General features: G+C 73.8%; 46 protein-coding genes, 5 pseudogenes and 1 riboswitch (2 of these 52 running past the window's edge). Of the genes and pseudogenes, 25 read left to right on the forward strand and 26 right to left on the reverse strand.

The features are described from left to right. On the forward strand, window positions 1-1,998 hold the 3' portion of the coding sequence (gene glgB, locus ABZS80_RS16560) for a 1,4-alpha-glucan branching protein GlgB (RefSeq protein ID WP_355056603.1). 105 nt of this gene lie to the left of the window's left edge; the window shows 1,998 of its 2,103 coding nt (coding positions 106-2,103); its start codon lies beyond the left edge, outside the window; the stop codon is at window positions 1,996-1,998. A gap of 299 nt (window positions 1,999-2,297) precedes the next feature. Continuing rightward, window positions 2,298-3,866, forward strand: a complete 1,569-nt coding sequence (locus ABZS80_RS16565) for a hypothetical protein (protein WP_355056605.1) — start codon at window positions 2,298-2,300, stop codon at window positions 3,864-3,866. 164 nt (window positions 3,867-4,030) lie between these two features. Here ABZS80_RS16565 and ABZS80_RS16570 read toward each other — a convergent pair whose 3' ends face one another. Next, window positions 4,031-5,071, reverse strand: coding sequence for a phosphatase domain-containing protein (locus tag ABZS80_RS16570; protein ID WP_355056607.1), 1,041 nt, complete (start codon window positions 5,069-5,071; stop codon window positions 4,031-4,033). Between the two features lie 118 nt (window positions 5,072-5,189). Between ABZS80_RS16570 and ABZS80_RS16575 the strand changes: the two genes are divergently transcribed. The 4 genes from ABZS80_RS16575 to ABZS80_RS16590 all read left to right on the forward strand — a co-directional run bounded on the left by ABZS80_RS16575 (window position 5,190) and on the right by ABZS80_RS16590 (window position 9,474). Next, window positions 5,190-6,800 carry a hypothetical protein gene (locus ABZS80_RS16575; protein WP_355056609.1) on the forward strand — a complete coding sequence of 537 codons (1,611 nt, stop codon included), beginning with the start codon at window positions 5,190-5,192 and terminating at the stop codon, window positions 6,798-6,800. A 22-nt stretch (window positions 6,801-6,822) separates the two neighbouring features. Beyond that, on the forward strand, window positions 6,823-7,620 hold the full coding sequence (gene yaaA / locus ABZS80_RS16580) for a peroxide stress protein YaaA (RefSeq protein WP_355056610.1): 798 nt from the start codon (window positions 6,823-6,825) through the stop codon (window positions 7,618-7,620). 108 nt (window positions 7,621-7,728) lie between these two features. Continuing rightward, the gene (locus tag ABZS80_RS16585; protein ID WP_355056612.1) at window positions 7,729-8,397 is read left to right on the forward strand and encodes a hypothetical protein; all 669 of its coding nucleotides are present in this window, start codon (window positions 7,729-7,731) and stop codon (window positions 8,395-8,397) included. A 123-nt stretch (window positions 8,398-8,520) separates the two neighbouring features. After that, window positions 8,521-9,474, forward strand: coding sequence for a TAXI family TRAP transporter solute-binding subunit (locus tag ABZS80_RS16590; protein WP_355056614.1), 954 nt, complete (start codon window positions 8,521-8,523; stop codon window positions 9,472-9,474). Window positions 9,475-9,481: 7 nt separating this feature from the next. Here ABZS80_RS16590 and ABZS80_RS16595 read toward each other — a convergent pair whose 3' ends face one another. Both ABZS80_RS16595 and ABZS80_RS16600 read right to left on the reverse strand, forming a co-directional pair. Continuing rightward, window positions 9,482-10,936 carry a HAMP domain-containing sensor histidine kinase gene (locus tag ABZS80_RS16595; protein ID WP_355056616.1) on the reverse strand — a complete coding sequence of 485 codons (1,455 nt, stop codon included), beginning with the start codon at window positions 10,934-10,936 and terminating at the stop codon, window positions 9,482-9,484. Window positions 10,937-10,946: 10 nt separating this feature from the next. Beyond that, complete coding sequence (locus ABZS80_RS16600) at window positions 10,947-11,615, reverse strand: response regulator transcription factor (RefSeq protein ID WP_355056618.1); 669 nt, start codon at window positions 11,613-11,615, stop codon at window positions 10,947-10,949. A 79-nt stretch (window positions 11,616-11,694) separates the two neighbouring features. On the opposite strand from ABZS80_RS16600, the gene ABZS80_RS16605 reads away from it, so the two are divergent. Next, window positions 11,695-12,033 (forward strand): DUF952 domain-containing protein, encoded by a 339-nt coding sequence (locus tag ABZS80_RS16605; RefSeq protein WP_151463097.1) that lies wholly within the window; start codon window positions 11,695-11,697, stop codon window positions 12,031-12,033. Window positions 12,034-12,184: 151 nt separating this feature from the next. Next, the gene (locus ABZS80_RS16610; RefSeq protein ID WP_355056620.1) at window positions 12,185-12,727 is read left to right on the forward strand and encodes an acyltransferase; all 543 of its coding nucleotides are present in this window, start codon (window positions 12,185-12,187) and stop codon (window positions 12,725-12,727) included. Window positions 12,728-12,801: 74 nt separating this feature from the next. Here ABZS80_RS16610 and ABZS80_RS16615 read toward each other — a convergent pair whose 3' ends face one another. Together ABZS80_RS16615 and ABZS80_RS16620 are read right to left on the reverse strand one after the other, a co-directional pair. Beyond that, a complete protein-coding gene (locus ABZS80_RS16615) occupies window positions 12,802-14,085 on the reverse strand; it encodes a nucleotide sugar dehydrogenase (RefSeq protein WP_151463099.1) in 1,284 nt (427 codons plus the stop codon). Window positions 14,086-14,089: 4 nt separating this feature from the next. Next, window positions 14,090-15,652: a glycosyltransferase gene (locus ABZS80_RS16620; protein ID WP_355056623.1), complete on the reverse strand. Its 1,563-nt coding sequence runs from the start codon at window positions 15,650-15,652 to the stop codon at window positions 14,090-14,092. Between the two features lie 328 nt (window positions 15,653-15,980). Between ABZS80_RS16620 and ABZS80_RS16625 the strand changes: the two genes are divergently transcribed. Beyond that, complete coding sequence (locus ABZS80_RS16625) at window positions 15,981-17,156, forward strand: hypothetical protein (RefSeq protein WP_355056625.1); 1,176 nt, start codon at window positions 15,981-15,983, stop codon at window positions 17,154-17,156. 3 nt (window positions 17,157-17,159) lie between these two features. On the opposite strand, the gene ABZS80_RS16630 is transcribed toward ABZS80_RS16625, so the two are convergent. After that, window positions 17,160-19,019, reverse strand: coding sequence for a hypothetical protein (locus tag ABZS80_RS16630; protein ID WP_355056627.1), 1,860 nt, complete (start codon window positions 19,017-19,019; stop codon window positions 17,160-17,162). A 101-nt stretch (window positions 19,020-19,120) separates the two neighbouring features. After that, window positions 19,121-20,587, reverse strand: a complete 1,467-nt coding sequence (locus ABZS80_RS16635; protein ID WP_355056629.1) for a glycosyltransferase family 39 protein — start codon at window positions 20,585-20,587, stop codon at window positions 19,121-19,123. A 236-nt stretch (window positions 20,588-20,823) separates the two neighbouring features. On the opposite strand from ABZS80_RS16635, the gene wecB reads away from it, so the two are divergent. After that, the gene (gene wecB / locus ABZS80_RS16640) at window positions 20,824-21,912 is read left to right on the forward strand and encodes a UDP-N-acetylglucosamine 2-epimerase (non-hydrolyzing) (protein WP_355056631.1); all 1,089 of its coding nucleotides are present in this window, start codon (window positions 20,824-20,826) and stop codon (window positions 21,910-21,912) included. A gap of 51 nt (window positions 21,913-21,963) precedes the next feature. Here the strand turns inward: wecB and ABZS80_RS16645 are convergent, their stop codons facing one another. Genes ABZS80_RS16645 through ABZS80_RS16660 form a run of 4 tightly spaced genes read right to left on the reverse strand, consistent with a single transcriptional unit; the run spans window position 21,964 to window position 25,769 of the window. Continuing rightward, window positions 21,964-22,581 carry a hypothetical protein gene (locus ABZS80_RS16645; protein WP_355056633.1) on the reverse strand — a complete coding sequence of 206 codons (618 nt, stop codon included), beginning with the start codon at window positions 22,579-22,581 and terminating at the stop codon, window positions 21,964-21,966. Next, entirely contained in the window at window positions 22,578-23,966 is a 1,389-nt protein-coding gene (locus tag ABZS80_RS16650; RefSeq protein WP_355056635.1) for a glycosyltransferase, read from the reverse strand. Before ABZS80_RS16650 ends, ABZS80_RS16645 begins: the two co-directional genes overlap by 4 nt. Then, entirely contained in the window at window positions 23,963-24,526 is a 564-nt protein-coding gene (locus ABZS80_RS16655) for a hypothetical protein (protein WP_355056637.1), read from the reverse strand. Before ABZS80_RS16655 ends, ABZS80_RS16650 begins: the two co-directional genes overlap by 4 nt. A gap of 28 nt (window positions 24,527-24,554) precedes the next feature. Beyond that, window positions 24,555-25,769 (reverse strand): glycosyltransferase, encoded by a 1,215-nt coding sequence (locus ABZS80_RS16660; protein ID WP_355056639.1) that lies wholly within the window; start codon window positions 25,767-25,769, stop codon window positions 24,555-24,557. 139 nt (window positions 25,770-25,908) lie between these two features. On the opposite strand from ABZS80_RS16660, the gene ABZS80_RS16665 reads away from it, so the two are divergent. Then, window positions 25,909-27,555, forward strand: coding sequence for a glycosyltransferase (locus tag ABZS80_RS16665; protein WP_355056641.1), 1,647 nt, complete (start codon window positions 25,909-25,911; stop codon window positions 27,553-27,555). 51 nt (window positions 27,556-27,606) lie between these two features. Here the strand turns inward: ABZS80_RS16665 and ABZS80_RS16670 are convergent, their stop codons facing one another. From ABZS80_RS16670 to ABZS80_RS16680, 3 genes are all read right to left on the reverse strand, one after another. Next, entirely contained in the window at window positions 27,607-28,650 is a 1,044-nt protein-coding gene (locus tag ABZS80_RS16670) for a Gfo/Idh/MocA family oxidoreductase (RefSeq protein WP_355056643.1), read from the reverse strand. Further along, a complete protein-coding gene (locus ABZS80_RS16675; RefSeq protein WP_355056645.1) occupies window positions 28,647-29,756 on the reverse strand; it encodes a DegT/DnrJ/EryC1/StrS family aminotransferase in 1,110 nt (369 codons plus the stop codon). The genes ABZS80_RS16670 and ABZS80_RS16675 overlap by 4 nt, the downstream gene beginning before the upstream one ends. Window positions 29,757-29,911: 155 nt before the next feature. Then, a complete protein-coding gene (locus ABZS80_RS16680) occupies window positions 29,912-30,544 on the reverse strand; it encodes a TetR/AcrR family transcriptional regulator (protein ID WP_355056647.1) in 633 nt (210 codons plus the stop codon). 164 nt (window positions 30,545-30,708) lie between these two features. On the opposite strand from ABZS80_RS16680, the gene ABZS80_RS16685 reads away from it, so the two are divergent. The 4 genes from ABZS80_RS16685 to ABZS80_RS16700 all read left to right on the forward strand — a co-directional run bounded on the left by ABZS80_RS16685 (window position 30,709) and on the right by ABZS80_RS16700 (window position 35,772). Next, entirely contained in the window at window positions 30,709-31,611 is a 903-nt protein-coding gene (locus ABZS80_RS16685; protein ID WP_355056649.1) for an ABC transporter permease, read from the forward strand. Then, window positions 31,604-32,404 carry an ABC transporter ATP-binding protein gene (locus ABZS80_RS16690; RefSeq protein WP_355056651.1) on the forward strand — a complete coding sequence of 267 codons (801 nt, stop codon included), beginning with the start codon at window positions 31,604-31,606 and terminating at the stop codon, window positions 32,402-32,404. Before ABZS80_RS16685 ends, ABZS80_RS16690 begins: the two co-directional genes overlap by 8 nt. 136 nt (window positions 32,405-32,540) lie before the next feature. Further along, on the forward strand, window positions 32,541-34,052 hold the full coding sequence (locus tag ABZS80_RS16695; RefSeq protein WP_151463113.1) for a bifunctional cytidylyltransferase/SDR family oxidoreductase: 1,512 nt from the start codon (window positions 32,541-32,543) through the stop codon (window positions 34,050-34,052). A gap of 22 nt (window positions 34,053-34,074) precedes the next feature. After that, a complete protein-coding gene (locus tag ABZS80_RS16700) occupies window positions 34,075-35,772 on the forward strand; it encodes a CDP-glycerol glycerophosphotransferase family protein (RefSeq protein WP_355056653.1) in 1,698 nt (565 codons plus the stop codon). Window positions 35,773-35,780: 8 nt separating this feature from the next. On the opposite strand, the gene ABZS80_RS16705 is transcribed toward ABZS80_RS16700, so the two are convergent. The 5 genes from ABZS80_RS16705 to ABZS80_RS16725 all read right to left on the reverse strand — a co-directional run bounded on the left by ABZS80_RS16705 (window position 35,781) and on the right by ABZS80_RS16725 (window position 40,790). After that, window positions 35,781-36,533, reverse strand: a complete 753-nt coding sequence (locus ABZS80_RS16705; RefSeq protein ID WP_355056655.1) for an alpha/beta fold hydrolase — start codon at window positions 36,531-36,533, stop codon at window positions 35,781-35,783. Window positions 36,534-36,637: 104 nt separating this feature from the next. Further along, window positions 36,638-37,480 carry a C39 family peptidase gene (locus tag ABZS80_RS16710; RefSeq protein WP_355056657.1) on the reverse strand — a complete coding sequence of 281 codons (843 nt, stop codon included), beginning with the start codon at window positions 37,478-37,480 and terminating at the stop codon, window positions 36,638-36,640. A gap of 198 nt (window positions 37,481-37,678) precedes the next feature. After that, a riboswitch (cyclic di-AMP (ydaO/yuaA leader) is annotated at window positions 37,679-37,821 on the reverse strand. Window positions 37,822-38,136: 315 nt separating this feature from the next. After that, window positions 38,137-38,913 (reverse strand): hypothetical protein, encoded by a 777-nt coding sequence (locus ABZS80_RS16715; protein WP_355056659.1) that lies wholly within the window; start codon window positions 38,911-38,913, stop codon window positions 38,137-38,139. A 162-nt stretch (window positions 38,914-39,075) separates the two neighbouring features. Then, a complete protein-coding gene (locus ABZS80_RS16720; RefSeq protein ID WP_355056661.1) occupies window positions 39,076-39,480 on the reverse strand; it encodes a hypothetical protein in 405 nt (134 codons plus the stop codon). Between the two features lie 140 nt (window positions 39,481-39,620). Beyond that, entirely contained in the window at window positions 39,621-40,790 is a 1,170-nt protein-coding gene (locus ABZS80_RS16725; RefSeq protein WP_355056663.1) for an acyltransferase, read from the reverse strand. A 92-nt stretch (window positions 40,791-40,882) separates the two neighbouring features. On the opposite strand from ABZS80_RS16725, the gene ABZS80_RS16730 reads away from it, so the two are divergent. Further along, window positions 40,883-41,521 carry an alpha-ketoglutarate-dependent dioxygenase AlkB gene (locus ABZS80_RS16730; RefSeq protein ID WP_355056665.1) on the forward strand — a complete coding sequence of 213 codons (639 nt, stop codon included), beginning with the start codon at window positions 40,883-40,885 and terminating at the stop codon, window positions 41,519-41,521. Between the two features lie 94 nt (window positions 41,522-41,615). Beyond that, window positions 41,616-42,953 (forward strand): solute carrier family 23 protein, encoded by a 1,338-nt coding sequence (locus tag ABZS80_RS16735; RefSeq protein ID WP_355056667.1) that lies wholly within the window; start codon window positions 41,616-41,618, stop codon window positions 42,951-42,953. Between the two features lie 79 nt (window positions 42,954-43,032). Here ABZS80_RS16735 and ABZS80_RS16740 read toward each other — a convergent pair whose 3' ends face one another. The 4 genes and pseudogenes from ABZS80_RS16740 to ABZS80_RS16755 all read right to left on the reverse strand — a co-directional run bounded on the left by ABZS80_RS16740 (window position 43,033) and on the right by ABZS80_RS16755 (window position 48,911). Then, window positions 43,033-45,729: a DNA topoisomerase (ATP-hydrolyzing) gene (locus ABZS80_RS16740; RefSeq protein WP_355056718.1), complete on the reverse strand. Its 2,697-nt coding sequence runs from the start codon at window positions 45,727-45,729 to the stop codon at window positions 43,033-43,035. Window positions 45,730-45,765: 36 nt separating this feature from the next. Continuing rightward, window positions 45,766-46,587, reverse strand: a pseudogene (locus ABZS80_RS16745) (LAGLIDADG family homing endonuclease); the annotation flags it as partial. Then, window positions 46,561-46,821 (reverse strand): annotated as a pseudogene (locus tag ABZS80_RS16750) (DNA gyrase subunit A); the annotation flags it as partial. The pseudogenes ABZS80_RS16750 and ABZS80_RS16745, both read right to left, overlap by 27 nt. Before the next feature lie 32 nt (window positions 46,822-46,853). Then, complete coding sequence (locus ABZS80_RS16755) at window positions 46,854-48,911, reverse strand: DNA topoisomerase IV subunit B (RefSeq protein ID WP_355056669.1); 2,058 nt, start codon at window positions 48,909-48,911, stop codon at window positions 46,854-46,856. A 325-nt stretch (window positions 48,912-49,236) separates the two neighbouring features. Between ABZS80_RS16755 and ABZS80_RS16760 the strand changes: the two genes are divergently transcribed. Further along, window positions 49,237-50,493 carry a hypothetical protein gene (locus ABZS80_RS16760; protein ID WP_355056671.1) on the forward strand — a complete coding sequence of 419 codons (1,257 nt, stop codon included), beginning with the start codon at window positions 49,237-49,239 and terminating at the stop codon, window positions 50,491-50,493. Window positions 50,494-50,536: 43 nt separating this feature from the next. Here the strand turns inward: ABZS80_RS16760 and ABZS80_RS16765 are convergent, their stop codons facing one another. Genes ABZS80_RS16765 through ABZS80_RS16775 form a run of 3 tightly spaced genes read right to left on the reverse strand, consistent with a single transcriptional unit; the run spans window position 50,537 to window position 51,998 of the window. Continuing rightward, a complete protein-coding gene (locus ABZS80_RS16765) occupies window positions 50,537-51,169 on the reverse strand; it encodes a methyltransferase domain-containing protein (RefSeq protein WP_355056673.1) in 633 nt (210 codons plus the stop codon). Next, a complete protein-coding gene (locus tag ABZS80_RS16770) occupies window positions 51,169-51,606 on the reverse strand; it encodes an Rrf2 family transcriptional regulator (RefSeq protein WP_151464518.1) in 438 nt (145 codons plus the stop codon). The genes ABZS80_RS16765 and ABZS80_RS16770 overlap by 1 nt, the downstream gene beginning before the upstream one ends. Further along, on the reverse strand, window positions 51,603-51,998 hold the full coding sequence (locus tag ABZS80_RS16775; RefSeq protein ID WP_355056720.1) for a hypothetical protein: 396 nt from the start codon (window positions 51,996-51,998) through the stop codon (window positions 51,603-51,605). The genes ABZS80_RS16770 and ABZS80_RS16775 overlap by 4 nt, the downstream gene beginning before the upstream one ends. Before the next feature lie 311 nt (window positions 51,999-52,309). On the opposite strand from ABZS80_RS16775, the pseudogene ABZS80_RS16780 reads away from it, so the two are divergent. The 7 genes and pseudogenes from ABZS80_RS16780 to ABZS80_RS16810 all read left to right on the forward strand — a co-directional run. Next, a pseudogene (locus ABZS80_RS16780) lies at window positions 52,310-52,972 on the forward strand (carbamoyltransferase N-terminal domain-containing protein); the annotation flags it as partial. 169 nt (window positions 52,973-53,141) lie between these two features. Next, window positions 53,142-53,864 (forward strand): carbamoyltransferase C-terminal domain-containing protein, encoded by a 723-nt coding sequence (locus ABZS80_RS16785; protein ID WP_355056675.1) that lies wholly within the window; start codon window positions 53,142-53,144, stop codon window positions 53,862-53,864. A gap of 79 nt (window positions 53,865-53,943) precedes the next feature. Continuing rightward, a pseudogene (locus ABZS80_RS16790) lies at window positions 53,944-54,203 on the forward strand (glycosyltransferase family 1 protein); the annotation flags it as partial. Beyond that, on the forward strand, window positions 54,188-55,405 hold the full coding sequence (locus ABZS80_RS16795) for a glycosyltransferase (protein WP_355056677.1): 1,218 nt from the start codon (window positions 54,188-54,190) through the stop codon (window positions 55,403-55,405). The pseudogene ABZS80_RS16790 and the gene ABZS80_RS16795, both read left to right, overlap by 16 nt. Further along, window positions 55,405-55,584, forward strand: a pseudogene (locus ABZS80_RS16800) (phosphoheptose isomerase); the annotation flags it as partial. The gene ABZS80_RS16795 and the pseudogene ABZS80_RS16800, both read left to right, overlap by 1 nt. A 57-nt stretch (window positions 55,585-55,641) precedes the next feature. Then, window positions 55,642-56,496 carry an alpha/beta fold hydrolase gene (locus ABZS80_RS16805; protein ID WP_355056679.1) on the forward strand — a complete coding sequence of 285 codons (855 nt, stop codon included), beginning with the start codon at window positions 55,642-55,644 and terminating at the stop codon, window positions 56,494-56,496. 91 nt (window positions 56,497-56,587) lie between these two features. Further along, on the forward strand, window positions 56,588-56,989 hold the 5' portion of the coding sequence (locus ABZS80_RS16810; protein ID WP_151460789.1) for a hypothetical protein. It continues 228 nt past the right edge of the window; 402 of the gene's 630 nt are visible here — the first part of the coding sequence; it begins with the start codon at window positions 56,588-56,590; its stop codon lies beyond the right edge, outside the window.

Raw genomic sequence — 56,989 nt, forward strand, 5'->3', positions numbered from 1 at the left:
GACGTGGCCGTGGTCGCGGGCGACGAGCGGCACCCCATGAAGCGGGTGCACGACGCGGGCGTCTTCGAGGCCGTGCTGCCGGGCGAGGTGCTCGACTACCGGGTCGAGGTCGACGGCACGGTGCACGACGACCCCTACCGCTACCCGCCCACCCTCGGCGACCTGGACCTGCACCTCATCGGTGAGGGCCGGCACGAGCGGCTCTGGGAGGCGCTCGGCGCCCGGGTCTTCGACGAGGGCGTCGCGTTCACCGTCTGGGCGCCCAACGCCCGCGGCGTTCGAGTCGTCGGCGACTTCACCGGCTGGGGGCCCGACGACGGCTGGCCGATGCGCTCGCTCGGCTCCAGCGGCGTGTGGGAGATCTTCGTGCCCGGCGCCACCGTCGGCAGCCGGTACAAGTACCGGATCCTCGGCGCCGACGGGCACTGGCGGGACAAGGCCGACCCCCTCGCGGCCCGCGCCGAGGTGCCGCCGGCCACCGCCTCCGTGGTGCACCACTCCCGGTACGCCTGGGGCGACGCCGACTGGCTCACCCGGCGGGCCCGGCGGCAGCCGCACCAGGAACCCATGAGCGTGTACGAGGTGCACCTCGGCTCCTGGCGCCCCGGCCTCGGCTACCGGGAACTGGCCGAGCAGCTCACCGCGTACGTCACCGAACTCGGGTTCACCCACGTCGAGTTCCTGCCCGTCATGGAGCACCCGTTCGGCGGCTCCTGGGGCTACCAGGTCACCGGCTACTACGCCCCCACCGCCCGGTTCGGCGACCCCGACGAGTTCCGGCACCTCGTCGACCGGCTGCACCAGGCCGGCATCGGGGTCATCCTCGACTGGGTGCCCGCGCACTTCCCCAAGGACGAGTGGGCCCTGGCCCGCTTCGACGGCACCCCCCTCTACGAGCACCCCGACCCGCGCCGCGGCGAACACCCCGACTGGGGCACGTACGTCTTCGACTTCGGCCGCCGCGAGGTGCGCAACTTCCTGGTCGCCAACGCCCTCTACTGGCTGGACGAGTTCCACGTCGACGGGCTGCGCGTCGACGCGGTCGCCTCGATGCTCTACCTGGACTACTCCCGCCAGGAGGGCCAGTGGGCGCCCAACGTGCACGGCGGCCGCGAGAACCTGGAGGCCATCGCGTTCCTCCAGGAGGTCAACGCCACCGTCTACAAGCACCACGCCGGGGCGGTGATGGTCGCCGAGGAGTCCACCGCCTGGCCGGGCGTCACCCGCCCCACCGCCGAGGGCGGGCTGGGCTTCGGCTTCAAGTGGAACATGGGCTGGATGCACGACACCCTGCTCTACACCTCCAAGGACCCGATCTACCGGCAGCACCACCACCACCAGCTCACCTTCTCCCTGGCGTACGCCTGGAGCGAGAACTACGTGCTGCCGATCAGCCACGACGAGGTGGTGCACGGCAAGGGCTCCCTGGCCGGCAAGATGCCCGGCGACACCTGGCAGCGGCTGGCCAACGTGCGGGCGCTGCTCGCGTACATGTGGGCGCACCCCGGCAAGCAGTTGCTCTTCATGGGCTGCGAACTCGCCGACGACCGCGAGTGGAGCGAGGAGCGCGGCCTCGACTGGTACCTGCTGCACGACCCGGCGCGGGCCGGCGTGCAACGCCTCGTCGGCGACCTCAACCGGGTCTACCGGGAGACCCCGGCGCTCTGGGCGCAGGACACCGACCCGGCCGGCTTCCGCTGGATCGCCGGGGACGACGTCGCCAACAACACCGTCTCGTTCATCCGGATCGCCCCCGACGGTCAGACCCTGGTCTGCGTGGCCAACTTCTCCGCGCAGCCGCTGGAGGGCTACCGGGTCGGCCTGCCCGCCGGCGGGATGTGGACCGAGCTGCTCAACACCGACGCCCACCACTACGGCGGGTCGGGGGTGGGCAACCTCGGAGCGGTGCAGGCCGAGAGCGTGCCGTGGCACGGGATGCCGGCGTCAGCGGCGCTGCGCGTGCCGCCCCTCGGCGTCCTCTGGCTCCGCCCCGCCTAGACGCGAATTCCGCCGCCCTCCCCCCGCCGCTCGCTGCCTGCCCGTGGCTCACGGCTGCCGGGTCGCGGCTCGCGGTCGCGACCCGATCTTGGCGAGTTGGCGTTCGTGGCGGACGGTAACTCGCCAAGATCTCGGGGCAGCGCGCACGGCATGCGCGGAGAGTAGCGCCGACGCGGAAAATCCTCACGCTTCGTGGAGATGTCGCGCGAAGCCGCGATCGACCTGAACGGACGTGCATCACCCTCCGTACCGCTGAACGGAAGCCGGACACCCGTGACGGACGAGGCGGAGGAGCTTCGATGGCGTGGAGCAGAGGCACAAGCAGGCGGCGCGGGACGGCGAACTCGTCCCGGAACCGGAAGATCGCGGGCGGGATAGCGCTGGCGATGACGGCCGGGGCGGCGTTCGCGGTCGCCACCGGCACCGGCCAGGCCGCCGAGAACTGCCAGGGCCTGGACACCGCCCTGCGCAACAACCTGACCTTCATCGCCGGTCAGCGCCAGAACCAGGACGCCAACTCGGCGGCCCGGATCGCCAACCGGCAGGCCGTGGTCGACCTCATCCAGCAGCGCCGGGCCACGGCCGGCTGCACCGGCACCGTCGAGGTGGCCGGCGCGGCCTGCCCGGAGGTGCCGTGGGAGCAGGCGATGGGCACCCAGCTCGACCGGGCCTGGGCGGTCACCGGGCAGCTGAGGGGTGAGCGCTCCGGCCAGCTCGTCGACCCCCGACTGACCGAGGCGCGGGTGAAACGGCTCGCCGGCCTCTTCAGCGGGGTCCGCGGCATCGTGCAGGGCGCCCAGAAGGCACAGGCCGGCGAACCCGAGGCGCCCGGGGCTGACGAGGCCGGCGCAGCGGCCGGTGGGGCCGAAGCGCCCGGCGCCGGTGCGGCCGGGGCGGGTGGCGCCGGTGCGGCCGGGGCGGCTGGCGCCGGTGCGGCCGGGGCGGCTGGCGCCGGTGCGGCCGGGGCGGGTGACGCCGGGGCCGGTGGGGCCGGTGCAGCGGCCGGTGGCGCTGAACGGGCCGCCGACATCATCAACGCCATCGGCGGGGTGCTGCAGCAGATCGCCGCGATCATCCAGGCCGCGCAGCAGCAGGCGGACGGCGGCCAGCAGGCCGGCGACGCCCAGGACGACCAGCAGGCCGGCGGCGAGCAGGGTGCCGGCGGGCAGGAAGGCGCCGATCAGCAGAACGGCGAGGCCGGCGCGGCAGCGGAACAGCCGGGCGCGGCCGACCAGCAGGGCGACCAGGCGGCCGACGGGCAGCAGGACGGCGGCCAGGCCGCGGACGGGAAGCAGGGCGCCGCCGGCCAGCAGGCCGGGGAGCGGGTCGCGGATCGGGTTCAGCAGATCCGGGCGCGCATCCAGCAGCTCCGGGCGATCGTCAAGCAGATCCGTGCCGCCCGCCAGGCCGAGCGCGGTCAGGGTCAGGGTCAGGGCAAAGCGGCGGACCAGAGCCGGGGCGCCGACAAGGCGGGCGCCGGCCAGGGGATGAACGACCAGGCCGGTCAGGACGGCCAGGCAGGCCAGGCAGGCCAGGCAGGCCAGGCAGGCCAGGCAGGCCAGGGCATGAACGAGCAGGCCGGTCAGGGCGAGCAAGCGGGCCAGGGCATGGACGACCAGGCGGGCCAGGGCATGGACCAGGGCGGTCAGGGCGAGGTCTACATGGTGGCCGACCCGAGCGTGCCGGGCTGCGCCCCGGGCGACGCCGGCCAGGGCGCGGGCAACGCCGGCGCCGGGAATCAGGACGACGCGAACGGTGCCGACCAGCAGGAGGGCGAGGCGGACCGCAAGGGCGCCGAACCCGCCGAGTCAGCCGACGCCGGCGCCGACGCCGGCATGAACGACGACGCCGGCACGAACACCAACTGACGGCCAGCCCCACCCGACCGCCGATCCGCGGAACTCGGCGGGCCCACGAGCCACCGGCAGAAACGGCGACCCGGCCAGGCAGAGCCCACGGCCGGGTCGCCGCGTCTGCCACAAACCCAGCCTCCGCGCCCGCACTCCCCTTCCGGCCGCCACCCAGAAAGGGGTCAGACCAGGCCGGCTTCGCGGAGGAGTTTCCAGAGGCCGGCGCCGTCCGGGGCGGCCAGCCACTTCTGCCCCACCGGGCCGGCGGCGGGGCGGCCCGCGGGGGTGGGCAGGCTGCCGGCGAGCACCGACTGGGTCGGCGAGAGCCGGCGGATCGCCACCCCGGCCACGTTGTCCGGGTGGGCGGCGGCGAACTCACGGTAGATCTCCTGGTCGTGCTGGCCGTCGTCGCCGATGAGCAGCCAGCGGACGTCGGGGAACTCCCGGGCCAGCCGGGCCAGGGTGGCCCGCTTGTGTTCCCGGCCGCTGCGGAACCACCGGTCGGCGGTCGGCCCCCAGTCGGTGAGCAGCAGTGGCCCGGCCGGGTAGAGGTGCCGGGACAGGAACCGGGTCAGCGTGGGCGCGACGTTCCAGGCGCCGGTGGACAGGTAGAAGACCGGGGCGCCGGGGTGGGCGGTGACCAGGCGCTCGTACAGCACGGCCATGCCGGGGACGGCGGCGCGGGCGTGCTCGTCGAGGACGAAGGTGTTCCACGCGGCGAGCAGGGGCCGGGGCAGCGCGGTCACCATGACCGTGTCGTCGATGTCGGAGAGGATGCCGAACCGGACCTCGGGGTCGAGGATGCGGACCAGCGCCTCCACCGGCTCGGCGTCGGCCACGCTGAGGCGTACGCAGCCCCAGCCCGGGGTGAAGTCGGCCTTGATGACGGTGTCCACGAAGCCGCTGCGGTCCGCGGTGGCCTCCTGGCTGACGCCGCCGGCCTCGATGGTGACCTTCGCGTACTTGGCGGGCAGGGTGGTGAAGCTGCGCCAGCCGCGGACCTTCTCCAGCCGGCCGCGCTGCCGGGTGTCGGGGCGGCCGAGCAGCACCCGGCAGAGCACCCGCGCCCAACCGGGGGCGCCGTACCCGGCGTACGCGACGATGTTGGCCTGCCACCCGGTGCGTCGCAGCCGGCGTTCGACGAGGCCGTGCAGGGCGTCCTCGATGCGTGCGGCCCGGTGCAGCTGGGGCACGGCCAGTTGGTCCGGTGGTGTGGGTGGCACGCTGTCACCCTGCCACAACCCGCCCGGGCCGGCCACGCGAGTGGTCTGCGCCGATCCACCCCGCCGCCCGGCGCCCCCGTGACAGACTGCGGTCGAGGCGACGACGGGGGCGTTGGTCGTGTCGACACCAGAGCGGGACCCGGGACGGTGGCGTCCGGCGCTGGACCGGCCGGCGCTGGTGGCGCTGGTGCTCGGCGCGGCCGGCGTCGGCTACCGGCTGGTGCTGACCTTGTTCACCCTGCCCACGTCGAACAGCGACGAGGCGACGTTCGGGCTGGCGGCCCTGCACATCGCCACCGGCGACGAGCGGCCGGTCTTCCTCTACGGCCAGCGCTACATGGGTGTGCTGGAGTCCTACCTGGCGGCCCCGCTGGTGGGCTGGGCGGGGGCGAGCTGGCCGTTGCTGCGGTTGCCGTTGCTGGCGTTGTTCGCGGTGTTCCTGTGGCTGGCGTACCGGTTGACCCGGCGGCTGTTCTCGCCCTGGCTGGCGGCCCTCGTGGTGGGCCTGCTGGCACTCGGCTCCGAGCGGGTCGTCCGGGACCAGCTCACCGTGGTCGGAGGCCGGCCGGAGGTGAAGCCGGCGGTGCTGGCCATGCTGCTGATCGCGGTGGCCCTCGGCGAGCGCCGGGTCCGGCACCGCTGGCTGGCCGCCGGCCTGTTCGGGCTGCTGGCGGGGCTGGCGCTGTGGTCGGACTGGCTGATCGTGCCCTACCTGGCGGTGGCCGGGCTGGTGCTGGTCTGGGCCGCGCCCCGGGACCTGGTGGGCTGGCCGGGGGTGCTGCTCGTGGTGGGCTTCGTGCTCGGGATCGCGCCGGTGATCAAGGACAACCTGATCGCCCCGGACGGGCAGGACTCGCTGTCGGTGTTCCGGGAGATCAGCACCAAGGAGGGCGCGACGCCGTCGGTGTCCGAGCGGCTGCACGGCGGGCTGCTGGAGGGGGTGCCGCTGGCCTCCGGGCTCTGCCCGATGGACGGCTGCGCCCGCTGGGCCCAGTGGTTCGGGCTGCTCTACCCGGTGCTTCTGGTGGCCGCCGCCGTGCTCGGGCTTGTCGCGTTCCGCCGGGCCGCGGACGCCGCCGCGCGGGTCCGGGCCGTGGCGATCCTCGCCCTGGTCGTCGGTGCGGCGTTGACCCTGCTGGCGTACGTGCGCAGCCCGCTCGCCGCGACCGACCCGCTGGGCAACTCCCGCTACCTGTCGGTGCTCCAGATCTCGCTGCCGGCGGTGCTCTGGCCGCTCTGGCGGGCCGCCGCGCACGCGGTCCGGGCCACGGCCGGCACGGCGGCCCGGCCGGCCGGGGCGCTGGCCGGTGTGGTGCTGGCCGCGCTGGTGGCCGCCACGGTCGCGGGCACCGTGGCGTTCGTGGCCGACGCCCCGCCGTTGCGGGCCGAGGAGCGGCAGGCCCGGGAGCTGGCCGGCGCGGTGCGCCGCGCCGGCCTGCGGGAGGTGTACGGGGACTACTGGACCTGCAACCGGCTGATCTTCAACACCGGCGAGGCGGTGGTCTGCGGGGTGCTCGACGGCGACCTGAGCCCCGGGCAGAACCGCTACCCGGCGTACTGGAAGCGGGTGGGGCGGGCGGCCCGGCCCGGCTACGTGGTGGCCGTCGGCTCCTCGGCGGAGCGCGCGCTGCGCCGGCTGCTCGGCGACCGGGCCGACGCGGCGCTGGTGACCGAGGTCGGCGGCTATCGGGTGTACCACCCGGATGCCGCCGTGCGGCCGTGGCGCTGAACCCGCGCCGTACGCTGTGCCGATGCTCATCCTGCTGCCCCCGTCGGAGGGGAAGGCCGAGGCCGGCACCGGCCGGCGGCTGGACCTGTCGAAGCTCTCCCTGCCGGAGCTGAACCCGGCCCGGGAGGACGTGCTGGCCGCCCTCGTCGACCTCTGCGCCGGCCCGGACGAGGCGGCGGCCCGCGACGCGCTGGGCCTGAGCGAGGGGCAGCGCGGCGAGCTGCGGCGCAACGCGCGGCTGCGGGCCGCGGCCACCGCGCCGGCCGGGCGGATCTACACGGGGGTGCTCTACGAGGCCCTCGACCTGGCCACGCTGCCGCCCGCGGCGGAGCGGCTGGCCCGCCGTTCGGTGCTGGTCAGCTCGGGTCTCTGGGGCGCGGTCCGCCTCACCGACCGGATCCCGCCCTACCGCTGCCCGATCGGGGCGCGGCTGCCGGGGATCGGGGCGCTGTCGGCGTACTGGCGCCGGGCGCTGGCGGAGGCCATGGCGACGGCGGCCGGGACCGGCCCGGTGCTGGACCTGCGCTCCGGCGCGTACGCGGCCACGTGGGCGCCGCGCGGGACGGTGGCCGAGCGCACCGTGACGGTGCGGGTGCTGCAGGAGCGCGAGGTGGACGGGGTGCCGACCCGGTCGGTGGTCAGCCACTTCAACAAGGCCACCAAGGGCCGGCTGGTCCGCGACCTGCTCACCGCCGGCACCCGCCCGCGCACCGCCGACGCCCTGGTCGGGGCGCTGCGCGAGCTGAAGTACGCGGTCGAGGAGCAGCCGCGGGCGGCCGGCCGGCCCCGACAACTCGACGTGGTGGTCACCGAACTCTGAGGCCGGGTTGCCGCAAATTTTGCTCAAGGCTCGGTCGCAGCGGTTTCGCGGCGCGGACGCCGGGGGTCACGGTTAGGGAACCCCGATTCCGACCAAGGAGCTGTTCCGATGGCCCCCGAGTCCACCACCCTGCTCGACCGGCCCCGCCAGTCGTCGCCACCCCCGCCGCTCGACTGGCTCACCCTGGCCGACGCCTTCGAGGTCGCCTGCCTGGTGCGCTGCACCCCGCCCCCGGCCACCGACACCCGCCGGGTCGACGCCGGCACGCACCGGGGCGGGATCGCCGAGTTCAACCGCCAGGACGCGGCGCACCGGATGCGGCAGCTGCTGCAGCGGCTGGACGTGCCGGTGGAGCACGAGCTGACCACGGGCGGCCTGCGCCGCCGGTACGAGCTGCACCGGCTGTCGGTGCCCCGGGAGCACCGGCCGGCGTACGCGGCGCTGCTGGAGGCCGGCTGGCGGCAGGGCCGCCGGGAACTGCTGGGCGGTCCCTTCCCCGGCGCCTCCACGGCCCGCCGCGTGTGGCGGCCCCGGCTGGCCGCCGCGGCGTGGCGGGCGGCGCTGCTGGCCGGCGGGCGGCACGTGCGCCGGCACAGCCTCGGCATCCGGCTGGCCGACCGGGACCTGGCCGCGGTGCTGGTCCGGGGCGCGGCGCTGCTGGACGTCCCCGCGGTGCTCCGGCCCGGCGCGGGCTGTTTCCTGGTGAGCGTGGCCAACGGCCCGCACCGGGTGCGGATCACCGAGAGCGCCGCGCTGGCCCCGGCGGCGGCCTGCTGACCACGCCCGACCGCCACGCCCGGGCCGACCCGCGGTCACCGCAGCACCGCGGGGCCGGCCCCGGACGTGACGGTGCGCGGCCGGGCTTGCGCGGCGGGCGCTCCACGGCGCAGAGTGCTGCCCGTGAGCCGACACTGGTCTGCGCGCGGCCGGCGCCGGACCGCCGCCCCGCTGGCGCTCCTCCTGGTGCTCGTGGCCGGTCTGGCCGGCTGCCGGGACGAGCCCACCGAGCCGGTGCGGATCCGGATCGCCACGGGTAGCCCCACGGCCGTCTACCACGCCTTCGGCCAGTCGCTGGCCGCCCTGCTGAACCGCGAGCTGCCCGGCGTGCGGGCCACTGTGGAGGTCACCGCGGCGTCCGCGCAGAACGTCCGGCTGGTCGGCTCCGGCGAGGCGGAGCTGGGCTTCACCCAGGCCGACGTGCTGCCGCCCCGCGCGCCGGAGCATCCCGCGGTGCTCGCCGTGGCCCGGGTCTACGACGACCTGCTGCACCTGGTCACCACGGCCGGCGGCCCGGTGCGCACCCTGGCCGACCTGCGGGGCCGGCGGGTGTCGGTGGGCGCCGACGGCTCCGGCACCGAGGTCACGGCCAGCCGGCTGCTGGCCGTGGCCCAGCTCGGCGGCGGCCAGGTCCGCCAGGAGCGTCTCGGCCTGGACGACTCGGTGGCGGCGCTGCGCGCCGGCCGGATCGACGCCTTCTTCTTCTCGGGCGGCCTGCCGGTGCGCGGCGTCGCCGAGTTGGCCGGCAGCACCTCGGTGCGGATGGTCGACCTGGGCGACTGGACCGAGCCGCTGCGCCGCGGGTACGGGCAGGTCTACGTCACCCGGGACATCCCCCGCTCCGTCTACGGGGCGGACCCGGTCAGCACGGTGGCGAACCCGAACTACCTGATCGCCAGCGCCGACCTGCCGGCGGCGCTGGTGCGCGAGGTGACGCGGCTGCTGATGGAGCGCCGGGAGGAGCTGGCCGCGGCGCATCCGGCGGCCGGCCGGATGAGTCCCCGGGCGGCGATCGTCACCACCCCGCTGCCGCTGCACCCGGGCGCGGCCGACTGGTACCGGGCCACCAAGCCCTGAGGCGGGCTCAGCGCTGCCCGACCTCGGAGCCGACCGGTTCGACCGGGCCGTCGTCGAGCGCCGGGGCGGGTTCGTCCGGCTCGACGAGCTCGTCGTCCGGGGCCGGGAACCACACCTCGGCGACGAGCCCCCGCGGCTCGCCCTGACGCATGGTCAGCCGGCCGTCGGAGGCGTCGACCAGCACCGCCACGATGGTCAGCCCGAGCCCGGCGCCGTCGACGTTCTGCACGTCCGGGGCCCGCCAGAACCGCTCGGTGGCCTGGTCGAGCTGGCTGGCCGTCATGCCGGGGCCGGTGTCCCGCACCTCCAGCGCGATCCCGCCGTCGGCCGGGCGTACGGACACCGTGACCGCTCCCCCGGCGCCGCTGAACTTGACCGCGTTGTCGATCAGCGCGTCGAGCGCCTGGTCGACGGCGGTCGGCACGGTCCGGGCGTACGCGGGCGTGCCGGTCCCGTGGAGCGCGAGGGTGACCGACCGGTGCCGGGCGAGCGGCAGCCAGGCCGCCACCCGGGAGGCGGCGATCCCGGCGGCGTCCACAGTGACCCGCTGGTTCTCCTCCCGCTCGGCGCGGGCCAGGGTGAGCAGCGCGTCGAGCACGGTGGCCAGGCGGTCGGTCTCCTCCAGGGCCAGCTGGTGCTCGGCCCGGCCGTCGGGGTCGGTGAGGCTCGGCCCCAGCTCCTCCACCCGCAGCCGCAGCGCGGTCAGCGGGTTGCGCAGCTGGTGGCTGGCGTGCGCGACGAACGCCCGCTGCCGGTCCATCACGTCGGAGACCGCGTCGGCCATGTCGTTGAAGCTGGTCGCCAGCCGGCGCAGCTCGGGTGGGCCGAGGCGGGGGCGGACCCGGGCCCGCCGGTGCCCCTCGGCGATCTCGTGGGTGACCGCGTCCAGCTCGGTGACCGGGCGCAGTACCCAGCCGGCCAGCCCGAAGGCGGTGGAGACGCAGGCCAGCACCGCGAGCAGGCCGATGCCGGCGAGCAGCAGCCACCAGGCGGTGACGGTGCCGCGCACCTTGGCCGCCGGGGTCGTGGTGACCACGGCGCCGAGCACCTCGCCGCCGTCGTTGATCGGGACGGCCACCACCAGCGGCCCGCTCACCCAGGGGCGGACCGCCTCCGGCTGGCTGAACTGCTGCCCGGCCAGCGCGGTGTCCAGGGCGAGGTCGGTGCCCGTGCCGAACTCCCAGCGCGTGGAGGCGACCACGGTGCGGCGGTCGCGGTCCACCACGGCCGCCCCGATGCCGTAGAGGTCGTCGTAGGCGGCCAGTTCCGCGTCCAGCGGGCCGGGGGTGCCGCCGCGCAGCGCCGGGCCGGCCAGCGACGCGAACCGGGTGGCGTCGGCGAGCCGGTCGGCGCGCACCCGGTCGGTCTCCCGGGTGGCCAGGGTGGCCGCCAGCGGGGTCTCCAGGGCGAGCAGCACCAGCACCATCAGCAGCAGGTAACTGATCACCAACCGGCGGCGCACGGCTGCCTCCTCACTCGCCGCGGAGCCGGTAGCCGACCCCGCGGACGGTCTCCACCAACGTCGGGTCGCCGAGCTTGCCGCGCAGCGAGCCGACGTGCACCTCCACGGTGTGCCGGTCGGCCCAGGTCGTGCCCCAGACGTCGAGCAGGATCCGGTCCCGCGGCACGGCGACCCCGGGCTGGCGGGCCAGGGAGAGCAGGATGTCGAACTCCTTGCGGGTGAGCGCCACGGGCCGGCCGGCCACGGTGACGGTCCGGCCGCCCACGTCGATGCGCACGGCGCCGGCCTCGATGAGACTGCGCTCCGGCGCGGTGTGCGCGGCCCGGCGCAGCACCGCCTCGATCCGCGCCTGCAGCTCCACCATCGAGAACGGCTTGACCACGTAGTCGTCGGCGCCCAGCCGCAGCCCGAGCACCCGGTCGCGTTCCTCACCCCGGGCGGTCACCGCGATGATGCCGAGCTGGCTGCTGCGCCGGCGCAGCTCCCGGCACAGGTCGGTGCCGTCCCCGTCGGGCAGGGTCAGGTCGAGCAGCACCAGGTCGCAGGGGGCGGCGGAGAGCGCGGCCCCGACGGTGGCGGCGTGCTCCACCTCGTATCCGCGCCGGGTGAGCGCCGACGACAGGGCCGCGGCGACCCGACGATCGTCCTCGACCAGGAGGATCCGCACCCGTGCCTCCATCCGCTCGACGTGCTGCCCTGCGAATGGTGGCAGACGACGCGGCGGGACGGGAGGCCCGGTGGGCTTCTAGGCTGCGGTGGTGATCTACAAGATTCTGGCCGACACCGAGTGGGAGCAGGCGCGGGCGGCCGGGCGGTTCACCGGCACCGCGATGGACCGGCAGGACGGCTACATCCACCTGTCCGCGGCGGACCAGGTGGTGGAGACCGCCCGCCGGGTCTTCGCCGGGGTCACCGGCCTCACCGTCCTGGCGGTGGACGAGGCGCGCCTCGGCGACGCGCTGCGCTGGGAGGTGTCCCGTGGCGGCGCGCGCTTCCCGCACCTCTACGCGGCGCTGCCGGTGGACGCGGTGGTGGCCGCGCATCCCCTGCCCGCCGACCGGCCCGCCGCCGACGCGGTGGCCGAACTGGTGGCGTGACGGCTCGCTATGCTGCGACGTGCCCGCCCGCCGGCTCCGGGAGCCCGGCGCGGCCGGGTGGCCCTGGCCCGGCCGGGCGCGCGGTGGTCAGCCGGCGCGACCGTCCGGCACCGACGGCGCGACGACGCGCCCTGCCACGATGCGAGTTGACATGACTGACAGCAACGAGCGGCCCGCCTCCGTCTTCGTCCACCCGACGGCCGACGTGGAGGACGGCGCCCGGGTCGGCGACGGCACCAAGGTCTGGCACCTGGCCCACATCCGGTCGACCGCGCAGGTGGGCGCCGGCTGTGTGATCGGCCGCAACGTGTACGTGGACGCGCAGGTCACCGTCGGCGACCGGGTGAAGATCCAGAACAACGTCTCGGTCTACCAGGGCGTGACCATCGAGGACGAGGTCTTCGTCGGCCCCTGCGCGGTGTTCACCAACGACTTCCGCCCGCGCGCCCAGAACCCGGACTGGACCATCACCCCTACCATGGTCCGCCGGGGTGCCTCGATCGGCGCGAACGCCACCCTGGTCTGCGGCATCGAGGTGGGCGAGTACGCGATGATCGCCGCCGGCTCGGTGGTCACCCGGGACGTCAAGCCGTACCAGCTGGTGGCCGGCAACCCGGCCCGTCCGAAGGGCTGGGTGGACGAGAAGGGCGAGGTCATCTCCCGGGACGTCGACAACCCGCCGCACCAGGGCTGAGCGCGCGGCGGGGTGGCGGGACGCGAGCGGGCCCCGGCCGTCACACGGCCGGGGCCCGGAACCCTGCGGGAGGATCAGCCGCCGATGACCACCCGGCGGACGCCGGTCCAGCGCGCCGGGTCGGTGACCCGGCGACCGTCGACCAGCACCGTCACGCCCGGCAGGTCGGCCGGGGTGAGGTTGCGGTACTCGGCGTGGTCGGCCTGGATGACCGCCGCGCCGACCGGCTCGCCCTCGTAGCCGGGGAGGCCGTGCGCGGCCAGCTCCTCGTTGGTGTACATCGGGTCGGCGACGTACGGGACGGCGCCCCGCGCGCGCAGCGCCTCGACGGTCGGGAAGACGCCGGAGAAGGCGGTCTCCTTGACGCCGCCCCGGTAGGCGGCGCCGAGCACCAGCACGCCCACCCCGGTCAGGTCCCCGTACGCGGCGGCGAGCAGGTCGACGGCGTACTCCGGCATGGCGGCGTTGGCCTCGCGGGCCGAGCGGACCACGGTGGCCGCCGGGTCGTTCCACAGGTACATCCGCGGGTAGATCGGGATGCAGTGGCCGCCGACGGCGATGCCCGGCGAGTGGATGTGGCTGTACGGCTGGGTGTTGCAGGCCTCGATGACCTTGGTGACGTCGACGCCCACGGTGTCGGCGAAGCGGGCGAACTGGTTCGCCAGGCCGATGTTGACGTCGCGGTAGGTCGTCTCGGCGAGCTTGGCCAGCTCGGAGGCCTCGGCCGAGCCGAGGTCCCAGACGCCGTTCGGGCGGTCGAGGTCGGCCCGCTCGTCGAAGTCCAGCACCGCCTCGTAGAACCGCACGCCGTGCTCGGCCGACGCCTCGTCGACGCCGCCGACCAGCTTGGGGTAGCGGCGCAGGTCGGCGAAGACCCGGCCGGTGAGCACCCGCTCCGGGCTGAACACCAGGTGGAAGTCCTGGCCGGCGGTGAGGCCGGAGCCCTCCTCCAGCATGGGGGCCCAGCGGTTGCGGGTGGTGCCGACCGGCAGGGTGGTCTCGTAGCTGACCAGGGTGCCGGGCTTCAGCCCGCGGGCGATGGCCCGGGTGGCGTCGTCCATCCAGCCGAAGTCCGGCACGCCCTCGGCGTCGACGAAGAGCGGCACGACCACGACGACGGCCTCGGACTCGGCGACCGCGGCGGCCGTGTCGGTGGTGGCCGACAGGAGCCCCGCGGCGACCGTCTCCTTGAGCTTGACGTCCAGGTCGGCCTCGCCGGGGAACGGCACGGCACCGTCGTTGACCAGCTGGACGACCCGCTCCGAGACGTCGGCACCGATCACGCGGTGCCCCTTCGAGGCGAACTGCACGGCGAGCGGCAGACCGATCTTGCCGAGCGCGACGACGCAGATGTTCATGAAACTACTTTCCTCCTAGCGGAAGCCGGCGGCGAAGGCGGGCCACGACGCGGCGCAGCGTCACCGGAGAGACGGTGAACGCCAATTGACCTCTGTGGTTGTTGGTGACGGTGATGAGGTGGAACCGGCCGCCGTCGCGGTGCAGCACCCGCTGCACGGGCGACGGCCGCAGGCCCCGTAGCGGAGTGGCGCGGCCGTCGGCCACCCGGGCGCGGACCGTCCGGCTGCCCCCGGCCGGGCCCAGGTCGGCCACCAGGTCCCGGACCCGGAACGTGGCGTCCACGGTCGTTCCCATCGGGTCCGACGGCAACGGCCGCACGACGGCCGTCACCTTCCCCACGAACAGGGAGAGGTCACCGCCGACCAGCTCGGCGAGGTCGGAGCGAGGGCTCCGGGCGAAGACCTGGACCCCCCGTTCGCCGTCGGCTCCGGTGACCCAGCGTACCGACACCGCGTCCAGCCTGGCGAGCCACTGCGTCGCGGCGGTGTCCAGCTCGAACCACTCGTCGCGGACGCCGGACTCCGGGTCGCCGAAACCCGGGTAGGCGGCGTACCAGTGCTGATCTTTGACCACCGTGGGTGGCAGCCCGTCCTTCGCGTCCTGCCCGAGGATCGCGAGGAGGTCGGCCCGCCGCCCGTACGCCGCGGTGCCGAGCCGCACCCGCGCCGAGATGTTGAGCTGGCCGCGGATCCGATCGGTGAGGTGCTCGCGGACGAGTTTGCCGACGCGGCCGCGGATCTGCTCCTGGGTGTCCTGGTCGAGCTGGAGGTAGTCGGACCGCAGCAGCTTGGCGACCTCCCACGCGAAGTGTCGCCGGAGCACGGCGTCGCGCCGCTCCCCCGGCTCGATCAGCTCCGCGACGAACCGGACGATGCGCTCGACGCAGTCCAGGCGGGCCAGGTGATCGCTACGGTAGGTGATGTTGCCGGCGTTGAGTCGCTTGACGGCGTAGTAGTAGTCGTAGTCGGCGAGCACGGAGATGCGGCCGGCGCGCAGGCACGCCTCGATGGTGAACGGCTGATCGCTGCCGACCGCCATGTCCTCCGGGAACCGCAGCCGGTGCCGCTCCACCAGCTCGCGCCGGAAGAGCTTGGTGTTGGACAGGGCGAACGGCAGCGCCGAGGTGAACAGGTCGACGTCGGACCTGGTCTGGTCGAAGATCTCCTGGTGCACGTACCGCTTGTTGACACCCACCATGCGGCCGAGCACCACGTCCGAGCCCCACCGGTCGGCGGCCGTCACCATCCGCTCCAGCGCCTCCGGGCCGAGGTGGTCGTCGGCGCCGATGAAGAACACGTACCGTCCGGTGGCCAGCTCGAGTGCCCGGTTGCTGGGCGTCGCGGGCCCGCCGGAGTTCTCCTGGTGGCGGACCTTGATCACGTCGGGGTGGGCCGCGGCGAACCGGTCCAGCTCGGCCCCGCTGCCGTCGGTCGAACCGTCGTCCACCGCCACGATCTCGAGCCGGTCGTGCCCGATCGTCTGGTCGAGCAGGGACTGGAGGCAGGTGGTCAGATCCGGCATGGTGTTGTAGACGGCGACGACGACGGTCACGTCCGGCTGGGTCACCGTCCTGCCGCCTTCCCGGGCCTCTGCGCGTCGATCATGAAGCTGCCCCGTCCCGGGTCGCCCGCCGGCAGGCCCGCCGCCGCGATCGTGCCGTCAGAACCCATGCCCGTCCGTCTCCGTGTCAACAAGCACCGCACCCGCGGACCCGAGCGAGTCTACGACAACCGGGCCGCCGGAAGTCGTCGCCACTGGGTGTTCCGGGGCGGGTCGCGGCCATTGCTACCCTGCACGCGGCTCCTGATCGTGACCGGACCCTCGTCACCACAGGTCAGCCCCCGAAGCCAGGCCGGTCATGGCACGCCGGACACCACGCGGACAGGACTCGGACATGACCCTGCTGACGAGCGAGGAGCACCCGCCGGTGCGGCCGGCCACCGCGGACCGGGCCGCCCGACCCGCCCCCTCGACCCGGCTGGTGACCGCCTTCCGGTCCGCCCTTCCCGCGCTCGCCGGTTACGTCCTCGTCCGACTGGTCGGGCTGCTCACCCTCTACGTGTGGGCCCGCAACGCCGGTGAGCGGCCGGGCAGCCTCCTCACCGAGTCCGACGGCCGGTGGTACCTCGGCATCGCCCAGCACGGCTACGACGGGTTCGCACGCGTCCAGAGCGACATGGCGTTCTTCCCGCTCTATCCCCACCTGGTCGGGGCGCTCGAACCGCTGACCCCGCTCGGGTCACGCAACACGGCCCTGGCCGTCGCCGCGGTCGGGGCGCTCGCCGCCGCGTGGGGCCTGTTCGCCGTGGGCGAACACGTGTACGACCGGCGGGTCGGCATCCTGCTCGCCGTGCTCTGGGGCGCGCTGCCGCACAGCATCGTCCAGTCGATGAGCTACAGCGAGGGCATCTTCACCGCCTTCGCGGCGTGGTCCCTCTACGCGCTGCTCCGCGCCAACTGGCTCGCCGCGGGGCTGCTCTGCCTGTGCGCGGGCCTCACCCGGCCGACCGGCTCGGCACTGGTCGCGGCGGTGTGCCTCGCCGCGTTGATCGCGGTTCTGCGGCGCCGGGACGGCTGGCGTCCCTGGGCGGCGCTGCTGCTCGCCCCGGCCGGCTGGGTCGGCTACCTGGCCTGGGTCGGCTGGCGCACCGGCCGGCCGGACGGGTGGTTCCACATCCAGGACGCCGGCTGGGGCACCACCTTCGACCTGGGCGTCGACACGGTACGGGTGGCGCAGCGGGTGCTCGCGCACCCGTCCGCGCTGGCGATGTACGTGGTGACCCTCGTGGTGCTGACGGCCGTGACGTTGTTCGTGATCAGCCTGCTCGACCGGCAGCCGTGGCAGCTCCTGCTGTACAGCGGACTGGTGCTGCTCACCACGCTCGGCGCCGCCGGCTACTACCACGCCAAGGCCCGCTTCCTGCTTCCCGCCTTCCCGCTCCTGTTGCCGGTCGCGGTCGCGCTGGCCCGTGCCGGCTGGGCGCGCGCGGTTGCCGTCCTGGCGACCCTGACCATCCTCTCCGCCTACTTCGGCGGATACGTCCTGATCATCTGGAACCGGTCACCGTGACGCTCAGCGGCTGAACGGGCGCACGTCCCAGAGCCAGACGTCGTCCACCCGCTGCCCCGGGCCGTACAGCGCGTCGAGCACCGTCCGGAGCTCGGCCTGCCGGCGGTGGCGCGGCAGCGCCACCGCGTCCGCCCGCCAGTACCGCGCGTCGGCGCGGGCCTGGGCCACCTCGGCCGGGGTGACCGCGGCGGGCCGCCGGCCCGCCGCCACCTCGGTGAGCAGCTTCGCGGTCGGCTGCGGCTCGACCCCCCAGCGGCCGGTCGCGTCCGTCTTCGAGACCGGACCGAGGAAGTAACCCTGCGGGACCGCGAACCCCGCCAGCGCCGCCGAACTCCAGTAGACCGAGGTCATGTTGGCCACCGGGACCGGCACCAGGGTGCGGCCGGGGGCGACATGATCGCGCCACGCGCCTCCGGTGACGAAGTGCGGCACCGCCGGCCGCCCCTGGGCCGCCAGCGGGGTAGGCAGGATCGGCAGCAGCGCGGCCAGCGCCGCCACGCCGGCCAGGCGGACGAGCAGCCGGTCGGCCGGCCGCCCGGACCTGCTCCGCGCGACAAGGCGGTCCCCGGCGAGGGCGAGCAGCACGCCGATCGCGCCCGTGGTGATCAGCGCGAAGCGCGCCACCACCACCGAGTCGAAGACGGGCAGGTGCTCCACGAGCGCGAACGGCGCCGGGATAGAGGTGCGCTCGGTTCCCCACGTCCAGGTGGTGCCGATGGACAGCAGCGCGCAGACCACGGCGACCAGGGCGAGCACCCGGACCGTGACCTCCCCGCGGAGCCACCACGCCGCGGCGAGCGCGACCACCAGCAACGACCAGCCGTAGAAACTGGCCTGCTCGGTGGTGTTCGGCCCCCAGCCGCCGGCGCTGGTCGGGCTGCCGGCGATCGACTCGGTCGCGTAGCGGACGTAGGAGCCGAGCTTGAGCGCGTAGACGTCCGCCGCGCCGGGATGACCCACCCGGTGCTGGGGCCCGCTGAACTGCATCCACAGCGGGTAGGCGGCCACGACTGCGACGACGGACCCGGCGACCGCGAGGCCGCCGGCCAGCCGGCCGGCCCGGCGCAGCGCCACCCGTGGCTCGACGACGAGGTGGGCGAGGACGACCATCAGGCAGCACAGCGCGAGCAGGAAGAGGATCTCCAGGCTGACGAAGAACTGGGCGGCGATCAGCACACCGAGGAGCAGGCCGTCCCGCAGCATGCGGCCGTGCCGGGCGAGCACGAGGACCCGCCACCCGATGAACGGCACCAGCCACTGCGCCGTGATGTGCGGATGTCCGTTGCTGTGCGACACCAGGGCCGGCGCGAAGGCGCAGAACACGCCTCCGGCGAAGGCGGCGGCACGGGAGCGCACGACGTGCCGGGACAGCACGTGGTACCAGGCGTAGCCGGTGCCGGCCAGGTTGAGCGTGATGAGGAGCAGGTAGGAGACGGAGGCGCCGAAGAGCAGGGTGACCGGCGCGAGCACCAGCCCCGGGAGCTGCATGCCGACGTTGGTCATCAGATTCACGCCGTCGGGCGCGTTCTGCAACGTCGTGAAGAACGGGTTCTCCAGGTGACGGACCCCGTGGGCCGCGTACGCCAGCATCCACTCGTTGAAGCCCTGGTCGTCCGGGCGCGTGCCGAGGAGCCGGCCGTCGACGTCCCGCCAGCCGCGCGCCGTCACCCAGAGGCCGCCGGCCAGGAACACCGCAGCGACCACGAGGTCGACGGGAACCCGCCACCACCGGGCCGGCGCGGCGCCCTCCGGCACCCCGGCCGGCTGCTCCCCGCTCCGGCTGTCGGCAGGATCCACCGGCGCCTGGGCGGCGTCGGCGGGAGCGGCGTCGTGGGTTCGGGTCTCGGGCCCGGACGTGGTCATGGCGCAAGAGTCTACGAAACCCGGGCCGACCCGCCCCGTCCACCCGGAAACCGGCCGGTGTTCGTCCGCTTCCGCGTCAGACCCCGGCCGGCGCCGCCGGATCAGAAGAAGTTGTCGTAGAGCCCCTGGAACAGGACCGCCTGACCGACCGACAGGAGCACCAGCGCGGCGACGACCGCGCCGCGCAGCCAACGCCGGTCGAACCCGGCGGTCCACCGATCCACCACCAGCCCCGCGCAGCCGGCGAGCATCGGGTAGAGGAAGGCCCAGGTCCGCTCGATCTCGCCCTGGCGCAGCTTGGTCACCTCGGGCGGCAGGGCAGCCCAGACGAGCAGGCCCACCACGAGCACGGTCACCAGCAGCGGCCGTCCGGCGCCCGGCACCCGACGGAACAGCGCGTAGATCCCGAGGACGGCCAGGGGAAGCCCGGCGTACATCAGCAGGGCCGCCGGGTTCCCCGCGAGCCAGTACCAGCGGTAGTTGTTGGAGGACGACGAGGGCGACGCCTGGTAGGAGGCGAGGATGTCGAACCCGAGCGTCAGCCAGGCCAGCAGCAGCACCGCCACCCCACCGCCCGCCGCGCCGGCCAGCAACCGGGCGGCGGCGCGCCAGCCCACCTGGACCACCAGGGCGATGGTGGCGGCGAGCACGATGAACGAGGTGGCGAAGGTCATCAGGGTGCCGACGCCGAGCACCGCCCCCGCGATCGCGGCCACCCGCACCGACCGCCGCTGGGCGGCCAGCACGAACAGCGCCGCGCTCAGCGACATCGGCACGGCGTACACGGTGTCGAGGTTGCTGTAGGCGAGCATCAGCGGCCCGGGGGCCGCGGCGAACAGCACCGCGCCCATCCGGCCGGCCCGCTCGCCGCCCAGGGTCCGGCCGATCAGCCAGGCGGAGACCGCGGAGGTGAGGGCGACGACGGCGATGACCGCGGCGATCCGGAGCTCGTGCGACGCGCCGAGGACCCGGAACAGCAGGTAGAGGAAGACGAACACGCCCGCCGGGTGGGTCCGCGAGCTGTACGAGTGGAACCGGTCGGTGATCTCGGCGTGCCGCTCGACGAACCCCCGCAACCCGAACTCGTAGACGAGGTGCAGGTCCGAGGTGTAGTAGGACGACTTCGGACCGGTGTCGACGCCCCGGGTCAGGTCGCCGACGTCGCCGCGGACCAGGTTGACCGTGGTGGCGGTGACCGCTCCGGCGAGCACCACGAGCGTGAGGGCCAGCCAGGACGGCACCCGCCGCCAGGAGATGACCGTCCAGCCGACCCCGGCCAGCAGCACCGCGGCCGGGAGGACGGTGAGCGTGAGCCGGCCCCAGGTCGGGTTGAAGATGCCGTAGATCGGGGGGCGGGCGAAGTAGCCGTAGCCGATCGGTGGCAGGTGCCTGCTCAGGTGCCAGAAGCCGTACAGCGCGACACCGGTGACCGCCATGGCGACCACGGGCCAGTATCGCCACCGCACCGTCGGACTCGACGCCGGCTCAGCCGCCCCGGGCGCCGGATCAACGGCCACGGCGACGCTCCCACCGCTGTCGGCCGGATCGTCGCGGGGTGCTTCGTTCACGTAGACTCCCTTGTTCCCAGGCTGAGCCGCCACCGTTCATGACCGAGGCACACTCTAGGCGACCTCACCCGGGGCCGGGGGACGTGATCAGCGCGGTGACGCCGGCCGTCCCGGCTGCCCCACGCCCGTCGGCGCAGGCCCGGCCGCAGGGGCGATGTTAGCCTGGGTGGCCCTCAAATCCGACGAGACGGACACCCAGACCGACCGCGGACAGGACAATCGGAGGAATCAGCCACATGAAGGTCGTCAGCATCGTCGGAGCCCGGCCACAGCTGGTCAAGCTCGCGCCGATCGCCGCGGCGTTCGCCGCCACTGAGCACGAGCACGTGATCGTGCACACCGGGCAGCACTACGACGCGGACCTCTCCGACGTCTTCTTCTCGGGCCTGGGCATCCCCGACCCGGACGTCCACCTGGGCATCGGCTCCGGCAGCCACGGCGTGCAGACCGGCCGGACCCTGTCCGCCCTCGACCCGGTGCTGGCCGCCGAGCGGCCGGACTGGGTGCTGGTCTACGGCGACACCAACTCGACGCTGGCCGGTGCGCTCTCCGCGGTCAAGATGCACCTGCCGGTCGCGCACCTCGAGGCCGGGCTGCGCTCGTTCAACCGGCGGATGCCCGAGGAGCACAACCGGGTGCTCACCGACCACTGCGCCGACCTGCTGCTCGCGCCGACCGAGGAGGCCGTGCGCCACCTGGCCACGGAGGGGCTGGCGGAGCGCACCGTGCTGGTCGGCGACGTGATGGTCGACGTCTGCCTCCGGGTGCGCGACACCGTGCGCGCCGGCGGCCAGCCCCGCCCGGAACTGCCGGAGGGCATCGACCCGGACGCGCCGTACCTGCTGGCGACGCTGCACCGGGCGGAGAACACCGACGACCCGCGGCGGCTCGGCGCCCTGGTGTCCGCGCTCGCCGAACTGCCCGTGCCGGTCGCCCTGCTGGCGCACCCCCGGCTGCTGGCCAGGGCCGAGGAGCATGGCATCAAGCTGGGTGGCGGGGCGCTGCACGTGGGCCGGCCGCTGCCGTACGCCGGGATGGTCGCCGCGGTGCTCGGCTCCGTCGGCGTGGTCACCGACTCCGGCGGGTTGCAGAAGGAGGCCTACCTGCTGGACCGGCCGTGCACCACGCTGCGGCCGGAGACGGAGTGGGTGGAGACGCTGGCCGACGACTGGAACCGGCTCGTGCCGGATCCGGCCGCGCTCGGTCGCTCCGCGTGGGTCGAGCTGGCCACCCGCGGCCGCCCGGCGGCCGGACGGGGCAACCCGTACGGCGACGGTCGAGCTGCCCAGAACGTCGTGCGGGTCCTCGCCGAACAGGTCCGCTGAGCCCGGGTCCTCCGGGTGGCCACCGGCCACCCGGAGGACCGCCCAGGCCGGTCAGGAGCGGGCGACGATCTCGGCCATCGACGGCGGGACCAGCGAGGTGGTGGCGACGGCGTGCGGGAAACGGCGGGCGAGCCGCCACCCGAGCGTGATCGACAGCGCGTCGGAGGCCACGATGAGGTCCGCGGGATCGCCCTGGAGGTCGATCTCGGGAAGCCGCCGGTCGAACAGCCGGGCCAGCAGCAGCGGCCGGAAATTCTGGTAGACCTTCATGAAGACCCGCTTGTGGAAGGCCTTGCTCACCCGCTGCTGCCCCCGGCTGAGGCCCTCGATCGGGCGGGCCACCGCGCCCTCGCCGGAGAGCCGGCTCAGCCCACTCAGCACCCGTCGCGGCCCGCTGGTCACGACGAGGCGCTCGGCACGCATCACCGGATGCCGCTGCTCCGCCGGGCCGAGCGCGAAGAAACGCAGGTCCGGCCGGTCGGCCAGCTCCGTCCAGTTCTTGTCGGTGAGCACCACCACGTCGACGCGGGCGCCCTCGTCGAGCAGGCGCTCGGCGAGCGCCACGACCTTCTCGTGCGGCTTCCGGTTGAACGCCAGCAGCAGGACCCTCGGCTTTCGGACCGTACCCGGCTCCACGGCCGGCGCCCCGTGTTCCTCGACGAACGTCACGATCCGATCCTCCCCGCGGCGATCTTCTGCCTGACCATGCTCCGCAGCCGGGCCTCCAGCGGCGCGGTCACCGCCTCGCGGGTGAACGTCGCGGCATGGGCGCGCGCCTGGGCCCGTTGCTCGGGCGACATGTCCCGCGCGGCCTTGCCGGCGGCGATCATCGCCTCGGCGATGTCGTTGACGTCCAGACTTTCCGGGTTGAACCAGAGGGGATAGCCGGCAAGGACGTCCTGCGCGGCGATGCCGGGGGCGTGCACGGAGACGATGGGATGGCCGCTGGCCATGTACTCGAAGATCTTGCCGGAGGTCACGTAGCGTGCGCCGCCTGCGAGGAAGACCAGGACGTCGCTCTCCTGGTAGACCCTGCCCACCTCGGTCTTCGAGACCGGACCGCGGTAGTGGATGCCGGTGTCCGGCAGCGAGTGGCCGGCCTCGCCCTGGGTCAGCCCGAGCCGGTCGATCAGCTCGCCCTTGCTCTGCTTGAAGTAGCCCAGGTGCCCGTGGATGTTGAGTTCCGCGTCGGCCAGGTCGGGATGGCGCCGGGCCAGCTGGAACGCGTCGGCGAGCTGCTCCACCGGCTGGGTGGCGTTCATCGTGCCCAGGAAGGTGAAGCGCAGGGGGCGGGTGCGGTCGGCGGTGGTCGCCGGCTCCTCCTGCTCCAACTGGGTGAGCAGATCCGGATCCCAGCCGTTCGGCACCACCATCATCCGGTCGGCGGAGTCCGGGTAGCGCTCGGCGTACCAGGCGCGCAGCGGCTGGTTGACGAAGACCGACGCGGCGGCGTCGCGCAGGATGCGCCGCTCCCACTTCCAGGCGGGGTGGCCCGGCTCGTAGCCCGGCTCCTCGGTGAACATGTTCAGCGTCCACGCGTCCCGGTAGTCGACGACGAACGGCACGCCGGTCGCCTTGTGGATCAGCCAGGCGGCGGCGAACGAGGCGAACGGGTTGCCGGTCGCCAGCACCACGTCGAACCGCCGGCGGGCGTGCATGCGCAGGGCCTTGCGCACCGAGGCGACCGCCCAGGAAAGGTAGTGCTCGGGGAAGAACTTCTTCAACCCGAAGTTGTAGAGGTTGCGGGCCAGGATCGGCGACAACCCACGGAACCGCCCGTACGCCCGCAGGTCCCGCTCCCAGGCGAAGTGACTGATGCGGGGACGCTCCACCCGGATGGCCGGATCGACCGTCTCGGCCAGCTGCTCGTCCACCGAGCCGATCACCCTGTGCAGGAAGCTCAGCGGCGACGCGAAGGCGGTCACCTCCCACCCGTTCGCCGCGAGGTAGTTCGCGGTGGCACGGGCCCGGTACACGCCGCTGGCACGCGACGGCGGGAAGTAGAACGACAGGTAGAGAATGCGAGGTCGGCGCGGCGTCCGCGACCGGTTCATTGGTTGTCCCCCTGGACGAAGTCCGGATCTGGCCGGTATTGACCTTCGGGCGTGAGACCAGCGTAGTCGTAGCTGAAGCACACTCTCGGAATCGCCGGGGCGTGAGAAGCGCCGATCAGGCGCGCGGCGTACGGCATGGCGACCGGATCAGTGACGACAAGCACATCCGCCCGCGGCTGGGCGCCGACCCGAGCGATCAACTTCGCCCGGGTGTCGCCCCGCAGCCGGAGGAACGCCCGGTGGGCACGGTCGGCGAACCGCGTCTGGTAGGCACGCTCGGCCCGCTTGGAGAAGCCACGCAGCGGGCCTCGCCCGACCGTTCGCAGGATCTTGCGGGGCGCCTTGAACAGCACCGCCTGCTCGATGCGCTGCGCCGGCATGCGCCGCTGCAGGGCGGCCAGCTCGACGACCCGGACACCGGCCGCGAAGGTCTCGCGGCTCCAGGGAGCCATCCGGTCGACCACCACGGTGGCCGTGCCGCCGTCGGCGACGACCTGGGCGGACTCCGCCACTACCGCGCGCCGTCGGACGGCGCCGACCGACAGGAAAAGGACGTGCATGTCACTCCATCAGCTCCGGCTCGCGACGTCAGGCCGACGGAGCGGCCTCGTCGGAGAACCACAGGCGGTGGTGCGTGTCGGCGACCGCGGCGTATCCGTAGCGGGCGGACAACACCTTGCGGACGAGCGCCGGGTCCAAGCCGGCCGGGAAGCGGGACCTCAGCTGCTGGTAGCCGGCGACGATCGTGTCCGGGTCGTCCGTCACGTCGATCATGACGCCGGCGGCTTCCTCGATGCCGGCGAGGGTCCGCTCGGGACCGCCGCAGCGGGTGACCAGGACGGGAAGGCCCGCCGCGATCCCTTCGAGCACCGCCACGCCGAAGGTCTCCTTGCGGCTCGGGTGCACCAGCAGGTCGTGCTCGCGCATCAGACGCAGCGCCTCATGGGGTGGGACCGCACCGGTGAAGGTGACCGCGTCCGCCACACCCAGCTCCGCCGCCCGCGCGGTCAGGCTCGCCAGCAGCGCGCCCTCCCCGACCAGGGTGAGGGTCAGGGAGGGATCCTGCGACCGGCACCGGGCGAAAGCCTCAAGCAGCAGCGGCACGCCCTTCAGCTCGGAGAGCGCGCCGACGAAGAGCCAGCGCCGAAGCTCGGTGATCGGCTCGGGGCGGGACTGGTCGAAGGAGATCGGGTTGGAGATCGCGCCGATCCGCTCCGCGTGGTGCGGGAACGCCTCGACCAGCGGGCGCCGCACCCCGTCGCCGACGGCGAGGAAACCGGCGCACCGGTGCAGCACCTCGTCGTACATCTCCCGGCCGCGTGGGGTTTCGAGCACCTTGTCCAGGAAGCTCGCGTGCTCGGTGACGAAGACCCTGGTGTCGGGTCCGGCGTTGCGGACGGCCGCCCAACCGCTGGGCAGGCCGACGTGGGCGTGCACGACGGGCGCCTCGATCGGTCGGCCGCCGAGCGCGGCGCGGAGCGCCTCGTCGTGCCGTTCGGCGATCTCGGCGTGACCCAGGCCACGCGGCACGGGCACCGGAAGGAAGACCAGGTCGGCGCCGCCGACGGTCGGTGTGCGGTGCAGCGAGCGGGCGAGGAGCGCGTGGTGGGCCTCACGGACCCGGCGCTCGGCCACGGCGTCGAGCGCGGCGACCCACGCGTCGCAGTGGTAGACCGTCATCCGGTCGCACCCGGGTGCGGTGGCATCGACCATCGCCTGCACGAACGACCCCCGGAAGGGGAGTTCCCGGGTCGGAAACCACGGCGTGATGACGACGACGTCCCGCTCAGAAGTTGCCGGCACCCGAACCTTCCTCGTCGTACGTCCAGACGACGCCACGTTAACATGCACGCTGTCGATCGTGCTCAGTCGGCCCGCGCGGGTCGACGGGTTCCGCACAGCCACCGGGAGAACGTCCCATGCTCCGAGAAGACCTGGCCTGATGGGCAACAAGCTGGTGGACAGCGCCTTCCGCCGGGTCACGGCTCCCCGGGTGGTCCGGCACCGCGCGGCAGCGCGCCTGATCCGCGGGCTGGCCTCCGCGCCGCTGTTGCCGATCAGGGCGCGGGGGGCGCTGGCCCGCCGGCTGCGCTCCGGGATGACCCGGGCCGGGTGGCCGGCGGGCGAGTCCCGCGCGGCCCTGGTGGCGGTGGCCGGCGCGGTGGATCCGGCCACCCGCGCCGACCTGCTCATCCAGGAGGCCACCGACGAGCTGGCCGAGGGCCGGACGCCCGCGCACCTCAGGGAGGCCGTCGAGGCCGAGCTGTTCGCGGCCGACGAGGCGTACGCGCGGGGCGACGGGAGCGCCGCCGCCCGGCGCCTGCACCGTGCCCTGCGCACCCAGTCGCACCGGGTCCTGCACTTCGATCAGCTCACGTCGCCCCTGGTCGACGACCCCGCCGGCTACCTCGGGCCGCTGCGCCGCAGCGCCGTGGGCCGCGCCCTGCTGGCGCCCCGCGGCCGGGCGGTGCCGGCTGCCCCACCGCCCACCGACCGGCCGCTGCGGCTGTTGGTGCTGGTCAACGGCAGCGCCCACTTCCTGCACGAGATCCGCGAGCGGTACGCGCGACACCCCGGGGTGGAGCTGCGCTACCTGCACCTGGCCGACGACCCGGTGGCCGCGCCGCTGGTGCGCCAGAACGCCCGGATCGTGGCCGAGGCGCTGCTCGGCGGCACGGACTACGGCGCGCAGGTGGAGCGCTGGCTCCGGCCGCACCTCGACTGGGCGGACACGGTGTTCGTCGACTGGGCCGTCGGCACCGCGGCCATGGTCACCCTGGTCGACCCCGGCGACACCCGCGTCGTCGTCCGGTTGCACAGCTACGAGGCGTTCGGCCAGTGGCCCCATGTGATCGACTTCAGCCGGGTGGACGACGTCGTCTTCGTCTCCACGCATCTGCGTGACTTCGCCGCCACGGTGGCGCTCGGGCTCACGGGCCCGGATGCTCCCCGGTCGCACGTGCTCACCAACGCGCTGCACCTGCGGCCGTACCGGCAACCCAAGGACGCGGCGGCCCGCTTCACCCTGGGCCTCGTGGGGGTCGGCGTCGTGGCCAAGGACCCGCGCTGGGCGATCGAGGTGCTGCGCCGGCTGCGCGCCGAGGACGAGCGGTACCGCCTGTTCCTCGTCGGCAAGGGGCTCGACACCGGCCTCAGCAGGGCGGCCCGCCACTACTCGGAGGCGCTGGAGGCGGACCTGGCCGAGCTGGAGCAGGCCGGGGCGGTGCGGCGCATCGGTCACACCGACGACGTGCCGAAGGTGCTGACCGAGATCGGCGTCGTGCTCAGCAGCTCCGTCCGCGAGAGCTTCCACTGTGCGGTGGCGGAGGGTGCCGCCAGCGGGGCGGTGCCCGTGGTCCGCGACTGGCCCTTCTTCGCCGGGCAGGCACACGGCGCGCGTACCGTCTTCCCGGCCGACTGGGTGGTCGCCACCCCGGCCGAGGCGGCCGCCCGCATCCGTGCCACGACCGCGGACGAGGAGGTCTGGCGGGCCACCGGCGCGGCGGCGTCGGACCACGCGCTGGCCACCTGGGACTGGTCGGTCAACGCGCCGCACTTCGACGCGATGCTGGGCGTCGCGCAGGACTGACCGGCCGACCGCGGCCGGGCCGGATCGGACGATCCGGCCCGGTCGGGCGGGTCAGGCCACCGCGTTCTCGGCGGAGCGGGCGGTGTCGGCCAGGCCGGTCGGGCTGACCATGATGGTCTTGCCGTCGGAGGCCGACTCGAGCAGGCCGGCGGCGACCTGCACGGTCCGCAGGCCCTGCCGCAGGGTGACGATGTCGCTCTGCTTGCCCTCGACGGCGTCGCGGAAGCGCTCGTGCTCCACCAGCAGCGGCTCCCGCTTCGGGATCGCGTAGCGCACCATGTCGCCCTCGGCCACGCCGCGGAACGCGCGCAGCGCCTCCCACTCGGTGTCGATGGCGGCGTTGGCGTAGAAGGTCAGGTCGGCGGTGAGCGTGTCGGCGACGAAGCAGCCCTTGTCGCCGGTGACCACGGTGGACCGCTCCTTGAGCGGGCTCAGCCAGTTGACCAGGTGGTTGACCATCGTGCCGTCGGAGAGCTGGCCGACCACGGCGACCATGTCCTCGTGCAGGCGGCCGCTGCGGGAGACCGTGCGGGCCGACACCGAGGTGTATTCCCGGCCGGTGACCCAGGCGGTCAGGTCGATGTCGTGGGTGGCCAGGTCCATCACCACGCCGACGTCGGCGATGCGGTGCGGGAACGGGCCCTGGCGCCGGGTGACGACCTGGAAGACCTCGCCCAGCTCGCCGGCCTCCAGCCGGGTCCGCAGGCTCTGCAGGGCCGGGTTGTAGCGCTCGATGTGGCCGACGCCGGCGACCAGGCCGGCCGACTCGAACGCCTCCACCAGCCTGGTGGCGGCGTCGACGGACTGGGCCAGCGGCTTCTCGATCAGCGCGCAGACACCGTTGGCGGCCAGCTCCAGGCCGATCTGCTCGTGCAGGGCGGTCGGGCAGGCGACGACCGCGTAGTCGACACCCATGGCGAGCAGGTCACCCAGCGTGGGGACCACCGGCGCGCGGAGCGTGCCGGTCACGTCGCCGGCCGGGTCGACCACGGCGACCAGCTCGACGCCGTCGAGGTTGGACAGCACCCGGGCGTGGTTGCGCCCCATCGCGCCCAGGCCGATCAGGCCGGCGCGCAGCTTGCGGGCCCCACTCATCGGGCACCCCCGGCGAGGTTCGCGCCCTCGGCGATCCGCTCCAGGTCGGCCGGGCTCAGCGACGGGTGCACCGGCAGCGAGACGACCTCGGCGGCGGCGCGCTCGGTCTCCGGCAGGTCCCACGGGCCCGGCTTGCCCTCGGCGTCCAGGTAGGGCTTGAGGCGGTGGATCGGGGTCGGGTAGTAGACCGCGTTGCCGATGCCCAGCTCGGTGAGGCGGGCCATGGCCGCGTCCCGGTTGCCCTGCACCCGCACGGTGTACTGGTGGTAGACGTGCTTGGCGGCGTCCGCCACGGGCGGGGTGACCATCCCGGTGATCTTCGAGTCGAGGAACTTGGCGTTGGCGCGGCGCTGCTCGGTCCACTCGGCGAGCTGGGTGAGCTGCACCCGGCCGATCGCGGCCGCCACGTCGGTCATCCGCATGTTGGCGCCGACGATCTCGTTGGCGTACCGCTGCTCCATGCCCTGGTTGCGCAGCAGCCGCAGCGTGCGGGCCAGCTCGGCGTCGGCGGTGGTGACCATGCCGCCCTCCAGGGCGTGCATGTTCTTCGTGGGGTAGAAGCTGAAGCAGCCGGCGGTGCCGAAGGCGCCGACCGGGGTGCCGTGCAGGGTGGCGCCGTGGGCCTGGGCGGCGTCCTCCACGACGGCGAGGCCGTGCCGCTCCGCGATGGCCATGATCTGGTCCATGGCCGCCGGGTGACCGTAGAGGTGCACCGGCATGATGGCGACGGTGCGCGGCGTGACGGCGGCGGCGACGGCCTCCGGGTCGACGCAGAAGCTGCCGGCCTCGATGTCCACGAAGACCGGCTCGGCGCCGACCAGCCGGACCGCGTTCGCGCTGGCGGCGAAGGAGAACGAGGGCACGATGACCTCGTCACCCGGGCCGAAGCCGAGCGCCATCAGGGTGAGCTGGAGCGCGGAGGTGCCGGAGTTGACGGCCACGCAGTGCCGGCCGGCGACCAGGTCGCCGAACTCCTCCTCGAACGCCGCGACCTCGGGGCCCTGCACGACCCGGCCGCTCCGCAGCACCCGGACAGCCGCCTCGATCTCGGCCTCACCGATGATCGGTCGTGCTGGGGGAATGAACTCTGGATGCGGCCCGACCATGGGGCTTCCTCCTGTCGACACGTTGCTCTTGTGGTGGACGTTTCGGGGGGATGGTAACGGTTTGCAGCGAAAACGAACCGGTCGCGGCCATTGTCCGACCAGTTTTGTCCTGCTGTTCATGATCGACGGGCGGGACGCCGGCGACGGGACCGGGGTCAGACTTCCACCTCGCCGCGGACAGGCCCCACGCATGCTACCCGGAGGGCCGCGACGATCGCGGAGGCCAGCCGGGGCACCTCCTCGGTCTCCAGCGGCGCGCGCGAGATGGCCATGCGCCAGTAGACGGGGCCGACGATGAGGTCCACGGCGGCCCGCCGGTCGGTGTCCGCGGAGAGCTCACCCCGCTCGACCGCCCGGCCGATCAGGATCCGGCCCACGGCCTGCTGGTACTCGTCCAGCGCCGCCTGGAGCTTCTCGCCGATCTGCGGATTGCGGGCCGCCTCGGCCAGCAGGTCCGGGATGATCTGCGAGGCCAGCCGGTGCCGCAGCGCCCGGGCCAACACGTGGAGCAGGATCTCCAGGTCGCCGAGCAGGCTGCCGGTGTCCAGCAGCGGCAGGTTGCGGCCCGCCGCCGCCGAGACCATGTCGAGCACGAGATCGAGTTTCGAGCGCCAGCGGCGGTAGATCGCGGTCTTGCTGACCCCGGCCCGACGGGCGACCGCCTCGATGGAGAGGCGGCCGTAGCCGACCTCGGCCAACTCCTGCATCACGGCGGCGCGGATGGCACTGGTGATCTCCCCGCGCAGCACCGCCGCGCCGGCCGGGGCACGCCTCTTCTCGGTCGTCACGTGGGACAATGTAGCGCAACGACGGTACGGTTGCGTCCCGACGTGTTTTGGACTACCTTTCCGGCAGCAGCGAGGCACCCTCCCCGCCCGGCCGCGCTAGATTTTCACGCCGCGACACACATCTGCCTGCTCCCCATCGGCACGAAAGATCGGAGCGCCTGACCATGGCCAACACCGCGGTGGCCGACCCCGAATCCGGGCTGACCCGGGCCCAGCTCGCCCAGCGGTACGGGCTGCGGGTCGCCGGGGAACGCCCGCGCCTGGTCGAGTACGCCCGCCGGCTGTGGGCGTACCGACACTTCATGACCGCGTACTCGCGGGCGAAGGTCGCCTCGTCGTTCAGCAACACACAGCTCGGCCAACTCTGGCAGGTGCTGACCCCGCTCACCAACGCGGCGGTCTACTACCTGATCTTCGGCGTGATCGTCGAGCAGAACAAGAACATGTCGAACTTCATCGCCTACCTGTGCACGGGCGTGTTCGTCTTCATGTTCACCCAGACCGCGGTCTCGAACGGCACCAGCGCGATCACCAGCAACCTGGGCCTCATCCGGGCCCTGCAGTTCCCCCGCGCCGCCCTGCCGGTCACCGTCACGCTGGTCCAACTCCAGCAGCTGCTCATGTCCATGGTCGTGCTGGCCGCCATCGTCCTGCTGACGGGTGAACCGATCACCCTGCGCTGGCTGCTCCTCGTGCCCATGCTGCTGCTCCAGACGATCTTCAACATCGGGCTGACCATGGTGATGGCCCGGCTCGGCTCGAAGATCACGGACCTGAAGCAGGTCATGCCGTTCATCATGCGGACCTGGCTGTACGCCTCCGGCGTGCTCTACCCGGTGGCGCTGTTCCGGCAGCACCTGCCGCACTGGGCCGCCACCCTGCTGGAGGCCAACCCGCCGCTGGTCTTCATCGAGCTGGCCCGGTACGCGCTGCTCGACTCCCACCAGGCGCAGCTGGTCAGTCCCCCGACGCAGCTCTGGCTGCTCGGCGTGGCCTGGGCGGTCGTCATGGGCATCGGTGGGTTCGTCTACTTCTGGCGCGGAGAAGAGGAGTACGGCCGTGGCTGACCAGACCCGACCGGAGGGCGGCACCTCCGTGGTGGACTCCGGGCGCATCCCCACCGTCGTGGTGGACGACGTGCACGTGATCTACCGGATCCACAAGGGCGCCACGGGCGGCAGCAGCCCGGTCTCGGCGCTCAAGCGGATCGTGTCCCGGACCAACGCGCCGAACATCCGCGAGGTGCACGCGGTCAAGGGCGTGAGCTTCACCGCGTACGAGGGTGAGGCGATCGGCCTGATCGGCAGCAACGGCTCCGGCAAGTCGACGCTGCTGCGGGCCGTCGCCGGCCTGCTCCCGCCGGCCCGGGGCGCGGTCTACACCCAGGGCCAGCCGTCGCTGCTCGGCGTGAACGCGGCCCTGCTCAACGACCTCTCCGGCGAACGCAACGTGGTGCTCGGGTGCCTGGCCATGGGCATGGCGCCCGAAGAGGTCAAGCGGCTGGCGCCGGAGATCATCGAGTTCTCCGGGATCAACGAGCGCGGCGACTTCGCCTCGCTGCCGATGCGCACCTACTCCTCGGGCATGGGCGCGCGGCTGCGCTTCGCCATCTCCTCCGCCAAGAAGCACGACGTGCTGCTCATCGACGAGGCGCTGGCCACCGGTGACCGCAAGTTCCGGGCCCGCAGCGAGCAGCGGGTGCGGGAGCTGCGCGACAGCGCCGGCACCGTCTTCCTGGTCAGCCACTCCATCGGCTCGATCCGGGACACCTGCGAGCGGACCATCTGGCTGGAGAGCGGCGTCCTGAAGATGGACGGCCCCACCGACGAGGTGTGCGACGCCTACGAGAACCAGAAGTAGCCGTCCGGAGCGCACCGGTTCCGGGCTCGCCCGGGTCGGTGCGCTCCGTCGTACGCGTTAAGGTTTCCCTCGGCGACGACCAAAATTCACCACCCGGTCACCGAACCACAAACCCCCGCAGAAGTGAGGAACGGCAATGACGCAGGACCGCACCCCCGCACCGGACGCCGCGCCGGCGAGCCCGGCTCCCTGGCGCCCCTCGCGGACGGTGGCCGTGATCCTCGCCGGGGGGACCGGGACGCGCCTCGGGCTGGGCATCCCGAAGCAGCTGCTGAAGATCGCCGGCAAGCCGATCATCGAGCACACCCTGGCCGTGTTCGAGGCGGCACCGGAGATCGACGAGATCATCGTGCTGATGGCGGCCGGCCACGTGCCCGACGCCGAGCGCATCGTCGCCAACGCGGGCTTCCGCAAGGTCAGCAAGGTGATCGAGGGCGGTGACACCCGCAACGACACCACCCGGATCGCGCTGGACGCCGTCGGCGAGGGCGACGTCAACATCCTCTTCCACGACGCGGTGCGCCCGCTGGTCAGCGCCCGGATCGTGCGGGAGTGCGTGAACGCGCTCTGGACGTACGCCGCGGTGGACGTGGCCATCCCGTCCGCCGACACGATCATCCAGGTCGACCAGGACGAGTGCATCACCGACATCCCGGTCCGGGCCACCCTGCGCCGCGGCCAGACCCCGCAGGCGTTCCGCTCCGGGACCATCCGCGAGGCGTACCGGCGGGCCGAGGGCGACCCGGACTTCGCCGCCACCGACGACTGCGGTGTGGTGCTGCGCTACCTGCCCGGCACGCCGATCAAGGTGATCGACGGCTCGGACGAGAACATCAAGGTCACCCACCCGGTCGACGTGCACCTGGCGGACAAGCTCTTCCAGCTCGCCGCCGCGCAGGTGCCGAAGGTGAGCGACCACCGCGGCTACACCGAGGAGCTGACCGGCCGGACCATCGTGGTCTTCGGCGGCAGCTACGGCATCGGCCACGACCTCACCGAGCTGGCCCGCCGCTACGGCGCCCAGGTCTTCCCGTTCAGCCGCTCCACCACCGGCACCCACGTCGAGCGGGCCGAGGACGTCTCCGCCGCGCTGAAGACCGCCTTCGAGGCGACCGGCCGGATCGACCACGTGGTGGTCACCGCCGGGATCCTGGAGAAGGGCGCCCTGGCGGAGATGGACGAGGAGACGATGGACCGCCTCCTGCACGTCAACTTCGTCGGCCCGGTCACCATCGCCCGGCAGTCGCTGCCCTACCTGCAGCAGACCAAGGGCCAGCTGCTCCTCTACACCTCCAGCTCCTACACCCGGGGCCGGGCGCGCTACGCGCTCTACTCGGCCACCAAGGCCGCGCTGGTCAACCTGACCCAGGCGCTCGCCGACGAGTGGGCCGAGTTCGGCGTACGGGTCAACTGCGTCAACCCGGAGCGCACCGCCACCCCGATGCGCACGAAGGCGTTCGGTGAGGAGCCGGAGCACACGCTGCTCTCCGCCGAGGCGGTCGCCCAGGCCTCCCTGGACGTGCTGATCTCCGAGCTGACCGGCCAGGTCATCGACGTCCGCCGGGCCCCCGGCGAGCCGGTCGCCGCGGTGCCCGCCCAGCCGGGCGCGCACCAGTCGTCGACACTGCCCACCGGCATCGACGCCTGAGCCGCGGGACGGGACGAGCCGGATGCGTGGTGACCTGGTCCGCAAGCTGCTCGCCCGGGTGCTGACCACCGGGCTGGCGGTGCTGGCCTTCCTCGTCGTGGCGCTCACCGGGGCGACCGGCTGGGGCCTGACGGTCGCGGTCGCCGCGCTCGCCGCCGCCGCCTGGGAGCGCCGGGTCCGGCCGACCGCCGACGGCCTCGCCGAGTCGGTGCTGGTCGCCGCCGGCATCCTGGTCGGCTACGCCCGCCGGCTCGACGCCGGCTTCGACCCGGCGCTGGCGGCGACCGCGCTGGTCCTGCTCGGCCTGGTGCTGCTGGTCGGGCCGCTGCGCGACGCCGGCGCGCTGGAGATCCGGGCGGCGAACCTGCCGGTCCGGTCCTGGACGCCGCTGATCGCCGCCCGGCTCGGCGACGCGCTGCTGGTGCTGCTCGCCCTCGTGGCGCTCGCCGCCGGCCTGGCCCTGCCCGCCTGGGTGGCCCTGGTGGCCGCGCTGCTGGTCGGGGCGGGCTGCGGCGCGGTCGGCCTCGACCTGGCCCGGCGCCGGTTCCGGCCGCCGGCCGGCGGCGGCCCGGTGGGTCGGGCGCTGCGCCGGCACCAGCCCGAGTTCCTGCTCTACTTCTCCGCCCCGCCCGGCTCCGAGTACCAGGTCACCATGTGGCTGCCCTACCTGGAGCGGATCGGCCGGCCGTTCCTGGTGCTGCTGCGCGAGCCCGAGTTCCTGCCGGCCGTGGCCGCGGCCACCAGCGCGCCGGTGGTCTTCTGCCCCACGCTCAAGACCATGGACGAGGCGCTGGTGCCGAGCCTGCGCGCGGCCTTCTACGTCAACCACGGCGCGAAGAACAGCCACTGCATCCGCTTCTCGCAGCTCACCCACGTGCAGCTGCACCACGGCGACAGCGACAAGGCGCCCAGCGCCAACCCGGTCTCGGCGATCTTCGACAAGATCTTCGTGGCCGGGCCCGCGGCCGTCGAACGGTACGCCCGGGCCGGCGTGGAGATCCCCGCCGAGAAGTTCGTCGTGGTCGGCCGCCCCCAGGTGGAGGCCATCGAGGTACGCCGGGAGCCGGTCACCGGCCTCAGCCACCCGACCGTGCTCTACACCCCCACCTGGACCGGGCACCACGCCGACGCCGACTACTGCTCGCTGCCGGTGGCCGAGACGCTGATCCGCCGGCTGCTCGACCGGGGCGCGACGGTGATCCTGCGGGCCCACCCGTACACCACCCAGAACCCGGCCTCGGCGCGGCAGCTGGGCCGCCTCACCGAGCTGCTCGCCGCCGACCGGGCCAGGACCGGGCGAGCCCACCTGTGGGGCGCGGCGGCCGGCCGCGAGCTGACCCTGACCGAGTGCGTCAACCGGGCCGACGCGCTGGTGTCGGACGTCTCCGGCGTGATCTCGGACTGGCTCTACTCGGGCAAGCCCTACGCGGTCACCGACATGGGCGTCGACGGGGAGCACTTCGTCGAGCGGTTCCCGCTGGCCGGCTCCGGCTACGTGCTGCGCCGGGACATGTCCAACGTGGACGACGTGCTGACCGGGTTGCTGGACACCGACCCGAAGGCCGCGGCGCGCTGGGCCACCCGGGCCCGCTACCTGGGCGACTTCCCGCCCGAGTCGTACGCCGAGGTGTTCCTCGACGCCGCCCGCCGGCAGCTCGCGCCGGCCGGGAGCGCACCCGCCCCGCGGCGGGGCTCGCCGCTCCCCTCCCCCGCCGCCTGACCCGCCGGTCAGAGGTACGCGTCGAGCAGGGCGAGCACCGCCGCCGGGTCCTCGACGTGCGCGTTGTGGCCCAGGCCGGGCAGGGTGGCGACCGGGACGCCCAGTTCCTTGAGCTGCGCGTCGGTCACCATCGGGTCCTGCTCGCCACGGGCCAGCAGCACGGGGACGTCGACGGCGGCGAGCAGCGCCGGCAGCCGAGGTTCCCCCACCGCGAAGGCGGCCGGGTCCATGGCCAGCCGCCACCGGCCGTCCTCGCGGCGCAGCCCCGCCTCCACCACGGGGTGGTCGGGGGCGAACAGCCCGGCCAGCCCGGAGACCCGCAGGTAGCGGCGGGCCGCCTCGTCCCGGGTGGCGAACCAGGTCACCGGGCGGGCGGCCAGCTCGCGGGCCTTCTCCAAATCGGTCGGGGACCAGACGGCCTTGATGCCGAGCCCGACCACCGCGTCGACGGGCAGGCGGCGGGACCGCGCGGCCAGCGCCAGCGCCACCACCCCGCCGAGCGAGTGGCCGAGCAGCACGAGCCGGTCGCGGGGGCCCAGCCGCTCGGCCACCGGGCCCAGTCCCTCGACCACCCGCCGGGCCAGGGCGTCGAAGGAGTATTCCGGCAGCGGGGGCGACCAGCCGTGCCCGGCCAGGTCCGGGGCGAGCCAGCGCCCCGCCCAGTGGCGCTCCAGCAGCGGCGCCCAGGGCAGCCACACCTCACCGGTGGCGCCCATGCCGTGCAGCAACAGCAGATGGCGGGTACCCGTCGCGTCGCCCATAGGGCGCAGTGTGCCACCGGACGGACACGACGCGCGAGAGCAGCCGGCACGACGACGTCGGGCACCGGCTCGGTGGAGCCGGTGCCCGACGGGAAGAGGTGCGATCAGGCGGAGTAGCCGCGCGTGGCCGCCCAGTTCGCCAGGTCGATGGTGCTGACCCAGTACGCGGGCAGCGCCGGGTTCGCCGAGTCGGCGATCCGGACGGTCCGGCCGCCGTTCTTGTAGCCGACCACCGCGATGTAGTGGCCGCCCGGGAAGGAGTGCCAGCCACCGTCGGTGTCGGTGGCGTCGCCGGCCACGTTGACCACCACGCCCCGGCCGTCGGTGATCGCCTTGACCACGTCCGCCTGGAGCTGGTCCATCTCGGCCGGGCTCGCCGAGCCGCCGAACATGTGGGTCCGGTACGGGTTGCCCTTGACCATCTGGTTCAGGCCCCGGGTGGTGTCCTCGGCCGAGTTGGTGCCGCTCTCGGTGGTGCCGAGCGGGCCGGCCATCGCTTCCTGGGTGGTCTCGACGCCGCTCGCGCTGAGCGCGTTCCGGACCGCGGCCGGGCCGCAGTTCCAGTACTGGTTCTGCGCCTCGTAGTCGTAGTCGAGGACCTTGGTCGACGGCGGCTTCGGCTTCGCCTTCCGGGTGGTGTCCGGGTCGGTGGTGGCCTTGGCCGCGGCCTTCGCGGCCGACGGCGACGCGCTCGGCGAGACGGACGGCGCCGGGAGGGCGGCCCGGGCCTCGCCCCGGCTGGCGACCTCACCGAGCCGCGAGCCCAGCTCGGCGACCGCGGCGGTGTTCTCCTGGTGGACCGGGTCCTCGTCGGTCGCGGTGAGGGCGGTGCCGGCGCCGCCGGCCAGCACGAGCGCCGCGGCCGAGCCGGCGATGATCTGGTACGGGCGCTCGGTCACGAGACGCCGCAGCTGACGCTTCAGGTGATGCTTCACGGGTTCCTCCACGGGAGCGTGCGCGGCACACCGGCCCGACGCGCGGAGGAACTCACGCGCGCTGGCGGGGCGGGTCGCCGCGGAAGGGGAGCGCCCGGGGGGCCGGGCGGTTGGGGCGGTAGCCGGGTCCGCTCGCCGTCAGGCGAGCGCCGGCACCACGATGCCGTGGAGGCGGGGGGACGAGCGGGGGGTGGTGAGCACGAGGAATGGCACTCCTTCCGTGGCCGCCGCCCGGGTTAGCTGACGGATTCGGGCGGGAAGTACGCCCTACCACGGGCCGTGGGCCCGCGGATTCACCCCGGTGTTGCTGTGGGTCCCCGGTTCGTGAGAACACGATTAGGCGGGTCGGCGCGGCGTCGCCACTTGCGATCGGAAACCGCTCCGGACGCGCCGACACTACCGGTGGGTATGCAGCCTGCCAAGTGCTCCCACCTGCGCAAACCTCGTGCAGGACTACGGATATCGGAACAGTTGGTCACTCACTTCGCTCAATGGGACGAGCAGTTACGGCGGCGCCGCGCGGCGGAAAGCGGACATCCGGTGGCGACCGAGCCGGAATTGCGGCGATCGATCGCCCCCCGTGCCCCCGATGACCGTTTCCGGAAGGCCGGTGACCGGACTCACCAAATTCGGATAACGATTCGGCCGACCCGGTTTGGTCTGGGGGGTCAGGCCGGGCGGGGTGCCGCCGTGGCGCGAGCTGCCGCTGACGGCACGGCGGAGGGCGCCGGGACCGGGGTCCGCGCCGCGGTGGCCCGGTCGGCGGGAGTGGGCCGGAGGGCCCCGGTGGCGGCGTACGCCTCCGCGGACAGGGTTCGCGCCGCCTCGGCGGCCAGCTCGGCGTCCCGCCAGGCTCGCCGCTCCCGCTCGGCGGCCGCCGCCCACACCGCCCGGCGGCTCTCGCGTACCGCCCGGGCCAGGACGATCTCCTGCTCGGCCGGGTGCCGGCGCGGGTCCCACCCGTTGCGGTGGGCCAGCACGTCGGCGAGCTGCCGGGCGCTCAGGTCACCGCGCCAGTGCGCCGTCATCGCGGCGTGGTGCAGCCAGCGCTCCCGGGCCGCGTACTCGGCCGGTGTCCGCGGGGTCTGCGGCGCGGGCAGGGCGGCGGCCGTGGCGAAGCGGCGGGCGGCGCCCTCCGCCTCGTCGTACGCCCGCCAGGCCCGTTCGGCCTCGTCCTGGGCGGTGAGCCACTGCTCCCGGCGCCGCCGGGCGGTCTGCCCGGCACCGGCGGCGGCCACCGCCACCTCGTCGGCGTAGCGGCGCAGGTCGGCCCGGCGGGCGGCCTCCTGGGCGGCCGGGTCGGGGACCGGATCGGAGGCGCCCTCCCGCTCCGGGCGGGCGACCAGCACGGCGAGCAGGCCCAGGGCGAGCAGGAGCAGGGCCGACCAGATCGCGGCGGCCTCGGGGACCTCGGTCAGGAAGTGGTAGAGAACGGTCTGCGGCATGGTCGGCGCCTCACGGGAGAGAACGTGGTGGAGAGGTGTCCGCACGGTCCGCGGAAGGCGGCGGGCGCAGCGGCAGCGGGTGCCGCCGGCCGCCTGCGGGGCGGGTGCGGGGGTGAGGTTCGGTGCGTGCGGCGGGCACGGGCCGACGGCCCGCGGGCGGGGTCAGCGGACGGGCGGGGCCCGGGACCCGACGGTGGCCGGAACCAGCCCGGTCAGGACGAGCGCGAAGCCCTGCCCGGCACCGGCGATGGCGGCAACGCCGCCCGTGAACTCCGGTCCGGCAGTGGTAGCGGTGGTTCCGCTGGTGCGGTCCTGCTCCGTCGCCGCGCCGGCGATGGTCCGGTCGACCGCGGCCCTCAGGTGCTGCCCGGCCGCGGCCCCGGCCTGTGGGGGCGGGCCCTCGACGGAGGCCACCACGGTGGGCGCCACCGGCGCGGTCGCGGCCCCGCCGAGCGGCAGCGTCGCCGCGCCGAACGAGCAGGCGACGAGCACGGCCAGGGTGGCCAGCGTCCGGGCGGTCCAGCGCGCCACCCACCACACGGGACAGGTGAGCGCGATCGGCAGCACGGGTACAAACTACCGCCGATGACGCCACATCGCACCGCCGGCGGGCGTGTCGCGCCGCCGCACCGGAGATGAGGCACCGGCCAGGGTGGACAGGAGGCGGACGGACCGGGGCGGGCCGCGCCGAGGGGAGCGCGCCCGGCTCAGCCCGGGTCGCGCCGCCCGGCGTACTCGACGGGCCGTGTCGGGGTGTCGGGGGCCGCGCGCGGGGCGGGGATCCGCGGCGCCGGCGCGCGACGGGCCCGGCGTGGCGGGCCGAGGCGGCGCATCATGGGCATCTCCACCCAGCGGTGCAGGGCCGCCGCGAGCAGGAGGTTGAGCAGCAGGAAGGCGAGCACCACGAGCGGGCCCCACCAGCCGCCCAGGCCGGTGCCCCAGTCGCCGGTGAGTCGCAGCACGGTCCTCATGACCAGCACGTGGACCAGGTAGAAGGCGAAGGAGACCTCGCCGAGCCACACCATCGTGCGGGACCGCCACGGCGTGGGCCGGCCCCGCACGTCGGCGTCCGCCGCCGCGGTGATGACCAGCAGGTAGGCGGCCGCGAGCAGGGCCGCCCAGTACTCGGCGCGGATCCACAGCGCGGCGACCACCCAGGTGGCGACGAAGAGCAGGCTGGCCACGGTCAGGTTCGGCCCGCGCCAGCGGCCCCGGCGCAGCAGCTCGGCGGCCGCCACACCCAGCCAGAACTCGAAGGAGCGGGTGACCGGGAAGATCTGGGTGAACCACCAGCGGTTCTCCTCGGGCACCAGGAGCTGCGCGGGCCAGAGGGCCAGGATGAGCAGCGGCACGGCGACCACGACCGCCCACAGCGCGCCGGTGCGGGCCCGGCGCAGCCACGGCAGCACCAGCGGCAGGCAGAGATAGAAGGCCAGCTCACAGGAGAGCGACCAGCTCACGTTGTTGACGCTGTAGAAGTAGCCGTCGAGGGGGATCCAGGCCTGCAGCAGGAAGAGGTTGCCGACCGCGGCCCACGGGGCGACCGGGTCGGCGAACCAGAACGCGACGGCCAGCGCCACCGCGAAGGTCACCAGGTGGTTCGGGTAGATCTTGGCGAGCCGGCGGCGCAGGAAGGTCCGCCGGAGCTCGCCGTCCCGGTACGACCAGACCAGCACGAATCCACTGAGGATGAAGAAGAACTCCACCCCGGAGAGACCGAGGCTGAACGCCTTGCCCACCAGGACCTTCAGGTCGGGCTGGGCGATGATCCCCATGGTGCCGACGTGGAAGGCGAAGACCAGCAGGGCGGCGACCCACCGCAGCCCGGTCAACGACGGCAGGCGGGTGGCGCGGGTGGCGGCCGGGGCACTCGTCACGCCGGGCACCCTACCCGGCGCCCGAGGTCGCGACCCCGACCGCTGCCACCAACCCTCGTACGCCTGTTCGAGTGCGAGGTAGGATCGGCGGCGTGTCCGACGTCGCGTACCAGCCCTCGATGCTCGACTTCGCCGCGCAGGGTCCCACCCTGGGCCCGCTCGCCGGCCGGGTGCGCCGGCACGAGCTGAGCCGGGGCGCCTGGGTCGACCACCTGCCCGGCTGGGTGGCCGGCTCCGACGCGGTGCTCGACACGCTGCTGCACGAGGTGCCGTGGCGGGCCGAACGCCGCACCATGTACGACGCCGAGGTCGACGTCCCCCGCCTGCTCTGCTGGTACGCCGCCGGCCGGCAACTGCCCCACCCGGTGCTCACCACTGCGCGCGACACGCTCACCCGGCACTACGCGGCCGAGCTGGGCGAGCCCTTCGTGACGGCCGGGATGTGCCTCTACCGGGACGGCCGGGACAGCGTGGCCTGGCACGGCGACACCCTGGGCCGCTCCGCGCACACCGACACCCTGGTGGCCATCGTCTCGTTCGGCTCGCCCCGGCCGCTGCTGCTGCGCCCCCGGGGCGGCAGGGGGACCAGCCTGCGTTTCCCGCTCGGCCACGGCGACCTGGTGGTGATGGGCGGGTCCTGCCAGCGCACCTGGGAGCACGCCGTCCCGAAGACCGCCCGGCCGGTCGGCCCCCGGGTCAGCGTCCAGTTCCGCCCCGCCGGGGTGGCCTGACGCCGAGCCGGGCCCGAGCACGGGCCGGCGCCGTGCTAGAAACAACTCTCAGGGTCGATCACGCCCCCGTCACCTGACGACGCGAAGGGCTGCCATGACCCCGTCCCCCACCTCCCGCTGGTCCCCCTGGACCCTGCACGGCGACGGCCGCTCCGTCACACCCGGCGACGTGGTCCACCCCGGCGAGCGGCTGTCCTGGCCGCGCACGGTCGGGGTCGGCGTGCAGCACGTGGTCGCCATGTTCGGCGCCACCTTCACGGTGCCGCTGATCACCGGCTTCCCGCCGGCCACCACGCTCTTCTTCTCCGGGCTGGGCACGCTGCTGTTCCTGCTGATCACCGGCAACCGGCTGCCCTCGTACCTGGGGTCGTCGTTCGCCTTCATCGCCCCGGTGCTGGCCGCGAAGACCGACGGCGGCATCGGCGCGGCGCTCGGCGGCATCGTGGTGGCCGGCGTCGCGCTGGCGCTGGTCGGCGTGGTGGTGCAACTGGCCGGGGCGCGCTGGATCAACGCCCTCATGCCGCCGGTGGTGACCGGCGCCATCGTGGCCCTGATCGGGCTCAACCTCGCCCCGGTGGCCTGGGACGGCGGCGGCAGCGGCACCGGCGTCAAGGCCCAGCCGCTGATCGCGGTGATCACCTTGGCCGCGATCCTGGTCACCACGGTGCTCTTCCGCGGCTTCCTGGCCCGGCTGTCCATCCTGCTCGGCGTCGTGGTCGGCTGGGTGCTGGCGGCGCTGCTCGGCCGGCTCGACCCGGCGGCGGTCACCACGCTGAAGGAGGCCGCCTGGGTGGGCCTGCCGCAGTTCCACGCCCCGAGCTTCGGCCTGCGCGCCGTGGTGCTGGTCATCCCCGTGATCCTGGTGCTGATCGCGGAGAACGCCGGGCACGTCAAGGCGGTCGCCGCGATGACCGGGCGGAACCTGGACCGGGACATGGGGCGCGCGTTCCTCGGCGACGGCATCGCCACCGTGCTGGCCGGCTCCGGCGGCGGCTCCGGCACCACCACGTACGCGGAGAACATCGGCGTGATGGCGGCGACCCGGGTGTATTCGACGGCGGCGTACTGGGTGGCCGGGTTCGCGGCGGTGCTGCTCGGGCTCTGCCCGAAGTTCGGCGCGCTGATCCTCACCGTGCCGGCCGGTGTGCTGGGCGGCGCCACCACGGCCCTGTACGGCCTGATCGCCGTGCTGGGCGCCCGCATCTGGATCGAGAACCGGGTGGACTTCCACGACCCGGTCAACCTCATGACCGCCGCGGTCGCCGTGATCGTCGGCGCCGCCAACTACACCCTGACCGCCGGCGACCTCTCCTTCAACGGCATCGCCCTGGGCACCGCCGCCGCCCTGGTGATCTACCACGGCATGCGCCTGATCGCCCGCCTGCGCGGCACGACCCCCACCTCCGGCCGAGGTCCGGAACCCGAACTCTGACCGCCCCGTCGATCAAGAGGTTTGCGTCTCCAGATCGCTCCTGGCTGACGCAAACCTCTTGATCAACACGGGCTGGGGGTCAGTCGCGGTCGATCTGGTGGCCGATCACCGTGGGGCCGAGCATCACCGCGAAGCCCGAGCCGTCGCGGCGCGGGTCGGCCGGGGGCAGCTCGACCGGGTCGCCGGTGGCGGTGGCGCCGACCGGTCGCGGGCCGATCCAGGCCACGGCCAGGTCCAGCTCGCCCTTGAGCAACCGCTGGGCGCGCACGCCGCCGGTCGCCCGGCCCTTCGCGGGGTACGCCTTGAACGGTGTCACCTTGACCGTCGCGCCGGTCGAGGTGACCACCATCGGCTCCCCGTGGCCCGGGTCGTCGGTGCGGATCGCGCCGAAGAACACCACCCGCGCCCCGGCCGGCAGGTTGATGCCGGCCATGCCGCCGCCCTTGATGCCCTGCGGCCGGACCACGGACGCCGCGAAGCGCAGCAGCGACGCCTCCGAGGAGACGAACGCCAGCGTCTCCGCCCCGTCGGTGAGCCAGGTCGCCCCGACCACCTCGTCGCCGTCGCGCAGCGAGATCACCTCGAACTCGTCCGAGCGGACCGGCCACTCGGGGGCGCAGACCTTCACCACACCCTGCCGGGTGCCGAGCGCCAGCCCGGGCGACCCCTCGGCGGACGGGCCGAGCGGGGCCAGCCCCACGACCGTCTCGCCCTGCTCCAGCGGCACCAGCTCGGCGGCGGACATGCCGCCGCGCAGCGACACCGTGCCGGACTGCTCGGGCAGCACCGGCAACGGCAGCACGTCGATCTTGAAGGCGCGCCCGGCGCTGGTCACCAGGAGCACCCGGCCGCGGGCGGTGGAGTGCACCACGGCGCGGACGGCGTCGTGCTTGACCCGGCCGCTGCGCCGGCGCGCCTCGGCGGCCTCCTCCGACTCGGCCGCCGTGCGGGCGACCAGCCCGGTGGCGGAGAGGATGACCTGGCAGGGGTCGTCGGCAACCTCCAGCGGGCCCGCCGGCACGGAGGCCGCCAGCACCTCCTTGAGGTCGCCGTCGACCAGCGTCGTGCGGCGGTCGGCGCCGAACTGCTTGACCACGGCGGCCAGCTCGTCGGAGACCAGCTTCCGCAGCACCTTCGGGTCGTCGAGGATCTTCGACAGCTCGGCGATCTCGCCGCGCAGCTTCTCCTGCTCGGCCTCCAGCTCCAGCCGGTCGTACTTCGTGAGCCGGCGCAGCGGGGTGTCCAGGATGTAGGTGGCCTGGATCTCGGAGAGCTTGAACTTCTGCATGAGGCCGTCCTTGGCGGCCTGGGCGTCCTCGCTGGCCCGGATCAGCCGGACCACCTTGTCGATGTCGAGCAGGGCGATCAGCAGGCCGTCGACCAGGTGCAGACGCTCCTCGCGCTTGCGCTTGCGGTACGCGCTGCGCCGGGTGACCACCTCGTAGCGGTGGGCGAGGAAGACCTCCAGCAGCTCCTTGAGCCCCAGGGTCTGCGGCTGGCCGTCGACCAGGACCAGGTTGTTCACGCCGAACGACTGCTCCAGCGGGGTGAGCCGCCAGAGGTCGGCCAGCAGCGCCTGCGGGTTGACCCCGACCTTGCACTCGATGACCAGCCGGGTGCCGTTCTCCCGGTCGGTGAGGTCCTTGACGTCGGCGATGCCGGTCAGCCGCTTGGTCTTGTTGACCTCGTTGGTGATGGCGGCGATGACCTTCTCCGAGCCCACCCCGTAGGGCAGCTCGGTGACCGTGATGGCCTGCCGGCCGCGGCTGCCCTCCAGCGGGCCGGTCTGCACCCGGGCCCGCATCCGCACCACACCGCGCCCGGTCTCGTACGCCCGGCGCACCTCGTCGAGCCCGAGGAGCAGCCCGCCGGTGGGCAGGTCGGGGCCGGGGACGAACTCCATGAGCTTGTCGAGCGTGGCGTCCGGGTGGTTGATCAGCCAGCGGGCGGCGTGGACCACCTCGGCCAGGTTGTGCGGGATCATGTTGGTGGCCATCCCGACCGCGATCCCGGACGCGCCGTTGACCAGCAGGTTGGGGAAGGCCGCCGGCAGCACGGTGGGCTGGGTGAGCGAGCCGTCGTAGTTGGGCTCGACGTCGACGGTGTCCTCGCCCAGCTCGCCGACGAGCAGCATGGCCTCGCGGGACATCCGTGCCTCGGTGTACCTCGCCGCCGCCGGTCCGTCATCCGGACTTCCGAAGTTCCCATGCCCGTCAATGAGCGGCGCATTGAGGGAGAAGTCCTGAGCCAGCCGCACCATCGCGTCATAGATGGCGGTATCGCCGTGCGGATGGTACTTGCCCATGCAGTTGTGGACGACGTAGCCCTCGGCGACGAATGCGTGCTCGTCCGACCCGACCTGAATGTCGTACGTGGTGGCGGCATCGACGGCCTCCACCGAGACAACACGAAGGAACGAATGACCCGACAGCCCTTCGAGCCGGCTGGCAAGCGGCGAGCCGATTCGGTGGAGCTTGCGAACCCAGCCGTCCCGCTCGGCGCGCCAGAGAGGGAATGATCGCTCCGAAAGCGGCACGCCGTTGCGGTCCCTGCCGTAACGGACCTTGCTTCCAGCCCCCGACAGCGAAGCTCGGAAGGGCTTGCCGTTCTCATCCAAGAACCAGCCGCCGCCCTGGTGAGCCGCCGCGAATTCCTCGATCACCGGCCGGATCGGCAGTCGATCGTTACCCTGCTTGCCCCCGTACTCATACCCCTGCTCCACCACCCGCCGCAGGCCGTCGTTCTTGTAGCCGACCCGCACCCAGGGCAGAAGCATCTCGGCGAGTAGGGCAGCGTCCCGTCCGGTGACGGACAGACCGAGGAGTGGTTGGTTACCCTTTCGGCCGCTGGTCCAGTGGTGCCCGTGGACGCCCAGATCAGCGAGCATGGAGTAGATCTGTCTCACCAGCGTGACGCTGGTGCTGACGAGGACGATCTCGCGAGAACGCTTGCGGACGTAGCCATCGCCGTCGAAGAACCCGGCAAGGAAGGGCGCCCACGCAGAGCGATCTTCGAGAACGTCACCCGGGACGTGCTTCGCGTGGCTGAGGGGCGTGCCGGCCTCAAGTAGACCCTGGTGCCGAGCGAAAGTAACGATGTGCTGGTCGCGGTGCCGAGGGTTGGTTGCTTCACGCTTACCACGGCTGGCGTTGAGCCCGTTCGCGATCGCCCAGCCGTGGGCGATGTCGAGCGGCTCGACATCGCACATGTGCAACCGCACTCGCCCGTCGGCCTCACGAGACCGATCGACGGCAAAACCCTCTGCCACCACGAGTCCGCGGACGTAGTCGTAGACGTCACCGCCGGGAACGGAAGCCGACCTGCGACCGCCGCCGTAGGCGAGGGTGAGGCACCCGGCGAGGTCCCGCGCTTCGATCCAACGGACCGAAAGATCCTCGTCCACCACACGGAACCGCTGTCCCGGAGTGACGGTCATGGTGTGGCCGTTACTCCACGTGACCCGGACCAGCTCCGACTGCGGATTCCGGTACACCGCGCGCACCGGAACGGCCGTCCCGTCGGCGTCCAGCACGGAGTCGCCGATCTCGACATCCTCGATCGGCCTCAGACCCCGAGGCGTCGACACGAGCGTTCCGGCGACGAAGCAGTCGCCCACGATCCGGGCCGACTTCACGTGACCCCGGTCCGGGCGGTGGCCCTGCTCGGACATCGACCAGAGGATGCGCCGGTGCACCGGCTTCAGCCCGTCCCGGGCGTCGGGCAGGGCCCGCGAGTGGATGACCGAGAAGGCGTACTCCAGGTAGGAGTCCGACACCTCGGTGACCAGCGGGTTGTCGAAGACCCGGGCGCCGGCCTGGTCGAACGCGGACAGGTCCGCCTTGGCGCGGTCGTCCTTACGGCGTGCCATGGTGCAGCTTCCTTCCGAAACGAACGCAGTGGTCAGGCGTCGATGGCGTCGCGGTCGACCCGGTCCGCCGAGTCGATGAGCCAGTTGCGGCGGGGCTCGACCTTCTCCCCCATGAGCAGTTCGAGGATCCGCTCGGCGGCCTCGACGTCGTCGAGGGTGATGCGGCGGACCGCCCGCGTGGCCGGGTTCATGGTCGTCTCCCACAGCTCGTCGGCGTCCATCTCGCCGAGGCCCTTGAACCGCGGGATGGGTGTGACGATCTGTTTGCCGGCCTTCTCCAGCTTGCGGACCGTCGCCTCCATCTCCGCCTGCGTGTAGGTGTAGACGGTCTGCGGGTTGCGCCCCTTCGTGGTGATCTTGTGCAGGGGCGGCATGGCCGCGTAGAGCCGGCCCGCCTCGATGAGCGGCCGCATGTAGCGAGCGAAGAGCGTGATGAGCAGGGTCCGGATGTGCGCGCCGTCCACGTCCGCGTCGGCCATGATGAGCACCCGGCCGTAGCGCAGCGCGGAGAGGTCGAAGGTGCGCCCCGACCCGGCGCCGAGCACCTGCACGATCGCCGCGCACTCGGCGTTGTCCAGCACCTGCTGGAGGTTCGCCTTCTGCACGTTGAGGATCTTGCCGCGGATGGGCAGCAGGGCCTGGTATTCCGAGGAGCGAGCCATCCGGCTCGTCCCCAGTGCGCTGTCGCCCTCGACGATGAACAGCTCGCTGCGGTCCACCCCGGTCGCCCGGCAGTCGACCAGCTTGGGCGGCATCGACGCGCCCTCCAGGGCGGTCTTGCGCCGGGCGGCGTCCTTCTGCTGCTTCTGGGTCAACCGGACCCGGGCCGCGTCGACGATCTTCTGCAGCACCGTGCGGGCCTCGGCCTTGGTCCTCCGGTCCTCCAGCCAGGCCTTGAGGTGCGCCTCGACCAGACCCTGGAGCACCTTGGTGATGCCCGCGGTGGACAGCTCGTCCTTGGTCTGCGAGGTGAACTGCGGCTCGGGGATCCGCACGTGCACCACCGCGGTCATGCCCTCCAGGACGTCGTCCAGGGTCGGCGCGTCCTCCTTGGGCTTGAGCAGGCCGCGGGTGTTGCGGGCGGCCTCGGCCAGGGTGCGCGCCAGGGCCCGCTCGAAGCCCTTGCGGTGGGTGCCGCCGTGGGCGTTGCGGATGGTGTTGGTGAAGCACTCGACGGTGCGCTCGTAGCCGGTGCCCCAGCGGAACGCCACCTCGATCTCGGCCCGGCGCTGCACGTTGGACTGCATGACGCCGTTGGCGTCGGCGGCGTTCTCCCGGTAGGTGCCCTCGCCGGTGACCAGCAGGGTGCCGGAGACCGGGCGGTCGCCGGCCGGCGCGAGGTATTCCACCATGTCGGTGAGGCCGTTGGGGAAGTGGAAGCTCTCCTCGACGGCCTTCTCGCCGGTCTCGTCGCGCAGCCGGTAGGCCACGCCGGGGACGAGGAAGGCGGTGTTGCGCAGCTTGAGCCGGACCGCCTCGGTGTCGAGGGCCGCGCCGGTCTCGAAGTAGCGCGGGTCGTGCCACCAGCGGATGGAGGTGCCGGTGCGCTGGCCGCGCTTCATGGCGCCGACGATCTGCAGGCCGGGGCCGGGCGTGAACGGCGCCTCCGGGCCGTCGCCGTCGAAGATCCCGGGTACGCCGTGCCGGAACGACATCGAGTGGACCTTGCCGCCGCGGCGGACCGTCACGTCGAACCGCCGGGAGAGCGCGTTCACCGCCGAGGCGCCCACACCGTGCAGGCCGCCGGAGGTCTTGTAGCCGGACCCGCCGAACTTGCCACCCGCGTGCAGCCGCGTGAGCACCAGCTCGACGCCGGAGATGCCCGACTTGGCGTGCACGTCGGTCGGGATGCCGCGGCCGTCGTCGTCGACCCGCACCGAGCCATCGGCGTGCAGGATCACGTCGACCTTGGTCGCGTGACCCGCGACACCCTCGTCGGTGGAATTGTCGAGGATCTCGTTGACGAGGTGACCCACGCCACGGCTGTCGGTCGAGCCGATGTACATGCCGGGGCGCTTCCGGACGGCGTCGAGGCCCTCCAGGTGCGTCAGGTCGTCGGCCCCGTACAGGGTCTCAGGCTGTGCGGTCAACTGGTCGTACTCCCAGGTCTCGGCGGTGTGGTGCCGTTCACCGTGCGATCCCCCACGTCGATCGCCAGGCGCGGCGCGCCGGAGCGAGCCTAGCCCGGCACTCCGACAGACCCGTGGCACCCGGTGCGGTGCGGCGTCGGATAGCGCGCGACCGGAGGCGACGAGGCGTCCGTGAACGACAACGACGTGCGCGGCCGGTGTCTTCCCGGCCCCGAGCCCGGGGACGGCCGCCGGGGCGACCATCCATTGACGTACGTCACACGGACGTGATCTCATCGCCTCCTTGAAGAATCTTTCACATTTCGATGTGTGAGGGGGTCGGGCCATGTCCCTGTTCCGTCATGGCGCGCTCGCGTTGGCGCTCGCCGTCGCCTCGGTGGCGCTGCCGGCCGCCGTGGCCCCCGCCGGGCCCGCCGGGGCCGCCCTGCCCACCGCCGCCGTGGCGCTGGGCGACAGCTTCATCAGCGGCGAGGGCGCCGGGGCGTACGCGCCGGTGGTCGACGTCAACGGGGCGGCCCAGGGCTTCCCCGGCTGGTCGGCGCCGAACAGCAACGCCTACTTCTGCCACCGCTCGCCCAACGCCTCGCTGTTCCAGGCCGACCTGCCGGGCATCGCCGCCCGGTTCAACCTGGCCTGCTCCGGCGGGCAGCCCTACGACATCGCCGCCGCCTCCGCGAGCCGCACCAAGGGCCGGCAGGTCGCCGCCCAACTCGACCAGCTCCGGACCGTGGCGCGCACCCACGACATCGACCTCGTGCTGGTGGGCCTCGGCTCGAACAACAGCTCGTTCACCTTCGGCAGCGTGGCGGAGAAGTGCGCCAACCGGTTCATCGCCGACGCCTGGACCGGCTGGTGGGAGTTCTGGGCGTACCTCGGCGGGCCGGTCGAGCAGAAGCCCTGCACGGACGCCGACCTGGGCACCGCCGCCCAGTTCGCCGCCGCGACCGCGGAGACCACCGCGGCGGCCCGGCAGCTCCTCACCACCCTCGACCAGATCGACGCCGACGGCCAGCACCGGGTGGTGTTCCAGGACTACACCAACCCGCTCCCCGCCGAGCTGGCCTCCGGCTACTGGAGCGAGGACGACCGGGACGACACCCGGGACAAGTTCCGCGCCCTCGGCGCCGAGCGGTACGCGGCCGGCTGCCCCATCCACCGCGGCAGCCTGGCCCCGGGCCAGCGCTTCTCGCAGGGCCTCGGCACCCTGGTGGGCTCGGTCCGGACCACCCTGGCCGCCGAGTTCCCGCAGGACGACCTCGTCTACCTCAACGTGCAGCGCGCCTTCGACGGCGCCCGGCTCTGCGAGTCGGCGGGCAGCCCCGGCAACGCCCTGGCCACCCCGATCCGGCTGATGGACGGCCCGACCGGCGTCTTCGTGACCAGCCTCTCCGGCTACGACAAGCTCGACATCCAGCGGATCGCGAACGCCTGCGGCACCTACTTCCAGACCTGCCAGGAGTCCTGGCACCCGAGCGCCGCCGGCCACCGGGTGCTCGGCCGCTGCCTGACCGGCGCCGCCGCGACGGGCTCCCGGGCGGTCTCCTGCGTCCGCGCCCCGGACGGCACGATCACGGTGAGCTGACCCACGACCGCGAGGCGTCCCCGCTCGGGGCGCCTCGCGCGGGTCAGGAACGGACGGCCGTGCCGAGCACGTGCGGCGACGCCGGTCCCGGCATTCCGCTCGGCGGGAAGCGGAACCGGTCCAGCTCGACCACCGTGAACCCGGCGGCGCGGATCGCCGCCACGGTGTCCCGGGCCGTGTGGCAGCCGGCGCAGCACAGTGGCCAGAGCGTGGCGTCGGCCAGGCGCTGGGCCCGGCGCAGCCCGGGGGTCTCCGCGACGACGTGCTCGTAGAAGCGGAGCTGCCCGCCCGGGCGGAGCACCCGGCGCGCCTCGCGCAGCGCCACCGCCTGGTCCGGCACCGAGCAGAGCACGAGCGACAGGACCACCGCGTCGGCGCTCGCGTCCGCGACCGGCAGCGCCTCGGCCAGGCCGGCCGCCACGGTCACCGGCACGCGGGCGTCGGGCGCGGCGGCCCGGACGAGGGCGCGCAACCGCGGCTCGGGCTCCACGGCGAGCACCCCGGTCACGGTCGGCGGATAGTGCGGGAGGTTCCGCCCGTTGCCGGCGCCCACCTCGACCACCCGGCCGCGCAGCCCGGTGACCAGGCGACGGCGGTGGGCGGCGGCACCGGCCCGGTCCATGGCGACGCTGGCGCGGGCGAAGACCCGGGCGAAGATCGGATGTGAGACCGCCATCAGGGGCGAACTGCCGGGGCGCCAAGGCTGAGCAGCAGCGGACCGGCCGCGCCGTCGACCAGGTCGCCGAGGCGTACCCCGTCGAGCACGGCGAGGAAGGCGGCCTGGGCGCGGCGCAGTTCGCCGCGCAGCCGGCAGCCGGCGACCAGCGGGCACGCCGGCTGCTCGCAGTTGACCACCTCGTCGTCGCCCTCGAAGGCCCGCACCACGTGGCCGACGGTCAGCTCCCCGGCGGGCTCGGCGAAGGCCACCCCGCCGGACCGGCCCCGGATGGTCACCAGCACGCCGAGCCGCTGCAGGCGCTGCACCACCTTGGCCACGTGGCTGCGCGGCAACGCCAGCTGGGTGGCGAGCTCGTCCACGGTGGTCCGGGCCGGAGACGCGGCGGTCAGCATGGCGATCCGCAGGGCCATGTCGGTCGACCGGTTGAGCTTCACGCCTCGACCCTAGCCAGCGCGCGCCCGCCGCGACACGGGCCGACCAGCCCGTTCGCGACGGTGATCCTGGCCACGCCGGTCCCGGGACCTTCGACCCTGAAGAGGCATCTTCCGAGCACCAGCAGGGTGCCGGCCATCTCCCGGATCATCGTCTTGACGTACAGCACCGTGCCGGCCAGGTACGCGCCGACCGCCGCCGCCACCCCGACCAGCTCGGCCGGCGGGACCTCGGCGACGGTGGCCACCACGAACACCATGAGCAGGCTCTGCGCCACCGACGCGAGGTCGTTGAGCAGGGCCCGTTCGCGGCGACACCCGGCCGGGGGCGGGACGACCGGAGGCGGGGCCGGCGGCGGGCCGGCCGGAGGCAGGTTCGACGGCAGGCCCGGCACCGGGGGCGCGCAGCGGCCGGACGGTGCTCATCCGCGGGCGACCGTGAGCAGCACCACCGGGTCCTCGTCGGCGTGCAGCGCGTGGCGGGCGTCCGGAATCACCAGCAGGTCAAACACCTCCGGGTCGGATGGTGCGGGCACGGGGCGCCGGAGCCGGAGGCAACTGCGCCGCTGTGCCCACCTTCGCCGCTTACCGCCCCGCCGACCAGGGGCTTTGGTCCCGAATCGGGAGGTCCACACCGGAGATTCGACTTCTCCGAGAAGTCGATGATCTACAGGTTAGGTCCTGATCGCCAGGGTAGGGACCACTCATGCGCGTCCTGGGAATAAACGCGATCTTCCACGACCCCGCGGCCGCCCTGGTGGTCGACGGCCGGATGGTGGCCGCCGCCGAGGAGGAGCGGTTCAGCCGGCGCAAGCACGGCAAGCGCCCGGTCCCGTTCTCGGCCTGGGAGCTGCGCGAGCTGTCCGCCGCGTGGTGCCTGGCCAGCGCGGGGATCGACGTGGACAGCCTCGACGCGGTCGCGTACTCGTTCGACCCCGGCCTCTGCCGCGACGCGGCCGAGCTGGGCCTCAGCGACCCGTGGGACTGGCTGCGGGTCGACTACGCCCGGCGGGCCCCGCAGTTCCTCGCCGCCGCCCTGCCCGGCCTCGACCCGGACCGGGTGCGGTTCGTGCCGCACCACGTCGCGCACGCCGCCTCCGCCGGCCTGGCCGCCCCGGCGGCCGGCGACGACACCGCGGTGCTGGTGCTCGACGGGCGTGGCGAGGTGGCCAGCCACCTGGCCGGTGTCTACCGCGACGGCCAGCTGTCGTCGCTGCACTCCCAGCAGCTCCCCCACTCGCTCGGCCTGCTCTACGAGGACCTCACCCGGCACCTGGGCTTCCTGCACTCCAGCGACGAGTACAAGGTCATGGCGCTGGCCTCCTACGGCCGGCCGAAGCACCTGGGCCTGCTCCGCGACCTGGTCCGGGTCACCGACGACGGCGGCTTCCAGGTCGAGCGGATCGACTGGGCCGGCATGGCCAAGGCGGTCGCCGCCGGAGGCGAGCTGACCGAGGAGCACGCCGACCTGGCCTCCAGCGTCCAGGCACGGCTGGAGGAGGTCATTCGCGGCCGAGGGGCCGTACCGGGACGTCTGGGTGCAGCCCGCGGCCGGCGACGCCGGCACGGCCCTCGGCGCGGCGCTGCACGTGGCCGGCAAGCTGGGCGACCCGTCCACCCCCATGGTGGGTGCGGACCTGGGCCGGGGCTGGTCCGACGACGAGCTGGAGGCGGAGCTGCGGCGGGCCGCGCTGCCGTACAGCCGGCCGGCGTCGATCGCCGCCGAGGCCGCCCGGGTGCTCGCCGACAACGGCATCGTGGCCTGGCACCAGGGGCGCAGCGAGTACGGCCCGCGGGCGCTCGGCCACCGGTCGCTGCCGGCCCACCCCGGCGACCCGGACACCACCCGGCGGATGAACGACGTCAAGGGCCGGGAGCAGTTCCGGCCGATCGCCCCGATGGTCCGCGCGGAACGCTTCGCGGACCTGTTCGACGGCGTCTACCCCAGCCCGTACATGCTCTTCGTGCACCGGGTGAGGGCGGAGTGGCGGGACCGCATCCCGGCGGTCACCCACGTCGACGGGACCGCCCGGGTGCAGACCGTGCACCCGGAGACCGAGCCGCTGGTGGCCGAGCTGCTGGCCGAGTTCGAGCGGCGCACCGGCCTGCCCGTCGTGGTGAACACCTCGCTGAACACCGCCGGACGGCCCATGGTGGACACCCCCCGCGAGGCCATGGAGCTGTTCGGCTCCGCCCCGGTGGACCTGCTCGCCCTCGGCCCGTTCGCGGTGCACCGCCGCGCGCTGGGCGGTGCCCGGTGATCAGCGTCGTCGTGCCCACCCTGGGCCGGCCGAGCCTGGCCGTCCTGCTGGACGCCCTCGCCGGCCAGCTCGACGAGCTGTCGAGGCCATGACCATCGCATGCCGGTGGTCGCGCTGGCCACCACCGAGGCCGTGGACGCCGTGCCACCCGACGCGGGGGTGCTCTCCACCCGCGTCGACACGCTCGTCGAGGCGGCCCGCTGGCTGGCCGAGGACCGCGACGCCGCGTACCGGCTGGGGGCGCGGGCACGCGAGGTGACGAAGGAACGCTTCGGGCTCGACCGGTTCCTCGCCGACTGGGACCGGATCATGGAGGAGGAGACATGCGCATCGCGATGATTTCGGAGCACGCCAGCCCCCTCGCCGCCTTGGGCGAGGAGGACGCCGGCGGTCAGAACACCCACCTGGCCGAACTCGCGGCCGCGCTCGTCGGCGAGGGGCACGACGTCCGCGTCTACACCCGTCGGGACTCCGCCGCCCTGCCCGAGGTCGTGTCCACCTCGGACGGCTACCAGGTGTGCCACGTGCCGGCCGGCCCAGCGCAGCGCGTGCCGAAGGACGAGCTGCTGCCGTACATGGGCGAGTTCGGCAGCTGGCTCGCGGACTCGTGGCGGCGCGGCGGCTGGCACCCGGACGTGGCGCACGCGCACTTCTGGATGAGCGGCCTGGCCACCGTGCACGCCGGCCGGCGGACCGGGGTGCCGACGGTGCTCACGTACCACGCGCTCGGCACGGTCAAGCGCCGGCACCAGGGCGCGCGGGACACCAGTCCACCAGGGCGGATCGGCTACGAGCGGGCACTCGGCCGGGCCGTGGACCGGGTCGTCGTGCAGTGCGAGGACGAGGTCGCCGAGCTGGTGCGGATGGGCGTGCCCCGGTCCCGGATGGCACTGGTCCCGTCCGGCGTCAACCAGGCCGTGTTCCGCCCGGACGGCCCGGTCGCCCCCCGCGACCCCGCCCGCCCCCGCATCCTCACCGTCGGCCGGATGGTGGAGCGGAAGGGCTTCCTGGACGTGGTGCGGGCGCTGCCCGCGGTGCCGGACGCCGAGTGCGTGGTGGTCGGCGGCCCGCAGGCCGACCTGCTCCCCGCCGACGCGTTCGCCCGGAGGCTGTCCGCGCTGGCCGAGTCGTGCGGTGTGGCCGACCGGGTGAAGCTGGTCGGCGCGGTGCCGCGCGAGGAGATGCCGACCTGGTACCGCTCGGCGGACGTGCTGGTCGCGGCCCCGTGGTACCAGCCGTTCGGGCTCACCCCCCTGGAGGGGATGGCCTGCGGCGTGCCGGTGATCGGCACCAACGTGGGCGGCATCGCGGACAGCGTCGTGGACGGGCTCACCGGCGACCTCGTGCCGCCGCGCGACCCCCGCGCGCTCGGCACCGCGCTGCGTCGGCTCCTCACCGACCGGGTCCGCCGGTTCGCGTACGCCACGGCCGCGCTGGACCGGGTCCGCAGCCGGTACTCCTGGAAGCGCTGCGCCGAACAGCTCGGTGCGGTCTACGCCGCGCTGGCCACGGTGTCCCGGCCGGCGTCGGCGGTGGCCTGATGACCCGCCACGACACCCTCGACGCCCACCTCTCCGGGCTGGCCGCGGCGCTGCTGCCGTACCGGCGGGAGGCCGAGCGGCTGGCGGGCTGGGGCATCGAGCTGGCCTGGACACTGGCCCGGGGCGGGCGGCTGCTGGTGGCCGGCAACGGCGGCAGCGCCGCCGAGGCCCAACACCTCAGGCGGCGGGCCGACCCCTTGCTACCCGCCGGTAGCCTTCGGCCGTAGGCTGAGCCGGTGAGCGGGGAGTACACGCAGGAGTTCGTGGACGTCGACGGGGCGCGGATCGGCGTCCAGGTCTACCCGGAGCCGGACGGGCCGCCCGGCGCGCCCGTCGTGGTGATCTGGCCCGCCATGGGCGTCCGCGCCCGCTACTACCGGCCGTTCGCCGCCGCGCTGCGCGACGCCGGCCTGGCCGTCGTCGTGGCCGACCTGCGCGGCACCGGCGAGAGCACGCCGGCCCCCGCCCGCACCTGCCGGTACGGCTACGCCGAGCTGGCCACCGACGTCGGCGCGGTGCTCGACGCGCTCAAGCCCCGGCTGGACGGCCGGACCCGGCTGCTGCTCGGGCACTCGCTGGGCGGGCAGGTCGCGGTGCTGCACCAGGCGCTGCACGACGCCGACCGGGTGGACGCGCTGGCCCTGGTGGCGGTGGGCGTCCCGTGGTGGCGCGGGTACCCGGGGCCGCGCGGCTGGGGTGTGCTCCCGTACACCCAGGGCATCGCGGCGGTCGCCCGGCTGCTCGGCGTCTGGCCCGGCTGGGGGTTCGGCGGCCGGCAGGCGCGCGGGGTGATCCGGGACTGGGCGTACACCGCGCGGACCGGGCGCTTCCCGGCGCTGGACGGGGTCGACGCCGAGGCGGCCGTCCGGCGGGTCCGCACCCCGGTGCTCGCGGTCAGCGTCGACGACGACCAGTACACGCCGCACGAGACGATGGACCACCTCTGCGGCAAGCTCACCGCCGCCCCGGTGACGCGGCACCGCTACACCGTCGCCGAGGCGGGCGCCCCGCTGGACCACTTCACCTGGGTGCGCGCCGCCGCCCCGCTGGCCGCCCGGATCGCCGCGTTCGCCACCGCGCTGCCCCGCTGACCCGGCCGGGCCGCCGTGCCCGGAAAACGGGTGCGTAGCCGCGCGAAAGGTGGGTAAGCCGCACCGCCCGAACACGGCGGAGGGGGATCAGATGTCCGAACGGCACACCGCGTTGCGCTCGATGCACGACCTGGGCCTGGCGGCCTGGTTCGGCGGCTCACTGATGGGGGCGCTCGGCGTCAACGGCGCGGCGGCGAAGATCGACGACTCGACCCAACGGCTGCCGGTCGCCTCGGCCGGCTGGGCGCGCTGGACCCCGGTCAACGCGGCCGCGATCGGCGCGCACCTGGCCGGCGCGGTCGGCGAGCTGGTAACCGAGAGCCCACGGGTGGCCAGCCAGTCCGGAGTGGCCAAGATGAGCACCGTGAAGACCGCGCTGACCGTGGGCGCGCTGGCGGTGACCGGTTACAGCCGGCTGCTCGGCATGCGGCTGCAGAAGGCGGGCGGGCCGCCCGTCGAGGGGGCCACCGAGCCGAACTACCAGACGCCGGCG

The sequence above is a fragment of the Micromonospora sp. NPDC005305 genome, assembly GCF_040607315.1.
GTDB lineage: Bacteria > Actinomycetota > Actinomycetes > Mycobacteriales > Micromonosporaceae > Micromonospora.

Bases quoted from the DNA above. Each gene is read 5' to 3' on its own strand.
- ABZS80_RS16565 (WP_355056605.1), top strand. From the start codon at position 2,298: ATGGCGTGGAGCAGAGGCACAAGCAGGCGGCGCGGGACGGCGAACTCG.
- yaaA (WP_355056610.1), top strand. From the start codon at position 6,823: ATGCTCATCCTGCTGCCCCCGTCGGAGGGGAAGGCCGAGGCCGGCACC.
- ABZS80_RS16585 (WP_355056612.1), top strand. From the start codon at position 7,729: ATGGCCCCCGAGTCCACCACCCTGCTCGACCGGCCCCGCCAGTCGTCG.
- ABZS80_RS16600 (WP_355056618.1), bottom strand. From the start codon at position 11,615: ATGGAGGCACGGGTGCGGATCCTCCTGGTCGAGGACGATCGTCGGGTC.
- ABZS80_RS16610 (WP_355056620.1), top strand. From the start codon at position 12,185: ATGACTGACAGCAACGAGCGGCCCGCCTCCGTCTTCGTCCACCCGACG.
- ABZS80_RS16615 (WP_151463099.1), bottom strand. From the start codon at position 14,085: ATGAACATCTGCGTCGTCGCGCTCGGCAAGATCGGTCTGCCGCTCGCC.
- ABZS80_RS16625 (WP_355056625.1), top strand. From the start codon at position 15,981: ATGACCCTGCTGACGAGCGAGGAGCACCCGCCGGTGCGGCCGGCCACC.
- ABZS80_RS16630 (WP_355056627.1), bottom strand. From the start codon at position 19,019: ATGACCACGTCCGGGCCCGAGACCCGAACCCACGACGCCGCTCCCGCC.
- wecB (WP_355056631.1), top strand. From the start codon at position 20,824: ATGAAGGTCGTCAGCATCGTCGGAGCCCGGCCACAGCTGGTCAAGCTC.
- ABZS80_RS16650 (WP_355056635.1), bottom strand. From the start codon at position 23,966: ATGAACCGGTCGCGGACGCCGCGCCGACCTCGCATTCTCTACCTGTCG.
- ABZS80_RS16655 (WP_355056637.1), bottom strand. From the start codon at position 24,526: ATGCACGTCCTTTTCCTGTCGGTCGGCGCCGTCCGACGGCGCGCGGTA.
- ABZS80_RS16665 (WP_355056641.1), top strand. From the start codon at position 25,909: ATGGGCAACAAGCTGGTGGACAGCGCCTTCCGCCGGGTCACGGCTCCC.
- ABZS80_RS16670 (WP_355056643.1), bottom strand. From the start codon at position 28,650: ATGAGTGGGGCCCGCAAGCTGCGCGCCGGCCTGATCGGCCTGGGCGCG.
- ABZS80_RS16675 (WP_355056645.1), bottom strand. From the start codon at position 29,756: ATGGTCGGGCCGCATCCAGAGTTCATTCCCCCAGCACGACCGATCATC.
- ABZS80_RS16685 (WP_355056649.1), top strand. From the start codon at position 30,709: ATGGCCAACACCGCGGTGGCCGACCCCGAATCCGGGCTGACCCGGGCC.
- ABZS80_RS16695 (WP_151463113.1), top strand. From the start codon at position 32,541: ATGACGCAGGACCGCACCCCCGCACCGGACGCCGCGCCGGCGAGCCCG.
- ABZS80_RS16700 (WP_355056653.1), top strand. From the start codon at position 34,075: ATGCGTGGTGACCTGGTCCGCAAGCTGCTCGCCCGGGTGCTGACCACC.
- ABZS80_RS16705 (WP_355056655.1), bottom strand. From the start codon at position 36,533: ATGGGCGACGCGACGGGTACCCGCCATCTGCTGTTGCTGCACGGCATG.
- ABZS80_RS16715 (WP_355056659.1), bottom strand. From the start codon at position 38,913: ATGCCGCAGACCGTTCTCTACCACTTCCTGACCGAGGTCCCCGAGGCC.
- ABZS80_RS16735 (WP_355056667.1), top strand. From the start codon at position 41,616: ATGACCCCGTCCCCCACCTCCCGCTGGTCCCCCTGGACCCTGCACGGC.
- ABZS80_RS16740 (WP_355056718.1), bottom strand. From the start codon at position 45,729: ATGCTTCTGCCCTGGGTGCGGGTCGGCTACAAGAACGACGGCCTGCGG.
- ABZS80_RS16760 (WP_355056671.1), top strand. From the start codon at position 49,237: ATGTCCCTGTTCCGTCATGGCGCGCTCGCGTTGGCGCTCGCCGTCGCC.
- ABZS80_RS16765 (WP_355056673.1), bottom strand. From the start codon at position 51,169: ATGGCGGTCTCACATCCGATCTTCGCCCGGGTCTTCGCCCGCGCCAGC.
- ABZS80_RS16795 (WP_355056677.1), top strand. From the start codon at position 54,188: ATGCGCATCGCGATGATTTCGGAGCACGCCAGCCCCCTCGCCGCCTTG.